Raw genomic sequence first — 57,671 nt, forward strand, 5'->3', positions numbered from 1 at the left:
CGGCGCAAAACGCCAGCGCGCCGGGGCGCGGCGTCATCATGGCCATGGCGTCGAAGCGCACCAGCGCCACGCTGACAGTAATCACGAAAATATCCAGCATCGACCAGCGGCCGATAAACTCCACCATCCGGTACAGCACCGTACGCTGCATGGGACGCCAGTGCGAACGGCGCTGCGCCGTCCACGTCAGCAGCGATAAAGCAGCCAGCTTCAGCATCGGCACCACGATGCTGGCCACGAAAATAATCACGGCCAGTTCCGGCGCGCCCGTATCCCAGAAATACACGACGCCACTGATGATCGTGTCGTCCTTGTTGCCATACAGGGAGTCCGTGTTCAGCACGGGCAGCAGGTTGGCGGGAATATACAGGATGGCGGCGGCAATCAGGTAGGCCCACGTGCGCATGATGCTGTCCGGCTTGCGCCGGTGCAGCTTGCAGCCGCAGCGCGCACAACGCTGGCCATGCCGGTTCGCATACGCTGCCAGCACCAGGCCGCAATCGTGGCACGCGACCATCGGCGCCCTGGTTTCCAGCGCCGCGCGTTCGGCCGGCGCCAGCATCGCGCCCGCGCCCAGGCGGTCCGCCGCATTCCACAGCAAGCGGGGATCGAGCGACGCTTCCACCGCCATCATCAATGTCAGCGCGCCAAACGCCAGCAATCCGGGCTGGATAATCACCTTGGACATGCTGGTCATCTTGATCAAGCCAATCAAAATGCCGATCATCAGCACTTCCGTCATGCCCCATTCGCGGGCTTTGCGCACGCCGCGCAGCAGCCAATGCATGCCGGGCGGCTGGCGTCCGCTGCGCAGGCCCAGCACCACATACAGCACGGATACCAGTTCGATGGCGGGAAAGACGATGGTAAACAGCGCCACGCAGACGGAAACGGCGCGCATGCCCTGCCCCCACATGATGGCGACGGCGTGGGGCAAGGTCGAGGTGGACGTGTTGCCATTCATTTCCAGCCGCACGATGGGCGACAGCTGCGCGATGAGAAACACAATCAGCGCCCCCATGGTAATGGCGGCAATGCGGTTCAAATCGGGGTCAACGCCCCGGTACAGCACGGAACGGCAGCGCACGCAGCGCGCCTTGTCGCGCGGCGCAAGGAGGCGGCGGCGATGCAGCACGCCGCAATCATGGCAGCTGATCAGGTCATATCGGTACACGGTGTCACGCTGGCTTTGGTCAGGCTGCATGATACGTGAAAGTGGCTCAACATAGTGGGGCGTGGCTGATCCAGGCCGCCAGTTGCGGCAACGGCATGGGTTTTCCATACAAATAGCCCTGGTAGCGGTGGCATCCCGCCGCCTCGACAAAGCCGCGCTGGTGTTCCGTTTCCACGCCTTCGGCCACCACGTCGAGATTAAGCGCCTTGCCCAGCCCCGCAATCGTGTGCACGATGGCGCCGCCGATGCGCGCATTGTCCGCATCCCAGATAAAGGAACGGTCGATCTTTAATTCCACCAGCGGCAGGCGGTGCAGGTAAGACAGCGATGAATAACCTGTGCCGAAATCATCCAGCGCGCAACCGACGCCGGCATCGCTGAGGCGCGCCATTTTGGCCACGGTGCCATCCACATCCTTCAACAGCAGGCTTTCCGTCAATTCCAGCACCAGCCGTTGCGGCGGCGCACCGGCCGCTGCCAGCACGGCCAGCACTTGTTCCACGAAGTCGGGCCGCTGGAATTGCTGCGCGCTGACATTGACGGCAATGCGCAAGCATGCCGTTTCCGGCGCGGCTGACCATTGCGCCAGCACCGTACACGCGGATTTCAGCACCCACCGGCCCAGTGCCACGATCAAGCCGGTTTCCTCCGCCACGGGGATGAATTCCACCGGCGGCACCAGCCCCCGCTGCGGATGGTTCCACCGCAGCAGCGCTTCCACCCCGGTCATGCGCCCTTGCATGTCGCACTGCGGCTGGTAATACAGTTCGAACTGCTCCTGTTCCAGCGCGTGGCGCAAGTCCGCTTCCAGCACGGCCCGCGCCGCCACCCGCTGCTCCATATCCGGCTCGAACCAGCTGGCCATGTTGCGTCCCGCCACTTTGGCGTGATACATCGCGAGGTCGGAGCGCTTGATCAACTGGTCGACCGACGCGCCGCCCGCATCAAGCATCGTCAAGCCCACGCTTGGCGTGCTGTACAGCAAGATGCCGTCCAGGACAAAGGGTTCAGTAAATGCTTCCAGCACTTGCACCGCCATGGCTTGCGCACGCTGCGCGGCGGCTCCCACATCGGCGCCCAGATCTTCCAGCAACATGACAAATTCATCGCCGCCGAAGCGCGCCACCGTGTCGGCATTGCTGGCCAATTGCTGCAAACGCGCGCCGACCTGGCACAGCAGCTGGTCGCCCTTCGCATGCCCGTGCGCATCGTTGACGCTTTTGAAATGATCGAGGTCGATGAACAGCAAGGCGCCCGTTTCTCCCGTATGCCGGTGCCGGTGCAGCGCATGGTCCATCCGGTCCGCCAGCAGCTGGCGGTTGGGCAAGCCCGTCAACCGGTCATGAAAGGCCAGGTGGTGCAGCTCCGCTTCCTGCGCCTTGCGCTGGCCGATATCGAGGAAATAAATCGCGAGCCCTTCCGCGCTGGGATACGCCCGCACTTCCGTCCACAAGTCCAGCGGCTCGTAATATTCTTCAAACCACGCTGCTTCACCTGTTTCCACGGCCTTTTGATAGGCGCGGTAATACGGCCCGCCCACGGCTTCCGGAAACAATTCCCACAGGTTGGCGCCCAGCACGTCTTCCCGCTTGCGGCGCAGCGTTTTTTCCGCTACCCGGTTCATGAAGGTCACGCGCCATTCGCGGTCCAGCATCAGGAACGCATCCGAGATGCTTTCCAGGGTGGCGGCCAGGCGTTCGCCCAGCCGCTGCGCATCCTGTTCCAGTTGCTGTACGCGGGTGTCGTCGCTCATTGATCTTGCCCATGGGTATCTGGAATCGACTGGCAGTTAATCTCGCCTGCAACCGATTATACCCATGCGCTGTCATGCCTGCGCTACGCGACGCCAGCCCTCTCCAGCATCGCGTGCAGCAACACATTGCACCCTGCCTCCAGGTGCTCCGCCTTCGCATCTTCGATTTCATTGTGGCTGATGCCATCCTTGCACGGCACGAAGATCATGCCGGCCGGCGCCACACGGGCCGCATAAATGGCATCGTGGCCCGCGCCCGACACCACATCCATCGTCGAGTAGCCGAGCTTTGCCGTCGCATTGCGCACGGCGCCCACGCAATCCGGGTGGAACGGGCATGGCGGGTAATACGACACGCGCTCGATCTTGATGCCCAGCCCCGTTTCCTGGCGCGTTTTTTCCACGAAGGCCAGCATTTCTTCGTGCATGGTATTGAGCAACTCATCGTTAACGTTGCGCAAGTCAATACTGAATTTCACTTCGCCTGGAATCACATTGCGGCTATTAGGAAACACTTGCATCATGCCCACTGTGCCCCGGCCATATGGCGGATAGCGGTTGGCAATAGCCACGACTTCCTGAATGATGCGGGTCGATACCTGCATCGCATCCTTGCGCAAGTGCATGGGCGTTGGTCCCGCATGCGCTTCCATGCCTGTCACCGTGCAGTCATACCACGACAAACCCATCACGGCAGGCACCACGCCGATGACTTTGTTCGCATCTTCCAGTACGGGCCCCTGCTCGATGTGCGCTTCAAAGTAGGCGCCGATCGGGTGCTGTCCCGGCACTTGGTCGCCCTTGTAGCCGATGCGTTCCAGTTCATCTTTGACGGTCTTGCCTTCGATGTCTTTCGCCGCATACGCATGTTCCAGCGTGAACGCGCCGCAAAAGACACCGGAACCCATCATCACCGGCACGAAGCGGGAACCTTCTTCATTGGTCCAGAAAGCCACTTCAATCGGCGCCTTCGTTTTGATGCCTTTGTCATTCAGCGTGCGCACCACTTCCAGCCCTGCCAGCACGCCGTAATTGCCATCGAACTTGCCGCCGGTTGGCTGCGTATCGATATGGCTGCCCGTCATCACGGGCGGCAGCGTATTGTCTTCGCCGTCGCGGCGCATGAAAACATTGCCGATCTGGTCGACGGTGATGCTGAGACCTGCATCGCGCGCCCATCCCGTGACCAGGTCGCGGCCCTGCTTATCGAGGTCCGTCAAAGTCAGGCGTTTGACGCCGCCCTTTTCCGTGGCGCCGATTTTCGCCAATTCCATCAGCGATGCCCACAGGCGGACACCGTTGACTTGCATGTTATCGAGTTCATCTCTCATGATGGTTGCTCCTTATTTCGCTGAGACTGGCGCGAATGCCGGGCGGTCGATGTGCCGGCCCGCGCCTTCCACTGCCATCAACTGGCCGCCATGCCACACCACCTTGCCTGCAGCGACTGTCGTTGTGGGGATGCCTTTGACGGTACGGCCTTCAAATACATTGAAGCCCCCTTTGTTGTGCTGGGTCTTGGCGGAAATCGTGCGCTGGCCTTCCGGGTCCCACACGACGATATCCGCGTCAGCCCCCACCGCCACCACGCCCTTGCGCGGATAGATATTGAAGATTTGCGCGGCATTGGCGGACGTGACCTTGACGAATTCCGAAGGGGTCAAGCGTCCGGTATTGACGCCGGCATCCCAGATCACCGCCATGCGGTCTTCCACCCCGGCGCAGCCATTCGGGATTTTCGTGAAGTCGTTTTTACCTGCTGCCTTTTGCTCGGCGCAGAACGTGCAATGGTCGGTCGCCGTCGTATGCAGGTTTCCGCCTTGCAGCCCATGCCACAGCGCGTCCTGGTGGTGTTTGCTGCGGAACGGCGGGCTCATGACGTGGCCTGCCGCGAAATCAAAGTCGGGGCTCGCATACACGCTGTCATCGACAATCAAATGGCCAGCCAGCGCTTCGCCATACACGCGCTGGCCATTGGCGCGGGCGCGTGTAATGGCTTCCAGCGATTCCGCGCACGACACGTGCACGATATACACGGGCGTGCCCAGTACGCCCGCAATGGCGATGGCGCGGTTGGCTGCTTCCGCTTCCACCATTGGTGGCCGAGACAGCGGATGCGAAGATGGCCCCGTCAAACCGCGTTTCAGCAAATCCTGCTGCAACTGGTAGACCAGTTCCCCGTTTTCCGCGTGCACGGTGGGAATCGCCCCCAGTTCCAGCGCGCGGCGGAAGCTTTTCACCAGCGTTTCATCATCGGCCATGATGGCGTTTTTATAGGCCATGAAATGCTTGAAACTGTTGACGCCATGGTCACGCACGAGGATGCCCATGTCGCGGTGCACCGTGTCGTCCCACCACGTGATGGCCACGTGGAACGTATAGTCGCCTGCGGCCTTTTGTGCCCAGCCGCGCCATTGCTGGTACGCCTCGATCAGGTTTTGCTGCGGATTCGGGATGACGAAATCAATGATGGTGGTATTGCCGCCTGCCAGCCCCGCCGCCGTCCCCGTAAAGAAGTCATCCTGCGTCACGGTGCCCATGAACGGCAAATTCATGTGCGTGTGCGGGTCGATCCCGCCCGGCATGACGTACTGGCCACCCGCATCGATGACGCGCGCACCGGCCGGCGCTTCCAGGTTCGGGCCCACTGCCACGACCTTGTCGCCATCGGTCAATACATCGGCGCGGAATGCACGGTCTGCATTCACCACCGTCCCGCCACGAATCAATATGCTCATACTCCTGGTCTCCTGATTATCGTTGTGCCGCGGGACGCAGCGCCGGCGCTGCCCTCCCCTTCATCATCACGCCATACACCAGCGCGGAAATCGCTATGCCGACAAACCACGCATACGTATAAATGGTCTTGAAGCCTTCACCCACGCCGGGGAACGACGACGGGAATGCCGCATTCAAAAAGCCTGGAATATTCGGAACCACGCCGACGACAAAGGCAACGATGGCCGCCATGTTCCAGCCGCTGCCATACGAATACATGCCATCGTCGCGGTACAGTTGTTCGACATTGAGTTCCGTCTTGCGCACCATGTAGTAATCGATGATCAGAATGCCGGCGATGGGCCCCAGCAAAGCGGAATAGCCGATCAGCCACGTGAAGATGTAGCCCTGCGTGGATTCCAGCAGCTTCCATGGCAGCATCAGGATGGCAATCGATGCCGTGATGTAGCCGCCCATGCGGTAGCTGATGTGCCTGGGCGCCAGCGCGGAAAAGTCGTATGCAGGTCCCACCAGGTTTGCCGCCAGGTTCACGCTGACGGTATCGATCAGCAAAATCACCAGCGCCACCAGCACGGCCACGCCCGTCATGCGGCTGGCCAGGTCAACCGGGTCCCACAGCGCCTTGCCATACAAGACCACGGTGGCCGACGTGACGATCACGGCCAGCGCAGCCAACAAACCCATCGGCACGGGCAAGCCCACTGACTGGCCCAGCACCTGGTCGCGCTGCGACTTGGCAAAGCGGGTGAAGTCAGGGATGTTCAGCGCGAGCGTGGCCCAGAAGCCCACCATGGCCGTCAGCGAAGGCCAGAACGTATTCCAGAACTGGCCTGCTTTCTTGCCGCCTTCGACGAATTGCGATGGCTGGTCCAGCAGCGGGCCAAAGCCGCCTGCCTTCTGGTACACCCAGCCCAGCAGCACGAAGCAGATGATGATTTTCAAAGGCGCCGTGTAGGTTTCCAGCTTACGGATCGCATCCATGCCGTGCACGATGTACCAGAACTGGATGCCCCAGAACGCGAGGAAGCACAGGAATTGCATGCCGTTGATGCCCAAGCCGGCAATTTTGGCGCCACCAATTTCACCGCCCAGCATTACGCCGATCAGCGTATAAATCATCTGGCCGCCAAACCACGTCTGGATGCCATACCAGCCGCACGCCACAATGGCGCGCATCAGCGCAGGCAGGCGCGCGCCGGACGTGCCGAATGAAGCACGCGCCAGCACGGCATAGGGAATGCCATATTTCGTGCCCGCGTGGCCGATGGCCAGCATCGGCAACAGCACGATGGCATTGGCCAGGAATACGGTAAATACAGCTTGCCAGGCCGACATGCCGCCTTCAATCAAACTGGCGGACAAGGTATAGGCAGGAATGCACATCACCATGCCGACCCACAGGGCGGCAAAGTGAAACCAGCGCCACGTGCGCTGCGCGGCGCTGGTGGGCGCCAGGTCTTCGTTCCAGAGCTGGGTGTTGCCGGACAGGTCGTTATTCACTGCATCTCTCCAATATCGGGTGGAACGGGAATGAACTTGCCAACTGCCGCAAACGCGATCGTCATCCTCGTGAAAACGGGGATCCATGTTGCGCCAAAACTGCCTGCGGCCTATGGATCCCCGCCTCCGCGGGGATGACGAATGGGTTTGCGTATGCCACCTTGCTGCTTATGCCGCCTTGACCTCCCTGCGCGGATTACGCGGATCCTGCGTCCAGTTCATATACGGCTTGCCAGTATCCTGCGGCACCATCGTGATGCAGCCCTGGACCGGGCAGGTGATTTCACACAAGTTGCAGCCTACGCATTCATCCTTGTTGACGGTATAGGTGGGCGAACCCGCCGCATCGACGGTACGGAAAATCGACTGGTGCGACGTGTCTTCGCACGCCACGTAGCAGCGGCCGCACTTGATGCAGTCGTCCTGGCTGATCTGGGCAATGACTTTGTAATTCATGTCCAGGTACTTCCAGTCCGTCACGTTCGGCACGGCCTTGCCCATGAAGTCATCCAGCGACTTGTAGCCTTTTTCATCCATCCAGCGCGACAAGCCATCCTTCATTTCTTCAACGATGCGGAAGCCGTGCAGCATGGCCGCCGTGCACACTTGCACGCAACCGGCGCCCAGCGCAATGAATTCCGCCGCGTCGCGCCAGCTGCCGATGCCGCCGATGCCGGAAATCGGCAAGCCTTTGGTTTGCGGGTCGCGGGCGATTTCCGCCACCATGTTCAGCGCGATGGGCTTCACGGCCGAACCGCAATAGCCGCCGTGCGTGCTGGCGTTACCCACCGCAGGGAAGGCCACCATGCGGTCCAGGTCCAGGTGCGTGATGGAATTGATGGTGTTGATCAGCGAGACCGCGTCCGCACCACCTTTGTGCGCGGCGCGCGCCGGGGCGCGGATATCCGTGATGTTGGGCGTCAGCTTGACGATCACGGGCAGTTTGGTGTGCTGCTTGCACCAGCGCGTCACCATTTCCACGTAATCCGGCACCTGGCCGACAGCGGAACCCATGCCCCGCTCCGGCATGCCGTGCGGGCAGCCGAAATTCAATTCAATGCCGTCGGCGCCCGTCGCCTCCACCTTCGGCAAAATGTCTGCCCACGCTTTTTCTTCGCACGGCAGCATCAGCGAGACCACGATGGCGCGGTCCGGCCATGCCTTTTTGACTTCCGTGATTTCCTGCAGGTTCAGTTCCAGGTCACGGTCGGTAATCAGCTCGATATTGTTGAAGCCGAGGACTTCGCGGTTCTTGCCGTGGTGTGCGGAATAGCGCGACGACACGTTGACGGCGGGAGGGTCTTCGCCCAGCGTTTTCCATACCACGCCGCCCCACCCTGCTTCGAATGCGCGCACCACGTTATACGCCTTGTCGGTCGGCGGCGCGGAGGCCAGCCAGAACGGGTTAGGCGCTTTGATGCCGCAGAAATTAATGCTCAGATCGGCCATTATGCAGCCTCCACTTTGGAAAGGATGTCTTGATGAATGGCCAGTGCGGCAAGTTTGCCGTGCTGTACCGCCTGCACCGTCAAGTCCTGGCCCGGCGCCACGCAATCGCCGCCCGCATAAATACCGGGCACCGAGGTACGGAAATGCGTATCGACGTGAATTTTCCCGCCGTCGCGCTGTACCGTGGACGCCATCGCATCCGACAGGCTTTGCTCGTCCATACCCTGGCCAATTGCCTTGAACACAGCGTCAGCCGGGATATCAAACGTGACACCGGTACCCAGCAGCTTCGCGCCATCGAGCTTGGTGTTTTCAAAGCGCATGCCGCACACACGGCCAGAGTCGTCCAGCAGCACTTGCTTGGGCGCGGCCCACGTGCGCATGCGCACCTGGTTGGCTTTCGCGATGTCTTGTTCATGGTGCGTGGCGCTCATGTCGGGGAAGCCGCGGCGGTACACCAAGGTGACTTCTTCCGCGCCGAGACGCTGGATTTGCACAGCCATATCGATAGCGGTGTTGCCGGCGCCAATCACGACAGCGCGGCGCGGCACAGGCAACTTGGTCAAGTCGGCAGCCTGGCGCAGTTCCGCGATATAGCCGATGGCTGCCATCAAGCCAGGCGCGTCTTCCCCCGTCAATCCCAGCTGGCGCGATGCGCCCAGGCCCAGGCCGAGGAACACGGCGTCATATTGCGCATGCAAGTCTTTGAGCTGCACGTTGCCGCCCAGGCGCTGGCCATGGCGCACTTCGATGCCGCCTATGCCCAGCAAGAATTCCACTTCTTTTTGCGCGAAGTCGTCCGTCAGCTTGTACTTGGCAATGCCGTATTCATTGAGGCCGCCAGACTTTTCCTGCGCTTCATAAATCACGACGTCATTGCCCAGCATGGCCAGGCGGTGTGCGCACGACAGGCCCGCCGGTCCTGCGCCGACGACAGCAATCTTCTTGCCGGTCGACGCAGCGCGCTGGAACGGGTGTTCCTTGAACGTCATGTGATCGAGCGCATAGCGCTGCAGCAGGCCGATCTTCACCGGCTGGCCTTCCGCATCGTGGTTGCGCACACAGGCGTCTTCGCACAGGATTTCAGTGGGGCAGACGCGCGAGCAGCTGCCGCCCAAAATATTCTGTTTCAAGATGCCGGCGGCAGCGCCGTTGATGTTTTGTTCGTGGATGTTGCGAATAAAGCTGGCCACGTCGATTTCCGACGGGCAGATGCGCGTACAAGGCGCATCGTAGCAATACAGGCAGCGCGCACTTTCGATGGCGGCCTGGCGCGCATTCAATGGCGGCGCCAGGTCGGTGAACTGTTCGCCCAGCTCGGCGTTGGACGCCTTGGGCTGCGGCAGGTGCTGGAGTGAGGCTATCATGGTCTTATCCCTGGCTTGGTTTGATCTCAATTCCTTACTTGGTTGCCTCGCTACTGCCGCCGTGCGCACAACGGCAGTAGCTCAGTGTCACTTCATTTGGGGGAATGCAAATTCCGCACCAGCACTAGCCGTATTGGGCCAGCGCTGCATCACTGCTTTATGGCGGGTATAGAAGCGCACGCCCTCGGGACCATAGGCATGATGGTCGCCGAACAGGCTGCGCTTCCAGCCGCCGAAACTATTGAATGCCATCGGCACGGGCAGCGGCACATTGACGCCCACCATGCCGACCTGGATCTGGCGCACGAATTCGCGCGCCACGCCGCCGTCGCGGGTGAACACGGCGACGCCGTTGCCGAATTCATTGGCATTGATCAGCTCCACCGCGTGGCCGATGTCCGGCAAGCGCACCACGCACAGCACGGGGCCGAAGATTTCTTCCTTGTAGATCGTCATGTCCGGCGTCACATGGTCAAACAGCGTGCCGCCGATGAAGAAGCCGTTTTCACGCCCTGGCACTTTGTAATTGCGGCCATCGACCACCAGCGTGGCGCCCTGCTCCACACCGGTGCCGATCAAGCCTTCGATACGCTGCTTGGCGGCCGCTGTCACGACCGGCCCCATTTCCGCGCCATGCTCCATGCCGTCGCATACTTTCAGTGCAGCGGTGCGCGTTTTCAGTGCGGCCACCAGCTTGTCGCCCGCATCGCCCACCGCCACGGCAACGGAAATCGCCATGCAGCGTTCACCGGCGGAGCCATAAGCGGCGCCCATCAGGGCATCGACCGCCATGTCCATGTCGGCATCCGGCATCACCACCATATGGTTTTTCGCACCGCCCAGCGCCTGCACGCGCTTGCCATGCGCGCTGCCCCGCGCATAAATGTATTCGGCAATCGGCGTGGAGCCGACGAAGCTGACCGCTTGCACGACCGGATGATCCAGCAGCGCATCGACAGCCGTCTTATCGCCCTGCACGACGTTGAACACACCATCCGGCAAACCCGCTTCCTTCAGCAGCTTCGCGTGCAGCAACGATGGCGACGGGTCGCGCTCCGATGGCTTCAGCACAAACGTATTGCCGCAGGCGATCGCCACAGGGAACATCCACATCGGCACCATCACGGGGAAGTTAAAGGGCGTAATCCCCGCCACCACGCCCAGCGGCTGGCGCATCGACCACGCATCGATGCCGCGCGCAATCTGGTCCGTGAATTCGCCTTTCAGCATTTGCGGAATGCCGACAGCAAATTCCACCATCTCAATGCCGCGCCCCACTTCGCCTTGTGCATCGGAGAACGTTTTGCCATGTTCGCGCGTCAGCATTGCGGCAAATTCATCGGTGTGCTGCTGGCACAGCTGCAAATACTTGAACAGCACGCGGGCCCTGCTCAAAGGCGGCGTGGCGGACCAGGCAGGGAACGCGGCAGCGGCAGCCTGCACGGCTGCATCCACTTCGTCCACGGTGCCCAGTGCCACGCGCGCTACCGGCTCGCCCAAGGCCGGGTTGTACACATCGCCATAACGGCCGCCGCGCGTGTCGACTTTTTCGCCGTTGATGAAGTGGGTGATGGTGTCGAGATTGCTCATTTCAGGATCGTCCTTGTTCCGGTGAAGCCAACAGCGAGTCGGCCGAGAAATACGGGTAGCCCAAATCGCGGGCTACCGCTTCATACGTGACATTGCCCTGGCAAACATTGAGCCCTGCCTTCAAGTGCGGATTGGCCATGGCAGCTTTCCAGCCACGGTCGGCCAGCGCCACCGCGTGCTGGATGGTGGCGTTATTCAGTGCAAAGGTCGACGTGCGCGCCACGGCGCCCGGCATGTTCGCCACGCAATAGTGCACGACGCCGTCAACCACATACGTCGGCTTTTCATGCGTGGTCGCGTGCGACGTTTCAAAGCAGCCGCCCTGGTCGATCGCCACGTCCACCACCACGGCGCCCTGCTTCATCTTCGAAATCATGTCTTTCGTGACCAGCTTCGGCGCCGCCGCGCCAGGAACCAGCACGCCGCCAATGACGAGGTCCGCATCGAGCACGGTTTCTTCAATGCTGGCGGCGTTCGAATACAGGGTCGTCACGCGGTTGCCAAACGCCAGGTCCAGCTGGCGCAAGCGGTCCACGTTCTTATCGATGATGGTGACGCGGGCGCCAATGCCGATCGCCATTTGCAGTGCATTGGTGCCGACCACACCGGCGCCGATAATGGCGATATGGCCCGGCGCCACGCCAGGCACGCCGCCCAGCAGCAAGCCCATGCCGCCTTTGGATTTTTCCAGGTGTGCCGCACCTGCCTGGATCGACATGCGGCCCGCCACTTCACTCATTGGGGCCAGCAGCGGCAAGCCGCCGTTCGGGCCCGTGATGGTTTCATACGCAATACAGACGGCGCCGGATTTCACCAAGGCCGCCGTTTGTTCCGGGTCCGGCGCCAGGTGCAAATACGTGTACAGGATCTGGTTTTCGCGCAGCATTGCGCACTCTTGCGGCTGCGGTTCCTTGACTTTGACGATCATCTCGGCTTTTGCAAAGATTTCCTCGGCCGTGTCGATCATCATGGCGCCGGCTGCCGCATACATGGCGTCCGCCAGGCCGATGGCCGCGCCCGCGTTTTTCTGCACCATGACCTTGTGGCCACGCAAAGTCAGTTCTTTCACGCTGGCCGGGGTCAAGCCAACACGCGATTCCTGGTTTTTGATCTCTTTCGGTACGCCTACTAACATGGTGGGTCTCCTTGTTATTGGTGCAAGTTAGCCTTGTGGGCTGGTCCGGCATGGCCTGGGCGGGCGCGCGGGTTTGTACAACCCGCTCTACTCAAGCGTCTTCAATACGGTGGTCAACTTCCCAAACAATTCATCGATGTGTTTTTTCTCGAACGTCAGCGGCGGCGACAGCGCGATGATGTCGCCCGTCACGCGGATCAGCACTCCGTCCGCGAACATTTTCTTGAACGCCGCATAAGCGCGCGCGCCCGGCTTGCCGGCAATCGGCGCCAGCTCAATGCCCGCCACCAGGCCGATGGTGCGGATGTCGATCACATGCGGCAGCCCTTTCAGCGCATGGACGGCATCTTCCCAGTAGGGCTGGATGGCTTTTGCGTTATCGAGGATGGCTTGTTCCTTGAACACTTCCAGCGTGGCCAGCGATGCGGCACATGCGACCGGGTGACCGGAATACGTATAGCCGTGGAACAGTTCAATGCCAGGCGGCGCATCCATGAAGGCATCGTGGATGAATTTCTTACTGAACACGGCGCCCATCGGGATCACGCCATTGGTCAAGCCTTTGGCTGTCGTCATCATGTCCGGCTCCACGTCGAAGTAATCGGACGCGAATGGCGTCGTCAGCCGGCCAAAGCCGGTAATGACTTCATCGAAGATCAGCAGGATGCCGTGCTTGGTGCACAGTTCGCGCAAGCGCTTCAAGTAACCCTTCGGCGGGACCAGTACGCCGGTGGAACCCGCGACCGGCTCCACGATGACGGCCGCAATGGTGGATGCATCGTGCAGTGCGACGATGCGTTCCAGCTCATCGGCCAGGTTCGCGCCATGTTCCGGTTCGCCCCGCGAGTAAGCATTTTTTTCCAGGTTATGCGTGTGCGGCAAGTGATCGACGCCGGGCAGCATGACGCCGTAAGGCTTGCGGTTGCCCGCGATGCCGCCAACGGAAATGCCGCCAAAGCCCACGCCATGGTAGCCGCGCTCGCGGCCGATCAAGCGCGTGCGGCTCGCTTCGCCGCGGGCCTTGTGGTACGCCAGCGCGATCTTCAGCGCCGTGTCCACGGCTTCGGAACCGGAGTTCGTATAGAACACGTGGCCAAAGCGGTGGTTACTGTATTCCATCAGCTTTTCCGCCAGGTCGAACGCAGCGGGATGGCCCATCTGGAATGTCGGCGCAAAATCCAGCTGGCCGATCATTTCACGCACTGCTGCAACAATCTTTGGCTGCGCATGGCCGCAGGGGACGCACCACAGCCCGGCGGTACCGTCGAGGATGGAATTGCCATCCACGTCCTTGTAGTACACGCCTTCCGCGGACACCAGCAACCGAGGGTTGGCTTTGAAGTCGCGGTTATTTGTAAACGGCATCCAGAAGGAATTCATGGATGCTGGCCTGGACTCGTTCATGCAATCTCTCCTTTTTTTACAACCCGTAAAATTCTTTACCAGTTGGCAAAATGATGATGCAATAATAGACAGCAGTTCCACTATGGCACAGATACACAAATAGCAAAACTCACCAACCGTACAGGTAACAAAAACGATACAGTTGGAGGGGTAGCATTCAACGGGAAATGGGTGTATGCAACAGGCGGCGGCAATCATCGAACAGGAGTGTAGCCAGGACGGCTGGCCCGTGCTGTCCATAGAACGGATGGCGGGCAAAGGCCGCCTGGTCGACCAGATCGTGGCGGCCATTACCGATCTGGTGGCGCGCAGGGAGTTGCGCGTGGGTACGAAAATGCCGTCCGTGCGCCAGTTTGCCAAGTGTAATGGCGTGTCCACCTTTACAGTTGTGGAAGCGTATGACCGCCTCGTCACCTTGGGCTTGCTGTCGTCGCGCCGTGGTTCCGGCTATTTTGTCGCGCGCCAGGACGTGCCGGCGGCGTTGCTGCCAGCCCACAGTCAGGCCGCAGCCCCTGCCGCCATCGATGCGCTGACGCCGGATTTGTATTCCGGCGTGTCGGAAGCGCTGCCGGTCGGCGCCGGCTGGCTGCCGCCCGAATGGTATGGCGAAGACACAGTGCTGGACGCTGTGCGGCAGGCGATGCGCATCCCCGCTAACCGCTTAAGGGGCTATGGCCACCCGATGGGCTTCCCAACGCTGCGCCAGCATATGGCGTCCATGCTGACGGGCGATTTATATCCGGTGGAGCCGGACCAGATTTTATTGACGCACGGCGCCACGCACGCGTTTGACCTGGTGCTGCGCACGCTGACGAAACCGGGTGACGCCGTATTGGTGGAAGATCCAGGCTACAGCAATTTACTGTCGCTGATCCGCCACCATGGCTGCATCCCGGTCGGCATCCCCCGTGGCGAAAACGGGCTGGATATGGAAGCGCTGGCGGAACAGGCGAAAGCCATGCAGCCCAAGCTGATGTTCGTGAACACGGTGCTGCAAAATCCGCTCGGCACGTCGCTGACGCACGCACAGGCGCACCGCTTGCTGGCGCTGGCGGAACAGTTCGACTTCTGGCTGGTGGAAGACGATATTTACCGCGAACTGGCGCCGCACGGGGCCAGCTTCCCGTCGCTGGCCGCCATGGATGGCTTGCGGCGCGTGATCCGCGTAGGCAGCTTTTCCAAAACTTTATCGCCCGTGCTGCGCGTGGGTTCGATCTCGGCGTCCAACTCGCTGCTGCCGGAACTGCTGCGCGTGAAAATGCTGGCGGGGCTGACGACGTCGGAAATCAATGAACGGGCGGTCTTCCACGCGATTACAGCGCGGCCGTATAAACGCATGGTCGAGCGCCTTGCATCGCAACTGGAGGCAGGCCGCGCCCGTACCCTGGAAAATGTGGCGGCAGCGGGCATGAAACCGCTGGCCATGCCCCGGGGCGGCATGTTTGTGTCCGCCGGCTGGGACGTGGCGCCCACGCCTGAATGCAATGGCAAAACCATCGCCGAACAGGCGTTAAAGGCCGGCATCCTGCTGTCGCCGAATGAATTCTTTATGCTGCGGCCCAGCGACACCATCTGGTTCCGCTTCAACTGCGCGTACAGCGATACCCCGCAGCTGCGCGCTTTCCTGCAATCCATCCGACCATGCTGAAGGAATCCACCATGCCACCGAAAATCGGACTGGCCGCGGCGCCCACCCGCATTAAAAGGCGGGTACTGAACCGCGACAAACTGGAAGCCGAGATCGCGGAAGTGGCCGTGCGCATTTTTGCCGAATGCGGTTATGAAGGCACGTCGATCGCCGCCATTGCCGAAGCGGCCGGGCTGTCCAAGCAAAACCTGATGTATTACTACCCCACCAAGCAGGCGCTGTACCAGCGCGTGCTGGACGATGTGCTGGATGACTGGCTGGCCCGCATGGAAAGCCTGGCCCACGAAGAACAGGATCCGCACGACATGCTGCGCGCGTACATCCAGGCCAAGATGCGCTTTTCACGTGAACAGCCGTGGGCGTCGCGCGTGTATGCGATGGAAGTAATTTCCGGCGCGCCGCTGTATGGCCAGCAAATCCACGACCGCGTGGTGCCACTGCTGCGCAAGGATATCGACGTCTTTGAAAAATGGATCGCGGCGGGACGTATCGGCCCCGTCAACGCCACGCATTTGATCTTCATGGTGTGGGCCATGACGCAATCGTATGCGGACTTTTCCGCGCAAATGGCGCTGGTACTGGGCCGCAAGCAATTGACGCGCAAGGATTACGACGATGGCGAAGAAACCATCGTGCGCATGGTGATGGCGGCCATTGCCTGCACGCCACCCGGGAATTTGCCATAATTGTTGCTTTCACATCAATCCCGAGTGCCGTATGCCTGCCTTTCAGCCTGTCGTCCTGACCACCCAGCGCCTGCAACTGCGTTTCATCAATGACGGCGACGTGGACTCTGTCCACCGCCTGTTCACCGATCCGGAAGCGCTGCGCTATTGGAGTTTCGCGCCATGGACCGACCGCTCGCAGGCAGAGGAAACCGTGCGCGATACACAAGCGGCCTACGAGGATGGCAGCATCCTGACCTTTGCCATCACGCTGGCAGGCAGCGGCGACATGATCGGCAAATGCCGGCTGTCGAAATTTTCCGAACAAAACCGGCGCAGTGAAATCGGCTATATCCTGGACCGCGCCCACTGGGGCAAAGGCTATGCCAAAGAAGCGCTGGCCGCGCTGATTGGCCATGCGTTCGGCCCGCTTGACTTGCTGCGCATCGAAGCCGATGTCGACCCGCGCAACGATGCGTCGTGCAAATTGCTGGAACGCTTGCATTTCATGCATGAAGGCCACTTGCGCCAGCGGTGGATCGTCGCGGGTGAAGTGTGCGATACGGCTTTCTATGGACTGCTGCGGCAAGACTGGGAAGCTGCAAAAGTTGCATAACGAAAAACATTGCGGAGCGTCATGCCCAATGACACCGTACGATTGACGCCCCGCAAATGCAGCTTGCCCCCTATAAACAGCAATTCGTCGGATAGCCCTCCCCCGCAGGGAACGCCGCTGGTACATTGGTTCCATCGACACGCACGGAGGACTCTGATGAAAACCGTCAACCACACAATCGGCGACGTATTGCGCGAAGTAGGCAATGCCGCCGCCCATATCGGCCGCTATTTCATGCGCACGCTGTCGCGCATGTCGTGGCCTGCGCTGCTGGCCAGCTGCATCATGCTGGCGATCCTGCTGACCATCTTGCCGCTGGCGCTGACCTTGTTTGCCATCTTTTTGCTGGCCAAGATCGCTATTGCCATCGTAGCGGGTTACAACTACAACAAGCGCCGCGGCGACTATACCCCGCACAAGGACGTCTGACCATGGCTTTTGCCCGCACAAAACAGGGGACCCGCAGCACGCTGGCCTTCATCCGCGAAATTGGCGAGACGGCGCGCACCTTATGGTGGGAATTCTTCGACTGGCTGGCCGTCGTCGAATGGCGCAAGCTGGTGGTCATCCATATCCTCGTGGTGATCGTGCTGGGCATGCTGCACGCGGGCCAGGTGGGCGGGTGGTTCGTGTTCCTGTCGGTTTGCCTGAAAATCCTCGCGGGCGGCAAACGCCGTGCGGAAGTGGAAGCCAAGGAAGCAACGGAACACGCGGGCACGGAAAGCCTGGAGCGCCGCCTGGCGGAAGCGCAGCTGGCGGCGCTGCAAGCGCAAGTGGAACCGCACTTTTTATTCAACACGCTGGCGCTGATCGGCCAGTTGATTGAAACAGACCAGAAGCAGGCGGCCAAGGTGCACTCGCACCTGATCGATTACCTGCGCGCCACCATGCCGCAAATGCGCTCGCGCAGCAATCACACGCTGGGCCGGCAAATCGACATGTCGCGCGCCTATCTGGCCATCATGCAGGCGCGCATGAAGGAACGGCTGGCCGTGTCGATCGACGTGGCGCCAGAATTGCTGAGCGCTTCATTCCCGCCCATGATGCTGCAAACCTTGATCGAGAATTCCATCAAGCACGGGCTGGAGCCGAAAATCGAAGGAGGCCGCATCGATATCCGCGCCACGACGACGACCGGACCTTCGGGCAGCATGCTGGACGTGGAAGTGCATGACGACGGTATCGGCTTCGACGTGCATGCGGGTGAAGGCGTGGGACTGGCCAATATCCGCGAGCGTTTGCGCCTGCTGCATGGGAACCGCGCGCAATTGATTATCGAGACGCCGCATGACGGCGGGGCGCGGGTCATCATCCGCCTGCCATTTGCGCCGGACATTTTTGCAGGAACCAAACCATGAGTGCCGCATCACCTTCCCGCTGCCCTACCGCCCTGATTGCGGACGATGAAGAACCGATGCGCCAGTTGCTGAAAAGCCGTTTGCAGGAAGCGTGGCCACAGCTGGAGATCGTGGCGGAAGCAGCCAACGGCATCGAAGCCATTGCGCTGACGGGGTTGCACCAGCCGGACATCGTCTTTCTCGACATCCGCATGCCGGGACTGTCCGGCATTGAAGCGGCGCGCATGCTGTTCAACCGCTGCCACATCGTGTTTGTCACGGCCTACGACCAGTACGCGATTGAAGCATTTGAGCAGGGTGCGCTGGATTATCTGTTGAAGCCAGCCGGTGGCGAGCGCTTGAAAATGACGTGCGCGCGGCTGCAGGAACGGCTGGGCAAATCCCCCGCGAATATCGAACACCAGCTGGCGCAATTGCTGCAAGGCGTCAGCGGCGCCAGCCGCGGTGCGGCTGCTGCGAAACCGCGCGAATACCTGCGCTGGATCCAGGCCATGGTGGGCAACAGCTTGCGCATGATTTCAACCAAGGAAGTCTTGTTCTTCCGCGCCGATGAAAAATATACGCGCGTGCAAACCTTGCAGGGCGAAGTGCTGATCCGCAAGACGCTGAAGGAATTGGAAGACGAACTGGATCCCGATGAATTCTGGCGTATCCACCGTTCGACGCTGGTGCGGGTCGATGCCATTGCCGAAGTGCGGCGTGATTTGCGGGGCCGGCAAATGGTGCGCGTACGCAACTTCGACGAAGAACTTGAAGTCAGCCGTGGCAATACGCATCTGTTCCAGCAAATGTAAAAAGCTCAGCTTGCCCCTGCAAATGTGCTGAACTATATTGTCAGCACATTAATTGATGGGGGTTACGATGCCGAGCATACCGAAGGATACCCGCACGACTGTCATCCCCTGCCTGCGTTACCGCGACGCGCCTGCCGCCATCGATTGGCTGTGCAATACACTGGGCTTTTCAACCATGCTGGTGGTGCCGAACGACGATGGCACCATTGCCCATGCCCAGCTGAGTTACGGGAATGGCATGATCATGCTGAGTTCCGTGTTTGATACCGAATTCGGGCGCCTGATGGCGCATCCATCGGAAACCGGCATGCGTGTCACGCAGAGCAGCTACCTGGTCGTCAACGATGCGGATGCAGTCCATGCGCGCGCAATCGGCGCCGGCGCTGTGATAGAAATGCCATTACAGGATGAAGACTACGGCGGGCGCGGTTTTACATGCCGCGATCCGGAAGGCAATCTCTGGAGTATTGGAACCTATGACCCATGGTAATGACGAACAAGCGATCCGCGCGGTGATCGCACAGTGGATGGACGCCACGCGGCTGGGCAATGTTGACGCGGTATTGCCGCTGATGACGGAAGACGTTGTGTTTATGGTGCCGGGCCAGCCGCCCATGACGGGCCGCGACAGCTTTGCGGCAGGCATGCGCGGTATGGCAACGACGCATCGCGTGATGCCGGACAGTGTGGTGGAAGAAGTCGCCGTGTCCGGCGACATGGCTTACTGCCGCACGCGGCTTGAAGTCCGGATCGAGCCGCTGGGAGGCGGCGCGGCCGTGCGGCGCGCCGGCTATACGCTGTCGGTATTCCGCCGCAGCGCCGATGGCCAGTGGCAGCTGGCGCGCGATGCGAATTTGCTGGCGCCGGTAACGGATGGGATGTCGGACGGGTGATCCCGTCGCGCGGGTTCAAGGGGAGCGCCTGGCCAATCCGCCCTACGGATTCAACGCGGCGATCAATTCTTGATCTCCCACCTGCACAGGGCGGATGCGGATCGTATGCCGGTACAGCGGCGGCATGGCTTCGCACATTGCTTCCAGCGCCACTTGCGGCTGCGACGGCAACACGTACTGGAACTGCCGGGGATTCGATGCCGGCAGCGGTCCTTCCATCGTCGAGCCATAGGCGCCCAGTTCCATGAAACTCAGTGCGCCATTGGCCGGCCCCCGTGCAAAGACAAAGGTGCCGTCTTTCGGGTGGCCCAGGTATAGCCGGATTTCATCGCGCTGTTGCGGCGTCGCATTTTCCATCAGCTTGTAGCGCAATTGTGCATACGCGCGCGTGCACTCCATGAACGCCGTACGGATGCCGGATTTATTGCGCCGGCCCGGCATGCACAGCAACAGGTTGCCGAACGAATCCAGCAACGCCACCGCATCGCCGTCCCCGCCCATCACTTTGTCGCGCGCCATGGCTTGCAACAGCGCGGGCGCCAGGCTGGCGTCTGGACGCTGCGGGTCGCAGCGCACCGTCAAGGCTTCCGGAAATGCCTTGCGCAGCGCCACGCCGATGGCATGGCGCGACGACAGGGTCGCCGGGTCTTTCAATTGCTCGCGCGGCGGGTCCGTATCGAACAGCGCCATCGCGCCTTTCGACGTGGCTTCAAACACCAGCGAGCACAGGGCTTCCGTGGGCTCGGAAATATTTTTGCCGATGAAGAATGGCTTGACGGGGGCGCCCTTCGCTTCCCGCGCATAGGCCGACTGGCCCAGCACGGCCGGATAGGAAAACGTCGCACGCGCCTGTTCGCGCAAGCCTTCCGGCAATGCATCGAAGGTGGCGCTGCCATCGTAATTGATGCCCGCATTCGGGTCCGTTGCCGCCACCACCACATTGAATCCCGAGGCCAAAATGGCGCCCGTGCACATGCAGCACGGATCCAGCGACGTCACAATGGTGATGTCGTGCGGCTCCGGCAATTCAGTGCCTTGCGCGCGCTCTTCGAAATACCAGTCGATCAGCTGGCGTTCGCCGTGCGCGGTGGGATCGAACACGAGGCCATCGCGGATGACATTGTTTGGCAGCGCTTTTAATATCGTGCCGGATGCATCGATCATGACGCCGCCGACGCCAAACGTCCCCTGCGTCTTGGCCGCAATGGCTTCATTGGCGGCGACCGCCACCGCCGCCTGGACATCGATGACCTTCTTCACTTCTTTTTCAAATCCGAGCCGCCGAACGCGTTCGGCAATTGCGCAGCCGCCGTGGTTTCAAACACGTCGCCTTTCAAGTTGGCCAACACCACGGCCAGCTCGTTGCCGCCCAGCTCCAAGGTCACCTGGCGGCACGCGCCGCACGGTGCGATCGGGCCATCGGTCTCGCCTATGACGGCCAGCTTGTCGAAGTCGCCCGGCTTGTAGCCGTGGGCCAGTGCGCTGAAGAAGGCCGTACGCTCTGCGCAGTTGCACAGGCCGTACGATGCGTTTTCCACGTTACAGCCGTGGAACACACGGCCATCATTGCACAGCAGCGCTGCGCCTACCTTGAAGTTCGAATACGGGGTATAGGCTTTCAGCCGCGCCGCCGCAGCTTCTGCAATCAGTTGTTCATTATTCATTCAATGCTCCGGTTACGGACGGATCGTGCGGTAGATAACCGGGTTGGCTGCCGGCTTGTCTTCCGCGATCGTGTACGCTGCCTGGATTTCCGCAATGGCTTGCGCCGCTGCAGCTTCCGTACGCGCGTGCACCATGGCCAGCGGCTGGCCCGCTTCGATGCGGTCGCCCAGGCCAATCAAGTCCGTCAAGCCAACCGCGAAGTCAATCGTATCGGTCGGACGGCGGCGGCCGCCGCCCAGGCTGACGACGGACAAGCCAATGCCACGGCAATCCGTCGCGGCAGCATAACCGGATTTCAGCGCAGGCGCAGGCACGAGGATCGGTGCTTTCGCCAAATGCTTGTCCGGGTTTTCCACCAGGTCGGCCGGGCCGCCCAATGCCACCACCATGCGCGCAAAGCGCTCCGTCGCCGCGCCCGTATCCAGCGCGGCTTGCAGCTTCTGGCGCGCTTCCACTTCATCGGCAGCCAGCTTGCCCAGCACCAGCATTTCCGCGCACAGCGCCATCGTCACTTCATGCAGGCGCGCCGGACGCGATTTGCCCGTCAGGTAATCAATCGCGCCGCGCACTTCCAATGCATTGCCCGCGTATGGCGCCAGCGATTCATTCATGTCCGTCAAAATGGCCGACGTCATCATGCCAGCGCCGTTGCCTACCTTGACGATGGATTCCGCCAGTTCCACGGATTTATCGTAGGTCGGCATGAAGGCGCCGGTGCCCGCTTTGACGTCCATCACCAGCGCCTGCAAGCCGGCCGACAGTTTCTTCGACAGGATGGAGCCGGTAATCATGGCCACGGATTCCACCGTCGCCGTCACGTCGCGGATGCTGTAGAAACGCTTGTCCGATGGCGCCAGGTTCGACGTCTGGCCAATGATGGCCACACCCACTTCCTTGACGACTTTGCGGAACAATTCATTGTCCGGCACCGTGTTGTAGCCAGGGATGGAGTCGAATTTGTCCAGCGTGCCGCCCGTGTGGCCCAGGCCACGGCCGGAAATCATCGGCACGTAGCCGCCGCATGCGGCCACCATGGGGCCCAACAGCAGCGACACGACGTCGCCCACGCCGCCCGTCGAATGCTTGTCGACCACCGGGCCAGGCAAGTTCAGGTTAGACCAGTCCAGCACCGCGCCGGAATCGCGCATGGCCAGCGTAAACGCCACGCGCTCGTCCATGTTCATGTCGTTGAAGTACACGGCCATGGCCAGCGCGGCAATCTGCCCTTCGCTGACGCTGCCGTCCGTAATGCCGCGCACGAAGAACTGGATTTCTTCCGCGCTCAGGCAGCCCTTATCGCGCTTTTTGCGAATGATTTCTTGGGTCAGGAACATAGTCTGTCTCTTGATGTATGGTCTTTGTAAGGTATTCGGGCCGCAGGCCAGTGTCCCCGGTCTGCGGCCCTTCGGATCATCCTGTTACGGAGTTATACGCCGTAGGGGATCCAGATGTTTTTCACTTGCGATGCGTGCGCCAGTACCGTGCGGCCGCCTGCTTGCGCCGTGCTGAACCAGTCACGGCCCTTCGCGCCGCCCGTCCACGTACGCTTCAGCGAACCTGCCGACAGGCGCTCGACTTCGGCACAGCCGGCAGCGGAACCGTCGTGGCGCCAGATCGCGTCCACGTCCGAGTGCGTCGCCAAGGTGCGCGCCAGCTCGTCCGCCGAACCCGTGACGATGTTCACGACGCCGCCCGGCAAGTCCGACGTGTCGAACACCTGGTACAAGTCCGTCGCGCTCAATGGATGCGCTTCCGACGGTACGACCACCACGCGGTTGCCCACGGCAATCGCCGGCGCCACCAGCGAAATAAAGCCCAGCAGCGGGTTTTCATTCGGCGCCACGATACCGATCACGCCAATGGCTTCATTGAGCGCCACGGTGATGCCGTGCATCGGCGGCTGGTGCGCCAGGCCGTCGTATTTGTCGGCCCATGCGGCCCAGTAGAACAGGCGTTCCACGGCTGCCTGCACTTCTTTCTCAGCATTCTTGGCGCCGGTCTGCGCAGCGATACGCTCGGCAAATTCCGCGCCGCGCGCCGCCAGGTTTTCTGCGATATAGAACAGCACTTGCGCGCGGTTGTGCGCTGTCGCCTTGGTCCAGCCAGTGGCCTTGTGCGCGGCTTCCACGGCGTTGCGGATATCCTTGCGGTTACCCTCGCCCACTTCGCCAAGGAACTTGCCGTCCGCGCCGTGGATGGCGCGGCTGTAGGCGCCGTCAGGGCGCGCTTGCTTGCCGCCGATGTACAGCTTGGCCGTGCGGTCGATCGCGAACGGGTCGGCCGATGCTGCAGCTTTGGCCTTGCCTTTATCGGCAACCACCGGTGCGGCAGGACGCTGGTCTTCCGACAGCGGCACCAGGTATTCATACATGCCTTCGCGGCCGCCTTCACGGCCATAGCCGGATTCGCGGTAGCCGCCGAAGCCGCACGCGGCATCGAACTGGTTCGCCGTATTGATCCACACCACGCCGGCCTTGATGGCAGGCGCCACGTCCAGTGCCAGCGAAATGTTTTCAGTCCACACGCACGACGCCAGGCCATACACGGTGTTGTTTGCCAGCTGCACGGCTTCTGCCGGCGTGCGGAAGCTCATCGCCACCAGCACCGGGCCGAAGATTTCAGCCTGCGCCACGGCAGCGGACGTCGATGCGCCCGTAATCAGGGTCGGCGGGAACCACGAGCCATCGGTCGGGATCACGCAGCCGGCCGGCTGATACACGTCGCAGCCTTCGCAGCGCGCGGTTTCCACCAGGCCCGCAATACGCTGTTGCTGGATCGGATCGACCAGTGCGCCGATGTCCATCGACTTGTCCAGCGGCGAACCCAGTCGCAGGTTATCCATGCGGGCACGCAGTTTCGCCAGGAAGCGCTCTTCCACGGATTCCTGCACCAGCAGGCGCGAACCGGCGCAGCACACCTGCCCCTGGTTGAACCAGATGGAATCGACCAAACCTTCGACAGCGGCGTCCAGGTCTGCATCTTCAAACACGATGAATGGCGATTTGCCGCCCAGTTCCAGCGACAGCTTCTTGCCCGAACCGGCAGTCGCTTCGCGGATGATGCGGCCCACTTCGGTCGAACCCGTGAACGCCAGCTTGTCGATGCCTTCGTGTTTGACGATGGCTTCACCCACGCGGCCGTCGCCGGTCACAATATTGACGACACCGGCCGGCACGCCGGCCTGCACGCAAATGTGCGCAAACAGCATGGCCGTCAGCGACGTGAATTCCGCAGGCTTGAACACGATGGTGTTGCCTGCAGCCAGTGCCGGCGCGACTTTCCATGCCAGCATCAGCAGCGGGAAGTTCCATGGCACGATCTGGCCCACGACACCAACCGGGCGGTGGCCGGCGAATTCTTCATCTTGCAGTTGCGCCCAGCCGGCGTGGTAGTAAAAGTGGCGTGCCACCAGCGGCAAGTCGGCATCGCGCGTTTCGCGGATGGTCTTGCCGTTATCCAGCGTTTCAAGCACGGCGAACAGGCGCGCATGCTTTTGCATCAGGCGCGCAATGGCGTACAAGATCTTCGCGCGGCCATGGCCGCCCAGTCCTTGCCATGCCGGCTGTGCGCGGCGCGCAGCTTCCACGGCGCGGTTCACGTCTTCGCTGGTTGCCTGCGTCAGTTCGGCCAGCAGCTTGCCGTCAGCCGGGTTGTTCGACGCGAACAAATCGGTTGGTTCGGTCCATGCATTGTCGATGAACAGGCCGAATTTGCGGCCTTGCTGGTCCAGCCATGCTTGCGCTTCTTTCTGGCTTTCTGGTGCGGGGCCGTAGTCCATGGTCTTCAAAATGTCGTTAATCGTTGGCATGAGTGGAATCCTTAAGGTTGCGCGTGGCGGTGTGCGGCCGAGTAATTGCCGGTGACATGGTGTTCGAGCTGGCGCTCGATGTCAGTCAGCAGGCTCGATGCGCCAATACGGAACAAGTGCGGTTCCAGCCATTCATTGCCCAATTCTTCTTTCATCACGGTCATGTATTGCAGCGCAGCCTTGGCCGTGCTGACGCCGCCGGCCGGCTTGTACCCAACCTGGAAGCCCGTGCGTTCATAGTATTCGCGGATCGCGCGCACCATCACCAGCGATACCGGGATGGTGGCGTTGACGCCTTCCTTGCCGGTCGACGTCTTGATGAAGTCAGCGCCAGCCATCATGCAGACCCACGATGCCTTCGCCACGTTTTCCAGCGTGACCAGGTCGCCCGTTGCGAGAATGGCTTTCACGTGCGCTTCGCCGCACGCTTTACGGTAGGCCAGCATTTCATCGTACAGCGCCTGCCAATTGCCCGTCAGGACGTGCTGGCGCGTAATGACGATATCGATTTCTTTCGCGCCTGCCGCCACCGACAATTCAATTTCGCGCACTTTGGTTTCCATGCTGGTCAAGCCGGAAGGGAAGCCAGTCGACACGGCGGCGATCGGCAAACGGCCTTGCAACACCTTGTCCGCGTGCTGGATCATTTCGTGGTACACGCACACGGCGCCCGTCTTCAAGCCGCGGTCTTGCAGGCCCAAAGCGTCAACCAGGTCGGAACGCAGCGGACGCATGGCTTTCATGCACAGGCGTTCCACGCGGCCCGGCGTATCGTCGCCTGCCAGCGTAGTCAGGTCGATCAATTCGATCGCCTTGACCAGCCAGGCAGCCTGGTATTCCTTCTTGACGGTGCGGCGGTTGGCCAGCGATTGAGCGCGGCGGTCGGCCGCAGCTTTGTTCACGTGGATATGGTTCAGCCAGCCCAGGTCGAGCGGCATCGCCTCATTGCGCTTGAAATTGTTATCGTGGGTCATAACAGGTTGGTTCCGTTGGAAAGTGGTTTCACGCCGAGGTGGCTGGCAATGGTCTGGCCGATATCCGAGAACGTGTCGGAAATACCGAGCGCGCGGCCCTGAACGCCGGGACCGAAGAAAATCATCGGGATGTGTTCACGCGTGTGGTCGGAACCGGGCGACGTCGGATCGCAGCCGTGATCGGCCGTGATGACGCACAGGTCGCCGTCTTTCATCTTCGCGAAGAATTCCGGCAGGCGCGCATCCATTTCGTGCAGCGCGTTCGAGTAGCCAGCCACGTCGCGGCGGTGGCCGAACGCCTGGTCGAAGTCGACGAAGTTCACGAACGTCAGCGACTTGTCGCCTGCTTCATCCTGTACTTTCAGCAGCGCGTCGAACAGCGCCATATTGTCCGGGCCTTTGACGACGCGGGACACGCCCTGCCCCGCATAGATATCGCTGATCTTGCCCAGTGCGATCACCTCGCCGCCTTCGTTTTTCACGTGATCCAGCAAGGTTGGCGCGTGCGGCGGCACCGCATAATCGTGGCGGTTCGACGTGCGCTTGTAATTGCCGTTTTCGCCGACAAATGGGCGGGCAATAATGCGGCCGATGTTGTATGGCTTGACCAGCTCATACGCCTTCTCGCACATGTCGTACAAACGCTCCAGGCCGAAGTGCTGTTCATGGCATGCGATCTGCAGCACGGAGTCGGCCGACGTGTACAAAATCGGCTTGCCGGTGGCCACGTGTTCGTCGCCCAGTTCATTGATGATGGTGGTGCCGGAAGCATGGCAATTGCCGAGGAACCCCGGCACGCCCGTCAATTCCTGCAATTTGTCCGTCAACTCTTTCGGGAACGATGGCACTTCCTTTGGGAAGTAGCCCCAGTCGAACAGCACCGGCACGCCGGCGATTTCCCAGTGGCCTGATTGCGTATCCTTACCCGTCGACTGTTCGCGCGCGGCGCCATAGGCGGCCGTGAAACCGTCGCGCTGGTTGAAGCCGGCGGCCCACTCGCCACAAGCGGTATGGGCGGCGGCGGCCAGTCCCAGTTTTTCCAGGTTCGGCAAGTCCATCGGCTTGCCTTCTTTCGCGGCCCACGCCGCGATATGGCCAAAGGTGTTGGTGGCGGCGTCGCCGTATTTGCCGGCGTCTGGCGTGGCGCCGAGGCCGAAGGAATCCAGCAAGAGGATAAAGGCGCGTGACATGATGGTGCTCGTCTCGGTTGAGTTAAGAAAATTCAGTTTAGGCCATACAATGCAAAAGAGCGGCCGAACCGCTCTTTTTCCGCTGACTGGCGCTTTACGCGCGCGGCGTTTTCGCCACGTTGGCCAGGAAGGCCAGGATCAGTTTCACCAGGCTTTCCGCGCCGATGGCCGCGTATTTCAGCGTTTGTTCGTGCGACAACTGGAATGGCGACATGCCTTCGGCCAGGTTGGTCACGACGGACACGCCCATCACCTTCAGGCCGCAGTGGCGCGCTGGGATCACTTCCGGTACCACGGACATGCCCACCACGTCGGCGCCCAGCACTTTAAAGGCGCGGATTTCCGCTGCCGTTTCAAAGTTCGGGCCGGAGTACGAAATGTACACGCCTTCATGCAGCGTCACGTTGGCTTCCACGGCGGTCGACTTCAGCAAGTTGCGCAAGTCGGCGTCATAGGCATTGGCCATCGAGAAGAAGCGCGGGCCGAAACGCTCGTCGTTCGGGCCGATCATTGGCGAACCTGGCAACAGGTTGATATGGTCAGTCAGCGCCACCAGCGAACCGGCGTCGACTTCCGGACGCAGCGAACCAGCCGCATTGGTCACGAACAGGAAATCCACGCCCAGCAGTTTCAGCGTGCGCACGGCGGACGTCATGACGTTCAGGCCATAGCCTTCATAGAAGTGGCCGCGGCCTTTCAGGCACACGACTTGTACGCCGGACAAGGTGCCCAGCACCATGGCGCCTGCATGGCCATGCACGGTGCTGATCGGGAAACCTGGCAATTCATCGAATGGAATCGTCACTGCATCTTGCATTTGCTCGGCCAGCACGCCGAGACCGGAACCCAGCACCAGCGCGAGACGTGGCTGGAAGTTCGCCGGCATGCGGGAACGGACAAGGGCGGCGGCCTGGAATGGAGCGTTGTTCATGAAGTTCCTCGTTATGGATTTATACGTATAAGCGCTGTAGCGTGAAACCGCTTGCGCAAGATGGCTTTCGAGTGAAGCGATACTATGCAGTATTGGCGATATGTATGGCAAATACCATTTTTCTTTACTATTTATATGAATGAAGTATAAATAGCTAGTGTAAACATTCGATGTGCACAGATTGACAGCAGCCAAACAAATGTCCACAATGCTCAACAAATGTTTACCCAACATGAAGACTGCCGTGAACGACTTATCCAAAAAGGAACAGTTATACGAGCTGATACGGGCGAATCCCTTTGTATCGCAGCAAGACCTGGCGGTCGAACTGCGCCTGTCACGGTCCGCCGTGGCAGGCCACATTGCCAGCCTCATCCGTGAACGCCGATTGTTAGGCCGTGCCTACGTATTACCGGACAAGCGTCCTGTCATGTGTATCGGCGCCGCCTGCCTGGACCGTAAACTCCGCTCAATTGCCCGCCTGCAGATGGGCACTTCCAACCCTGCCACCGCTGAAGAAGTATTTGGCGGCGTGGCGCGCAATATCGCTGAAAACCTCGCCCGCCTTGGTCTGCCTTCGGCCTTGCTGACAGCCATCGGCGACGATAGCTCCGGCCAGTCTCTGCTGCAGCATGCGGAAGATGCGGACATCGATACGCGCGGGACCTTGAAACTTGCCAATACCTACAGCGGCACGTATACCGCCGTGCTGGATGAACGGGGCGAACTGCTGCTCGGCCTGGCTGATATGGCCTTGTTCGACCAGCTGACGCCGGATTTCCTCGTCAGCCGCGCGCCGCAGCGCACTGCCGCCGCCATGGTCGTGGCTGACTTGAATCTGCCGCACGACAGCGTCGCCTCGCTGCTGGAAGATGCCCGCGTCGGCGCTGCGCCGCTGATTATCGTGGCCGTATCGCAGCCGAAAATGGCGCGCCTGCCGCAAGATTTACGCGGCTGCCGTTTACTGATCCTGAACCGCGCCGAGCTGGAAACCCGCGTCAACCGCAAGCTGCCGGATGAAAGCGCCGTCGCCCAAGCCTGCCGCGACGTACAGGAGCAAGGCGCGCAAGACGTCATCGTCACGTGCGGCAGCGAAGGCGTGTATTACACGTATCCGGACGGAGTGGAATGGCTGCCTGCGCCGCAAGTGGACGTCATCGACGTCACCGGTGCCGGCGATGCTTTCTCCGCCGGCGTATGCTGGTCGCTGTACCAGGGCAGCGGCGACTTGTCGCTGGCGTGCCGCCGTGGTTTAAAAGTGGCCGCCATGACGCTGGAAAGCCCGGATACGGTTTCGCCATTGCTGGCGGCCGATATCCTCGATGAAATCAATGAATTCAACCTGGAAGCTGCTTCCACGTTGCAGGACTGACACCTATGCACCAATTCCTTTTGTTCTCGCCTGAAGTGGCCAGCGCCCGCGCTGCCGGCAAACCCGTCGTCGCGCTGGAATCGACCATTATTTCGCACGGCATGCCCTATCCGCAAAACGTGCAGACGGCGCGCGAAGTCGAACAAATCATCCGCGACGCGGGCGCCGTGCCGGCCACCATCGCCATCATTGGCGGCAAGATTTGCATTGGCTTGTCGGACGAACAATTGGAAACGCTGGGCAATTCACCGGAAGCCATGAAAGTGTCGCGCCGCGATTTGCCCTACGTACTGTCGACCGGCAAGCTGGGCGCCACGACTGTTGCTGCCACGATGATTTGCGCGCAACTGGCGGGCATTTCCGTGTTTGTCACGGGCGGCATCGGCGGCGTGCACCGCGGCGCGGAAACGTCATTCGACATTTCCGCCGACTTGCAGGAACTGGCGCAAACATCGGTCGCCGTGGTCTGCGCCGGCGTGAAATCCATCCTCGACATCGGCTTGACGCTGGAATACCTGGAAACCCACGGCGTGCCCGTAGTGACGGTGGGCCAGCCCGGCTTCCCTGCTTTCTTCACGCGCGAAAGCGGCTTCAATGGCGACTTCCAATTGGACACGCCGGCCGAGCAGGCAGCATTTATTCATACCAAATGGCAGCTGGGCTTGAAGGGTGGCGTGGTTGTCAGTGCTCCGGTACCGGCGCATGAAGCCATGCCGAAAGAAGAAATCGACGCCATCATTATGCAGGCATTGAATGAAGCGCGCGAACAGGGTGTGACAGGCAAGAAAGTCACGCCATTCCTGCTGGCCCGCATCAAGCAATTGACGTCGGGCCGCAGCCTGGCTACCAATATCGCACTGGTGAAAAATAATGCGCGTGTCGGCGCCGAACTGGCGCGCGCGCTGTCGGAGCACCCCGTTTCATAGGTTCCCCCATGTCCATCGACCTGAAACAGTTACGCTACTTCCTGGCTGTCGCCGAAGAAAAAAGTTTCAGCCGCGCCGCGGAACGGCTGCACATTTCGCAGCCGCCGCTGTCGCAACAGATCATGAAGCTGGAAAGCGAACTGGGTGTCAAACTGTTCGCCCGCACGACCCGCACGTTTGAACTCACCGTGGCGGGCAAGGCGCTGATGAATGAAGCGTCGGATCTGCTGTCGAAAATGCGCATGACCATCGATACGATCCGCCAGATCGACCGCGGCGAAGTGGGCCGCCTGCGCGTGGGTATCGTGGGCTCCGCCATGTGGGGCCCGATTCCCACCATGCTGGAAGAATTCCAAAGCAAGTATCCGCGCGTCACGTGGACCATCCACGAATACGGCCCAACCGTACAATACGACGCGCTGCGCGCCAAGCAAATCGACGTGGGCTTCTGGCGTGAGCCCAAGCTCGACGAAGACGACCTGAAAAACGATAACCTGCGCCAGGAACTGTGCTTCCGCGAAAACATCTGCGTGGCCATCAATGAACATCACCCGCTGGCGAAGCTGGACGCCATTGAATTGATGGACATTGCAGAGGAACCCATGCTGACCCTGGCGCTGGATAAATCCGCCTTCCCCCGCTATTTGATCCAGTGCTGCGTCAAGGCGGGCTTCCAGCCGCAAATCTTCCAGGAAGCGAACGAGCCGCAAACGTTACTGGCCATGGTGGGCGCGGGGCTGGGCGTGGCGCTGCTGCCGGAAACCACGAGCCGCATCGGCTGGCCGGGCGTTGTGTTCGTGCCGATCCGCACCAATCCGCCGTCGGCCAACCTGTACATCACGTATACGACGCTGGACGATGCACCCGTGGTGCGGGCGTTCCTCAACATCCTGAAACCGCCGGCGGCTTAACACTTCGCCCGCCACTCGCGCAGCGCATCTTCGCGGTAAACGCGGCTTAACGTCAGCCGCGTGCCGTCGGCCATCATCAGCAGGCTGTCGCCGCCAAACCACGGCAACAGCTTCACCACATGATCGAAGTTGGCGATGTGCGAGCGGTGGACGCGGCGGAAGCGTGCAGGATCGAGGCGTTCCAGGATCCCCACCATCCGCTCCCGCATCAGCAGGGATTTGCCATGCATGTGCAGGCGGATGTAATTGCCTTCCGCGCTGACGTACAAAATGTCCGCCATCCGCACCAGTTGCCGGGATTCGCCGGTCCGTACCAGCAGCCGGTCATCGCGTGGCGCCACCGTATCGAGCAAAGCGCCAAGGCGGGCCTGCCGTTCCGGCGCATGGCTTTGTCCCAGCCACGTGCGGGCCTTGGCCATGGCGCGGGAAAACCGTTCCTGGTCAAAAGGCTTGAGCAGGTAATCCATGGCGTTGGCGTCAAACGCGGCCAGCGCGTAATGGTCATAGGCTGTCGCAAAAATGGTGGGCGGCATGTGTTCCAGGCCGACTTCGCGGATCACGCCAAAGCCATCGAGCTCCGGCATCTCCACGTCCAGAAATACAAGGCTGGGCGCCATGCTGCGGATAGCGTCCACCGCCTGCCGTCCATTGGCCGCTTCCTGTATTTCCGCCACGTCCGGTTCGGCGGCCAGCAATTGCAGCAGGCGCTTGCGGGCGGACGTCTCGTCGTCCGCCACGAGAACACGGACAGGCTGGCGGTGGCCGCTCATACAATGTTCCCTGCCGCGCTGCCGGGCAATGTGACGCGCGCCAGCGCACCGTTTTCCGTGTTGACCAGGTCCAGCGCGGCAGCCCGTTCCTGTCCTGCACCATACAGCGCTTCCAAACGTCCGCGGATATTGGCCAGCCCTACGCCCATGCCGGGCCGCCGGCTGGCGCCGGCGCCGCCTGCCGCCGCCCTCCCCTTGTTTTCCACTTCCAGCACCAGGCCGTCATCGGCACGGTAGGCACGGATCGTAATGTCGCCGCCGTCCGCATAAGGGGCCACGCCATGCTTGATCGCGTTTTCCACCAGCGGCTGCAGCACAAAGGGTGGAATGCGGCATGCCTGCAGCGCATCCGGCACCAGCCACTCCACGGCCAGCCGGTTTTCAAAGCGGATGCGCTCGATCTCGACATACGCGGACACCAGTTCCAGTTCTTCGGCCAGCGTGACTTCCTGCCTGCCGCTGTCGCGCAGCGCAAGCCGCAGCACGTCGCCCAGCCGCTTCAAGACGCGGTCTGCCGTGGCCAGGTCGTAATGCATCAGCGATCCGATGGCGTGCAAAGTATTGAACAGGAAATGCGGCTGCAACTGGGCTTTCAGGTTATCGAGCTGCGCGCGCACCAGCATGGTTTGCTGTTCGGCCAACTGCAACTCGCGCTGGCGCGCGTGGGCGCGCATGGCGCTGACCTGGACGATGGCAAACAAGCCTGCGTACGTCATCAAGCCCAGGTTGAAGCATTCGCGGAACGCCCGTAGGGCAATGTCCGCCCACGTTGCGGACCCCGCACGGCCCATCAGCCTATCGCCCAGCCACAGCCCCACTGTGACGTCGGCCTGCACGAACAGCGCCGCCGCCACGCCATGGAACAGCCACGAACGCCAGTGCAGGCGCAGTGGAAAACGCCGCATCAGTGGAATCGCGGCCAGGCCAAGCAGCGACCAGACGCCAAAATACGCCGCGTTGTAGACCAGCAGCGCATGCATGGGGGCGAAGAAAACATCGCGGCAAAGGTTGTACAGTGCCGCCAGTATCCATGCGCCCCAGTAGGCTGGCCGGGGCACATACAGCCACCCGTTTTCCGCCACATATCCCGTATCAAGCTTTGCCGTGTTCATGGTTGCCAGTGTGCCTGCAGCGCGGCGCCATGGCCAGTGCTTTCATCCCGCATTTGTCACGGCTGGTCCCAAATGACTCGCCACCGCCCGCGCTGCGCCGCACAGTAGCCAGTGCCGGCGATCGTGCCGCCATGACCATGAAAGGAAAATGAATGAAGCAACTGCCTGCCCTGCTCTTGACGTTCAGTATGTGCGCCTTGCCGCTGGCGCCCGCGCTGTCAGCCGAAGCTGCCGCCACGCCGGGCCACGCCGCCGTTCGCGATGGCGGCAGTGAAGCGGCCAACAAGCAGCAAATCACGCGGCTGTACCAGTTGATGGGCGCCGACCCGCAAGCCGCCGGCCGCCTGTTTGCCCATGACTTGATCCAGCACGACCCGCAGCTGGCCGATGGCCGCGATGCGATAACGCGGTGGATTGCCGGCCTTGGCCGCCAGGTGTGGACCGTCAAGCACATGCTGGCGGAGCGCGACCTGGTCTTTGTCCATGCGCACCTGGGTGAATCCGCAGCGGACGAATGGCATGGCAACAACCGCTATGACTTGTACCGCCTGGACCGGGGGCTGGTGGTCGAGCACTGGGCCGTCACAGCGCCGGCGCCGCAGCGCTCGGCCAATGGCAACAGCGCGTTCAGCGACGTCTACCACTATACGGGCGGCGCCCCCGCCACCGACCCGGCCCGCGTTGAATTGAACCGCCTATTGGCGCGCTCGCTGTCGGAAGATGTCTTCGGCAAGCGCCAGTTTGGCTTGCTGGACCGGTTCTGGGCTAGCGGCTACCTGCAGCACAATCCCTATGTCGCCAATGGCCGGGCGGCGCTGGCTTCCGTACTGCCCTACATTGCCCCGCCCGGCGCGTCTTACCGCGTGATGCACGCGATGGCGGACGGCGACCTGGCCCTCGTGTGCGCCCACGCGGCCGACCCGGGCGCCAATCCCGATGCCCCGTTCAGCGGCACGGCCGTGTGCGACTTGTACCGCATGGTGAATTATGAAATGGTCGAGCACTGGGACGTGGCGCAGGCGATACCGGGCAGCTCCGTCAATGGCCATGCCATGTTCGGCAGCCTGTATGGAAAGCACCGCCAGGGGCACGACTGACATCGAATGTACAGAATCCTGTACCACCCTGAATCAAGATACAGGATTCTGTACAATGAAAGAAATCCAGTCTTGGGACCAGTTACATCAAGACAATTTATCAATTATCCAAGATTATCAACTATGAACATCCTAACCTTTAGCGAAGCGCGTGCAAGCTTAAAGACAGTGATGGACAACGTTTGTACCGACCACACCCCTACCGTGATTACCCGTGTCAGCGGCGAACACGTTGTGATGTTGTCATTGGCGGACTACAACAGCATCGAGGAAACCATGTATCTCCTGGGTTCTGCCAAGAATGCCAACCGATTAATGGAGTCCATCGCTCAGCTTAAAGCCGGCAAGGCACGCCCTCAGGAGCTGATTCGCGATGACAAGCAAAAAAGCAAAAAACAAACAGGCGGCTAAAGAATCCCGTCTGTCATGGACGCCGCACGCATGGGAAGACTACCTGTATTGGCAGCATGAAGATTTTGCACTGGTTGAAAAGATCAATGATCTGATCGACGAGTGCCTGCAAACACCTTTCACCGGAACCGGCAAACCAGAGCCTCTGAAAGGGGAATTGACTGGCTTCTGGTCCAGGCGCATCAACAGGGAACACCGCCTGGTGTATTTGCCGGAAGACGGCGGCATTTATATCGTGCAATGCCGCTATCACTGCGATAAGTAGCCACATGGGAGACGCTCAATGCGTCGCCCCGCCCAACTCCCGCACATCAACATCCACCGCCAGTGCAGTTTTAACGGCAATCTTCAAGCCTTCAACGACATCATTCAACGCCATGCTGGGCGCCCCCGGATGGCGCGCCGCCTGCTGCGGCAAGTAAGGAATGTGAATGAACCCGGCCCGCAGCGGCGCAAAACCGCCCGTCTTCTGGCGCGCGGCGGCAATGTGCATCAAGCCATAAAACACATGGTTGCAGACAAACGTGCCGGCAGTCTGCGACACCGATGCCGGCAAGCCCGCCGCGCGCAATTCATGCACGATGGCCTTGATCGGCAAGGTCGAGAAATACGCGGCCGGGCCATCCGGTATCACTGGCTGGTCAACCAGCTGCCGGTGCAGGTTGTCGGGAATCGGCGCGTCGTCGACATTGATCGCGACCCGCTCGATGGACATATCGCAGCGCCCGCCCGCCTGCCCCACCGCGATGACAATCGACGGGTTGTATTCATTGACGGCCGCCGCCAGTTCCGCAATCGACTGGCCAAACACGCAAGCCAGCTGGCGCGCTTCCACCGTAAAGCCTTCCTCGCCCCATCCGGCCAGCGCCCTCACGGCTTCCCACGCAGGATTGATGGGCTCCTTATTAAACGGCTCGAAGCCGGTCAGCAGCACGGTTTTCTTCGTCATGGCACTCTCACATCAGGAAATACAGCAACAGTATATTCGCCGCCAGCAGCGGCAAGGCCGTCGGCACTTGCGCCTTGATGACGGCATGCCGGTCCGGCAAGTCCAATAGCGCCGTGGGCACCACATTGAAATTCGCCGCCATCGGCGTCATCAAGGTACCGCAATAACCGGAAAACATGCCGATCGCTGCCATCAGCGCGGGGTTCCCATGGTACACGCCCACCAGCACGGGAATGCCGACGCCGCCCGCCATCACGGGGAACGCAGCAAAACCGTTACCCATGATGATCGTGAACAGCGCCATGCCGCCGCAATAGACGGACACCGCCACCAGCTTCCAGTCCATGTTGATGTACGACGTGCTGACGTGGGCCACCGCCTTGCCGACACCCGCTTCGGAAAACAGCAGCCCCAGTACCGCCAGCATGTGCGGCAAGACAATGGCCCAGCCCATCGCATCGACCAGGCGGCGGAATTCCCGCGCACCCTGCAGCGGTGTCGTACGCAGGGTGCGGCACGCGATGCCCAGTGCAATGACCGACGCCACGCCCAGCGCCGCCAGGGTCATATGCTTCTGGTCGAATAAAAACAGGCCACTGATTTTTACGTCTTTCAGCAGCGTCGAACACGCCATCGTAACAGCAGGGATGACCAGCGCCGGCACAAACAGTTTATGCCCCAAACGCTGGGCGCTGGCGCGCCGTTCGGATTCCGGCAGTACGGCAGGCTTGCCCATGCTGACGCCGCCAAACCCTGCCAGCAGCGCCATCGCCACCATCAAGGCGCCGGCCCATACGGGCGGTAGCGCTTCGCCGCCCAGATAAGCGGTCGCGTACAGTGCCCAGAACAAGGCGGTCGTCCAGCGGCGCGGATTGGTTTTATCCCGCAACGTCAGCACGGACAACAGCGCCAGCATGCCGCCCAGCAGCACATAAAAGTAATCGAGTTTGAAAATCACAGTGCGCTCCCATGCTGCCTGCCTGCCACCGCCAATTCCGCAGCCGCCACCAATTCGCGCTGCAATTCCTTATCCAGCCGCCGCAGATTCCACGCGTGGATCACCCACGCACATACGGCTGTCGGGATGCCCCACACGGCGATGTGCAGCGGATTGACTTCAATGCCCTCGCCCCGCAAGATGGTTTGCATCAGCACGATGGCGCCAAACGCGACGAAGATGTCTTCGCCAAAGAACAGGCCCACGTTATCGGTGGCGGCAGCCATCGCGCGCACCTTGTGGCGCATCCGTTCGCTGATGCCGGGATGGCGGTTTTCCGCCGCACCTTCCGCCATGGGCGCCACCAGCGGGCGCACCATGTTGGGATGGCCGCCCAAACTCGTCAGTCCCAGCGCGGCAGCCGCTTCGCGCACCGTCAGGTACACAATCAGGATGCGCCCCGCCGTCGCGCCCCGCACTTTTGCAATGACGGCCTGCGCGTGTTCGCGCAAGCCATAGCGCTCCAGGAGACCAATGGCAGCTAGCGGCAACAGGTAAATCAGCGGCAGGTTGCGCGTCTTGATAAAGGCCGTGCCCAGCGACGCCAGCAAGGTTTCAATGGGCATCGATGCCGCGAATCCCGTGGTAAAGCAGGCTGCCACCACGACCAGCACGGGATGCGCACGCAGCACGAATCCCAGCACGATCACTGCGACGCCCAGCAAGGGCCATAAATTCACTGCTGAGTGCATGATGCCTCCAAGATGCGAATGCCCGGCCTGAAGGCCCTGCACCCATCGTTTGAAATGTAAAGATCGCCTATAGTACAATTGACATCCTCCCCTCCGTGAGCGGAGGAGATTCCTTCGGCGCTACGCGGTCATTTGCGTAGTCGCTACGGTGGGTTCCTGCTTCATCGAGCAGCCCGACTGCGCCAACTCTCCACAGGCTAAAACGCGATGTCCTCGCGCTAAAACGTTGATCGCGCCGACCACATCAGCATGATTTTTATAGCCGCAATCGACGCACAGGAATTGTGCCTGCGTCCGCCGATTGTCTTGCGAGACGTGGCCGCATGCCGGACACGTCTGGCTGGTGTGGTGCGGCGGCACGGCCAGCAACATGCCACCGTTCCATGCCAGCTTGTAGCCAAGCTGGCGGCGGAACTCGCCCCACCCCTGATCCAGGATGGCTCGATTCAGGCCGCTTTTCTGCCGTACCTTGCTGCCCGGATGTTCGATCGTTCCTTTGGCTGACCTGGACATGTTTTTTACCTGCACATCTTCAATGCAGACGAGCGCGTGGCTTTTGCTGATCGCCGCTGTAGTCTTGTGCAGGAAATCCTTGCGGGCGTTGGCGATGCGGGCGTGTATCTTCTGAACGCGAGCCTTCGCCTTTTTCCAGTTGCCGCTGAACTTGACTTTCCGGCTCATGCGGCGCTGGTAGCGGGCCAAGCGCTGCTGATGCTTTTTGAAGCTGTTGAGAGGCGCGATGAAAGCGCCATCGCTCATGGTGGCGAACCGGGTGACACCAACATCGATGCCGATGGCTGTCGTCGCCGTGGGCAACGGTTGTTCGACTTCGCGTCGCGTCTGGATCGCCATGTACCACCTGCCGCCAGACTGGCTAACGGTCACGTTGCGCAACTCGCCTTGTACGTGGCGGCTGTTACGGTAGCGCAACCAGCCGAGCTTGGGCAGGAAAATACGGTTGTTCGCTTCATCGAGCCTGATTTGCTTCGGATCCGGATAGCGGAAGCTGTCGCCGCAGCCTTTGCGCTTAAAGCATGGAAAGCCGGCCCGCTTCCCGAAGAAATTTTTGTAGGCATTTTCCAGGTCCTTCAAGGCATGCTGCAGAGCCTGGGATGGCGCTTCCTGGAGCCACGCCATGCCAGCTTCGCGCTTCCAGACCGGCAAATTTGCCGCCATCGCCACATAGCCAATGAACTTGTTGCCTTGGGCGTGGTTCTCCTTCTGCATCGCCAGCGCCTTGTTGTAGACGAACCGGCACGACCCGGCGAAACGGCGCATGTCGCGCGCCTGCCCGCCGGTTGGCATGAGTTCGTATTTGAAGGCTTGGAGGCGGATCATACTGTAATTATATACAGCACTGCGCTTTAGGCAAACATGACGCAAATGGCAGTGGACGGCTGCGCCGTCCGCGCTGACATCACCGGCCTGAAGGCCGATGTTTTACGCGCACCGGATAAAAATGCCCGTGCATCAGCCGATGCACGGGCATTTTTTCTAACCGGGGTGATTAGATTTTCTTGACAGCCTCAATCCAGTCAATGCGTCAGAACGACGCCTTGAACTGCACGCCATAGGTGCGCGGTTCGTTGACGATACCGGTCAGGTTGTCGAAGTCAATCGCGGCAACGGACTGGATACGGTTGGTGATGTTGCGGCCGTAAGCAGCGATTTCATACTTGTCCCATTTGTAGCCCACGCGCAGGCCGCCTTCGGTCAGCGCCTTGGCGTTGTATTCCTTCGCGGAGTACAGGAACATGTTGTAGGTGCTGCGGTAGGTCCAGTCGGTGTAGGCATACAGCTCGCCGTCGCCCAGGTCGGTCGAATACTTCAGCGTGAAGTTATGCTGCCACTTCGGTGCACGCGGCAGCGGGTTGCCGTTCACGAACGCCACGGTGGAACCATTGCGGGTTGCGGTCGGGTTGGTGACCGTGCACGGTGCGCCGCATGGCGATACGAACAGGTTCGGGTCCTTGATTTCCGTATCGTTGTAGCTGGAACCGAAGCTGCCCGTGAAGCCGTAGCCCAGGTTTGCCTGCATATCCACTTCCACGCCCTGGCCGATTACCTTGTCGGCGTTGACCAGCACGTTCTGGTTGATGGAGCCCGAACCGGCAGTCAACTGCTTGTCTTTCATGCGGTAGTGGAAGACGGTAGCCGACAGGCGCGCGCGGCGGTTGAACAAGTCTTCCTTCACACCGGCTTCAAACGACACTGCCTTCTCGACACCAGCCATGGTTGGCAGGCTGTCCAGGCCGAACAGGCGGCCCTGCATGGATGGCGCGCGGTAGCCAGTCGCAACGCGGGCGAACACGTTGGTGTCCTTGTCCACGGTGTACGTACCGCTCAAGTCCCAGCTCAGGTTGCTCGAATCGCTGTTCAGCGCATGCGATGCCGTGCGGTTTTCCACGCGCAGCGCCAGGAAGTCTTTCTTATCCTTGGTGTAGCGCAGGCCGCCGCGCAGTTTCAGCGCGTCCGACACCGTGTAGTTCAGCGTACCGAACAGCGCATACGATTCCGTGTTCTGGAACTGGCGGGCATATTCCGGATTCTGTGGATTGCCTGGCGCCAGCGAGTTGAAGCTGATCGAATCGATCTGGATGCCTTCGTTGAAGTAGTAAGCGCCGGCGATCCACTGCAGCGGACCCGCGATTTGCGACTCGGCGCGGAACTCTTGCGAGAACTGGCGGTGGTTCGGCATCAAGTCGGCGGTTTCAACCGGGAATGGAATGAAGCCTGGGCCCGATGGTTTCGCGAAGTCGGCGCCGTAGCCGCCATCCACGTCGGCGCGGCTGTAAAGCTTCAGGGTTTCAAAGCCGGTGATCGAGTGCAGGGTCACGCCTGGCAAATCCCAGCGCAGGCGGGCGTTGGCGCCACGGGTGCGCAGCCACTGCTCGTTGACGCCGTCGGTCGGGTAGCTGTTGTAGTCGAAGCCATCCACCAGATCATTGGTGCCCTTCTTCAGGATATTGGCGCGGAACAGCGTGGCGCTGCCGTTCATGGTGCGGGCGTGCACGTTGAACAGGGCGCTGAAGTCCTTGGTCGGCTTGACCAGCACTTGCAGGCGCGCGGCGCTGTCGTCGTAGCCTTCGAAGTCCTGGGTGCCGGTTGGGCGGCCGTTATGCACGCGGTCATCGCGGTGCTGGGTCTGGCCCGAGAAGCGCATCGCAACAGTATCCGACAGCGGCACGTTGAACGCGCCTTCGATGTTGCGCACGCTATCTTTACCGAAGCCCACATTGGCGTAGCCTTCGGTCTTGAACACGGGTTTGGCGGAATCAAGCTTGATCACGCCGGCCGGGGAGTTACGGCCAAACAGCGTACCTTGCGGGCCGCGCAGCACTTCCACCTGGTCCACGTCGAATACCGGGAAACCCTTGAGCATCGGGTTTTCCATCACGATGTCGTCCATCACGTAGCCAACCGGCTGCGATGCGTTCAAGTCGAAGTCGGTGTTGCCCAGGCCACGGATATAGAAGCGCGGGAAGGTACGGCCGAAGTCCGATTCCACGTTCAGCGATGGGGAACGGCCTGCCAGGAAGCGGATGTCCTGGCCGCCGGACGTCAGCACGTCCAGTTTTTCGCCCTTGACGGACGCAATCGCCATCGGCACGTCTTTAATGTTTTCTGCGCGGCGCTGTGCCGTCACAATCACGGTTTCCAGCGCGCCATCAGTTTTTTTTGCGGCTGGGGCGGCAGCGGCCGGCGCAGCGGATTCTTGCGCCTGGCCTTCATCCGCGTAGGCGAATTGCAGCGGGAATGCAGCGGCAACTGCCAATGCGATCAGCGTACGGCTTGCGTACGTAGTCTTCTTCGTCATAAACCAACTCCTTGTGGGGGGTGTGCTACACCTTGAGTGCTCCGATCAATACCTCGCAAAGCTTTGCAAAAAGCAAAGAAAAAACGACGTAAGGGCGCATGCTAGCACGAATTGTTTTGACGGAAAATTACGGAAAACCCCATTCTTATTTATATTTTCATCATATAAATAACCAACGAAAAACGTATTTGCCATACATATATACGCTCATGCATAGTAAGGGACTGCCCAAGCGCTATGCAGCGCGCCCAGAAAATGCTAGACGATGTTCTCTTCAGAGGGGAATCGCCTGAAATGATGGGAACAAGGCGGTGGACGGCGATAAAAGAATGGGTGCTTTTCGTGTCGATTTACTATCACGAAAACAGTCGATTTGTAAAAAAGCCACAATCAAGTGTTAGAGAAATATTTCAAAATTGTTGCGAGCCCACAACAGGGCATGAAACAAATTAACCAAAAGTTACAGATTAGTAACCGCGCTATCACTCAGCGTTTGGCACGAACGTACTAAAAAGAATCGTTTGGCATGGCAAAAGCTCTTAAAAGGGGTTTTTCCAGCCCCAAAAAATATACAATATCGAACTTCCAGGGAGCCAACTCATGAAAATCAAACAACTTTCTGTAGCGATCGCAGCTTTGTGCGTGACTGCCGGCGCCTCCGCCGCGGACCCGAAGCTGGGCATCGTCTACGATGCGGGCGGCAAGTTCGACAAATCATTCAACCAGTCTGCATTTGAAGGCGCGTCGCGCTTCCAGAAAGAGACCGGTATTAAATTCATCGAAGTGCAAGCCAGCAGCGATACGCAAGCCGAACAAGTGCTGCGTGGCCTGGCCCGCAAGAACCTGGACTTGATCGCGTCGATCGGCTTCGCGCAAACGCAAGCCGTGCAAAAAGTCGCGAAGGAATTCCCGAAAGTGCGCTTCGTGCTGATCGACGGCGTGGCGCAAGGCGCCAACGTCAACTCGATCACCTTCAAGGAAGAAGAAGGCTCGTACCTGGCCGGCGTGGCCGGCGCGATGGCGTCGAAAACCAAGAAGCTGGGCTTCATCGGCGGCATCGACATCCCGCTGATCCGCACGTTCGCCTGCGGCTATGCGCAAGGCGCAAAGTCCGTCGACAAGAAAGCGGAAGTCATTCAAAACATGGTGGGCACCACGGCGTCCGCATGGAATGACCCGGCCAAGGGCGGCGAACTGGCGCGCTCGCAATTTGAACGCGGCGTGGACGTCGTGTTTGCCGTGGCCGGCGGTTCCGGCAATGGCGTGCTGCAAACGGCAAAGGAAAAAGGCAAGCTGTCGATCGGCGTGGACTCGAACCAGAACGGCCTGTATCCAGGTTCCGTGCTGACGTCGATGGTCAAGAATGTCGGCAATGCCGTGTATGACTCGTTCATGCAGCAAAAGAACGGCACATGGCAAGCCGGCGTCACCGCCAAGGGCCTGAAAGAAGGCGGCGTGGATTGGGCGCTCGATGAAAACAACCGCAAGCTGATCACCCCTGACATCGAAAAGAAAGTCATGGCGGCACGCAAGGATATTATCGATGGCAAAGTCAAAGTCATCGACATCCGCACTGGCGTCAACTGCCCAGCCTGATCATGTAAATCCAAGAGAACGCGCCGGCGGGGTCGTCCCGTTCGGCGCGTTTTTTAATGACTACCCTTTCCAGTGATCCTATGCACCCAGCAGTAGAATTTCGCGGCATTTCCAAGCATTTTGGGGCGGTGAAAGCGAACACGGACGTCAGCTTTTCGATTGCCAAAGGGGCCATCCATGGTCTCGTGGGCGAGAATGGCGCCGGCAAATCGACCCTGATGAGCATCCTGTATGGATACTACCGCGCTGACAGCGGCGATATCCTGCTCGACGGACAAGTCCAGTCCATCCACAGTTCCCACGAAGCGATCCGTCTCGGCATCGGCATGGTGCACCAGCACTTTATGCTGGTTGAAAACATGACCGTGCTCGATAACGTGATGCTGGGCGCCGAAGGCGGCTTTAAACTGGCCAGCCAGCGCGCGGGTGTGGAAGCCAAGCTGCGCGAGATTTGCGCGCGCTACCGCCTCGACGTCGATCCCCTGGCCACGATTCAAGACTTGTCGGTCGGCGCACAGCAGCGCGTGGAAATCCTCAAGCAGATTTACCGCAGCGCGAACATCCTGATCCTGGATGAACCGACTGCCGTGCTGACTGCGCAGGAAACCGAATCGCTGTTCGAAATCCTGCGTCTGTTTAAAGAACAGGGCAAGACCATCATCCTCATCACGCACAAGCTGCAGGAAATCATGGACATCACGGATACCGTGACCGTGATGCGCGCGGGCCGCGTGGTGGGCGCAGTGCAGACTGCATCGACGTCGAAGGAAGAACTGGCCAACATGATGGTGGGCCGCCCGATTGAAAACAACCTGCCCCGTGCCGCGTACAACCCTGGCAAGCCGGTGCTGGAAGTGCGCGACCTGGAACTCAAGGATGACAATGGCGTCACCTTGCTGAACAAGTTGAATTTCACGCTGCGCGCGGGCGAGATCGTTGCCATTGCGGGCGTGTCCGGCAACGGCCAAAGCGAATTGATGGAAATCCTGTCGGGCATGCGCTTGCCCACGTCGGGCGAGCTGACGTTTGAGGGCAAGGCCCTGCCTTTCTCCGGGCGTTCCGATGCCGACGGCCTGCCGCGCACGTTCCGCGAACTGGGCATCGGCCACGTGCCGGAAGACCGCTTGCGCGATGGCGTCATCAAAGGCTTCTCCGTCATGCACAACACGTTCTTCGGCCACCAGGACGACAAGGCGCTCAAGAACAAATGGGGCCTGATCGACTTTAAAGGCATCGCCGAACGCTGCGCCGGGCTGCTGAAAACGTTCGACGTGCGTCCGGCCAATCCGGATTTGCGTATCGGCCTGCTGTCCGGCGGTAACCAGCAAAAAGTCGTGATTGCCCGCGAAGTGCTGGCCAATCCGAAGCTGATGCTGGTGGGCCAGCCGACCCGCGGCGTGGACATCGGCACCATTGAAGCCATCCACCGCCAACTGCTGGCGCTGCGCGATGCCGGCATGGCGATCTTGCTGGTGTCCGTGGAACTGGAAGAAGTGCGCGCGCTGGCCGACCGCATCCTCGTGATGTGCGGCGGCTCGATCACGGGTGAATTGAAAATCGACGAATTCGACACGACTCGCATCGGTCTGCTGATGGGAGGCATGCATAAATCATGACGACTAACGATATGCCACGCTGGGCCACGGGCTTTGTCCTGCCCGTTTTGAATTTGCTGTCCGCGCTGCTGGTGGCCGCGCTGGTGATCCATCTGCTGGGCGAAGACCCGGTGGACTCGATGCGCATCTTGATCAATAGCGCCATCATCAATCCGGAAGGCTTGAGCTATACGCTGTTCTACGCGTCGACGTTCGTGTTCACGGGCCTGGCCGTATCCCTTGCCATGCAGGCGGGCCTGTTCAACATTGGCGCGGAAGGCCAGATGTATTTTGGCGGCCTGGGCCTGACCATGGCCATGCTGGCGTTTGACGCTTCGCTGCCATGGTGGCTCTTGATCCCCGTCGGCATCCTCGGCGCAGCGTTGTTTGGCGCGCTGTGGGCATTCCTGCCTGGCTACCTGCAAGCAAAACGGGGCAGCCATATCGTCGTGACGACGATCATGTTCAACTTCATCGCGGCGTCGCTGATGAACTTCATCATCGTCAAATACCTGATTCCGCCGGGCGAGCAAAACACGGCATCGCGCGTGTTTAGCGCCGCAGCGGAAATGCCGCGCCTGAATACGTGGTTCCCTGCGCTGGGCGATACGCCGCTCAACGTCAGCTTTATCTTCGCGATTGCCGCGCTGGCGATTTATGGCGTCATGGTATGGCGTTCGCCTTGGGGCTACAAGCTGCGCGCCACGGGCTTGAACAAGCATGCGGCGCATTACGCCGGCGTGAAAATTTCCGGCATGATCATTACCGTCATGCTGATTTCCGGCGCGCTGGCAGGTTTGGGTTCCGTCAACTCCATCATGGGTTCCACGCACTACCTGTCGCTGAACTTCGTCGGCGGCGCGGGCTTTGTCGGCATCGCGATTGCGCTGATGGGCCGCCAGCATCCGGTCGGCATTTTCCTGTCGTCCGTACTGTTTGGCGCCTTGATCCAGGGCGGCTTTGACTTGTCGCTGGAAAAACCCAACATTCCGACCGAGACCTTCATCTTCATCCAGGGTTTGATCATCCTGTTCTGCGGCGCCATGGAAAACCTGTACGCGCCCGTCATCGTGAAACTGGCCAAGAAAGGTTAAGGACATGACTTTCGAAGACCTGCATATCGGCAGTATCCTGGTATCGACCGTGCGCAATGCGCCGGTGTTGATTTTCGCCGCCATGGCCGGCTTGTTTGCTGAACGTTCCGGCGTTATCGACATCGGCCTGGAAGGCAAGATCCTGGCGTCCGCCTTCGTGTCGGCGGCCGTGGCCTTTGCCACGAAAAACCCGTGGTTTGGCGTGGCGGCAGGCATGGCGGTGTCCGTCGTGCTGGCCACGCTGCAAGGCTATGTGGCCATCACGCAAAAAGGCAACCAGCTGGTGGGCGGCATCGCCATCAATATCGCCATGAGCGGCCTGACGTTCGTGGTGGCGCAATTCTTCTTCCAGCAAGGCGGCCGTACGCCTGACCTGGGCGATGCGCGCCTGTTCGACGTGGTGCTGCCAGGCAGCGCAGCCGTCGCCGATGTGCCCTTCATTGGCTGGCTGTACACGAAACTGATCGGCGGCCACTCCGTGCTGGTGTACCTGGCGTTTGCGCTGGTGCCGCTGGTGCACTGGGTGCTGTACCACACAAGCTTTGGCTTGCGCCTGCGCGCTTGCGGCGAAAATCCGCACGCAGCCGATGCTGCCGGTGTGTCCGTGGAATGGACCCGCTACCGCGCGATGATTATTGCTGGCGTCCTGTGTTCGTTCTCGGGCGCTTACCTGGCTATCGTACAAAGCGGCTTCTTCCTGCGCGACATGTCAGCCGGCGCCGGCTACCTGGCGCTGACGGCCATGGTGTTCGGCAACTGGCGTCCCATGTACACGTTCCTCGGCTGCCTGATGTTCGGCTTCTTTGGCGCTGTGCAAATTCAGCTGGAAGGCGTTGACTTGCCAGTGATTGGCCGCATCCCGGGTGCGTTGATCCAGATGGTGCCGTACGTCGTGACGGTGGTGGTGCTGGCGGGCTTGATGGCCAAGTCGGTGGCGCCGAAGGCGATCGGCGTGCCATTTGTAAAATCGCGCTAATAACCTGCATGGGGAAGGCGGCATTGCCTTCCCCAATCCCCTCCCCTCATAATGGCTCCGCGCCGCGCCCTGCGGCATGTCACTCACGGAGACTTCACAATGAAACAATTCGCTGCCGCCTTGCTGGCCACGCTGTTGCTGCCGCAAGCGTACGCGCTCGACCAGACCGCCGCCGTCAAAGCCACCACGGTACTGAAAGCCACGAACAGCTGGGATGGCAAGCCGCTGGTTTATCCGCAAGGCCAGGCGCAGGTAACGGGCCTGCTGATTGAAATCGCGCCCGGCGGCGAAACCGGCTGGCATTTGCACACGGTGCCATCGTTTGCCATGGTCATTGAAGGCAACCTGGAAGTGCAGCTGAAAGATGGCTCCGTCAACCGGCTGAAGGCTGGCGACATGCTGGCGGAAGTGGTCAATACTTTGCACAATGGCCGCAATGTAGGCACGGGTCCGGTCAAGCTGGCAGTGTTTTACACTGGCGCGACGGACAGTAAGTTGACCGTGATGGAAGCGGCAAAGTAGGCTGGATGCAGAGCCGGCAAGGCTGTAATCAACAGGCGGACCTTTGTGTCCGCTTTTTTTTAAATAGTTATCTGGTAACATCCAAAGTTTTGCTCTTTGGATAACAGCATGGCAGCCGATGATTTTGCAGCAAATACCAGTACAACCGGCAAACTGACGCTTGGCATTGCGGCCAGCGGCAACCTGGAAACGGCAGGCGACGAAGACTGGTTCAAGATCACGCTGCCTGCCAATACCAGCTATGAAGTCCGCGCCACTCCCGCCGATGGTACGGCGCTCACGGCGATTAACGTACGCGACGCAAACGGAGGCAACACCCTGCAGAGCTACGTGTTGCGCACCGACGCGCAAAATAACACTATTCGGACATTCAGGACGCAGGCCGCAGGCGACTACTACGTCAGTATCAATGGCTATATGCAGGATGCGAAGGGCGCCTATACAGTCACTGTTGCGGCAGTACCGGATGACTATGGTAATGGCGCCGCCACAAAGGGCGTCTTGCGGCCAGGAGGAAGTGTCACCGGCATCATTGAAGCCTACAGCTATGATAGCGATTCGTTTGCGGCGGCATTGACCGCCGGCGTCACTTATACATTTACTGTTGACGGAGCACGCCAGTTCTATTCCGACTTTTTCCTTGAGGACAGCAGTGGCAAACGGGTGCCGTATGGCCCTTCGGACAACGAATACAAAATCACCTTCACGCCAGCGGTGTCAGGGACGTATTACCTTACCTATGGAATACACACAAGCGACAGCTATGCGGTGTCCTATCAGCTCACTGCGGGATTTGCACCGGATGACTACGCCGGCAATACGTCCACAACCGCAACCATGCAAGTCGGCACGCCGGCAAGCGGCAATCTCGACACCTCTGGCGACGTTGACTGGTTCAAGATCACACTGGAAGGCGGCTACAACTACCAGTTCGACCTGAAGGAAGTCGCCTATCGGGAACTGTACCCCGGGGCCATGTATAACGCCAGCCGGGCCACGCTTTTACTGATGGATGCATCCGGTAAGCTTCTGCAAAGCAACAGCTATCACACACCCCTCGGCTATTCGCCTGCCGTTGCGGCGACGTATTATGTGGGCGTAAAGGGAAGCGATGGCATTGCAGGCAAATATGAACTGAATGCAACCAAACACATCGATGACTATTCCGCGGCAGCCAATACCACTGGCGTGCTTGCTGTAGGCGGCACGGTGCAAGGCAGCCTGGAGTCGCCGGTTGAAGATGCCGACTGGTTCAAAGTCACGCTCAAGGCCAATACCAAATACACGTTTGATTTGAGCCGCAGTGGCACAACGTCCACTTTCCCTTCCTATGTAGAGCTACAGGTTATGGATGCCTATGGCAATGCAGTGGACTATGGCGCAAGTTCCAATGCCTCGCCAAAACTTGTATTCGGGCCGCCTGCCTCCGGCACCTATTACCTGCAAGTCAAAGGATTCGCTTCCAACACTGGCGAAACGTATACGGTACGCTTGTCTGAATCAGGCAGCGATGACTATGGCAACGGCGCCAGCGGCGCCGCCTCCCTTCCACTGGGGACGGAAGTTTCCGGAAAAATTGAAGTCGCCGACGACAGGGACTGGTTCAAGGTGAACCTGGAAAAAGGCGTGAACTATCAGTTCGGCGCCACCGAGTCGTTCTCGAATCTCATGGTCGACCTTTACGATGCGAACGGCAAATGGATAGACCTGGATTATTACCAGCCCGGCTTGAAGCCATTTGTTCCCCAGGTATCCGGTGCCTATTACATCGGCGTGTGGGCCCTGTACTATGCCACTGGCAACTATACTGTCGGCGCCGCCAGCGACGACTATACGGCCACGATGCAAACCAGCGGAAAACTGGCCAGCGGCTCCTCCGCCACGGGGACAATCGAAATGCCCTACGACCAGGACTGGTTCAAGATCAACCTGCAAGCAGGCGTGCCCTATGCCTTCAAGACCACAGATACGGTCAACACCGGCAGCAATAGCAAGGTAGTCAGCTCGCTGGCGTTCTATAATGATTCGGGCAAGTGGCTCGATAACGCTGCCCATCTTGGCTCCGGGGCGGAGTTCCAGACCTGGTACACGCCTGCGAAAAGCGGAACCTATTACGTCGCCGTCTCTAGCGGATACGGCAGCAAAGGCAGCTACCAGATTTCCGCCAGCGCGGCAGCCAGCGACGATTACGCCGCTGACAGCAGCACGGTTGCAAGGCTCACTGCCAGCGCCCCATTGCATGGCAACTTCGAGGCGCCGGCAGACACGGACTGGATCGGCATCCCTGTCGTGGCGGGCGGTAACTACACGGTTGAAGTCAAATCCATCGCCAGCGATGGCGCCGCGCTGACGCTGTACCCCAAACTCAAGGCGGGTCCGGGCAGCGAATGGCAAGCCAGCAGGTACGAGCTCAATTCAGCGGCCGGGACGGAGAAAATCACCTTCCACGCTGCCAGCGCCGGCACAGCCTATCTCGAAGTCGGTGGTCCTTTCCTGCAAAGCGGGGCGTACACAGTCACGCTGGCTGATCATGGCAAGGATGACTTTGGTCTTGATGACAGCCCGGGACAACTGCGATTTGCCGGTAGCGTAAACGGAAACCTTGATTTTGCAGGCGACCGTGACTGGATGAAAATCACGCTGCAGAAAGATACGCCGTACCGCTTCATCCTTGACGGCAAGGACTTGCCTGCTGCCAGCGTGCTGCAACTGCTGCCGGGAGATTTCGGTGCTGTCGCCACCGTCTTGTCCAACAACGCGGGGGAAACGCCATACTTCGACTATACGGCGTCCGCCGAAGGCACATATTACGTGAGTGTTTCCAACGTAAATGGAGGCACAGGACATTACAGTGTCCAGGCCGGCCGCTTGCAGGCATTTCCCCAGACACTGAACGGCGCCAGCGGCAACGATATTTTTAACGGCTCTAACAAGGGGGACAGGATCGTCGGCAATGAGGGGCTGGATACCGTCCGCTATAGCGACTCGCGCAGCGCCCACACACTGCACAAGAATGGCCAGGATGTGCTGCTTGCTTCGCCCAGCAGTGGTTTGGCTGCAGACATCTTGAACGGCATCGAACGCCTGGTATTCAACGACGGCGCGATCGCCCTGGACATCAACGGCGTTGGCGGTCAAGCCTTCCGCCTGTACCGCGCGGCGTTTGACCGGACTCCCGAGGAAAGTGGCGTCGGCTACTGGATGGCCATGATGGAGCGTGAGGGCCAGTCACTGCGCGACGTCGCCCATTACTTCATGGCCAGTCCGGAGTTTGCAGCGAAATACGGCGCCAATACCAGCAACACCCAGTTTGTCGATATCCTATACAGGAACGTGCTGCACCGTGCACCCGATGGAGATGGCCGCAGCTACTGGATCAAGGTCTTGGATGGCGGCGAATCTCGTGAAAATGTGCTTGTAAACTTCAGCGAAAGCGTGGAAAACCAGGCCGGTGCTGCAAGCGTGATCGGAATCGGCTTTGCGTATCAGCCCTACTAGTCTTTTGATATGAGCGAGGTGCATCCATGGCTCTCCCTGCGCTGCTGGCCTGCCTGCTGTTCGCAGGCGTCAGTTTCCAACTGTGGCGCCGCAACGTGCGGCTCAGGCGGGAAAGCTTTATCCGCACTTTCGATTTGCCGAAAGGCTTGTTCGACAAACTCACGAAACGCCATCCGCACTTGACGCTGCGCGATTGTCAGCTAGTGTCGCACGGCTTGCGGCAATTCTTCCTCGCGCATTTGAAATCGGGACGCATGTACGTGTCGATGCCGTCGCAAGTGGCGGACGACTTGTGGCACGAGTTCATCCTGTACACGAAAAATTACGAACAGTTCTGCAACAAGGCGTTTGGCCGCTTCCTGCATCACACGCCTGCCGAAGTGCTGGATAAAGCGCGGCGCAATAACGATGGCATCCGCCGCTGCTGGCGCTACGCGTGCCTGGAAGAGAATATCAATCCGAAGTCGCCGACCCGCCTGCCCCTGCTGTTCGCGCTGGATGCCAAGCTCAATATTGCCGCCGGCTTTATGTATGCGCTCGATTGCGCCACATTGCACGGCGCCGACGGCACGGTGTACTGCGGCGCGGACTTGTCCAGCTGCGGTGGCGGCAGCGGCTGCGGCGGCGACTCGTTCAGCGATAGCGGTTCCGATGGCGGTTCGTCCGATGGCGGCGGCTCCGATGGCGGCGGATGCGGCGGTGGCGGATGTGGAGGCGGCGACTAATGCGCTTATATCCGATAAACTGGGCGCATGAAAACCATCTTCCACCCCGTCATCGCCCTTGCCGTCTGGACCCTGCTGATCCAGATTTCCATCGCCTTCACCCGCGTGCGCGCCGGCGTGCGGCGCCAGATCCAGGCCAATGATTTCAAGTACGGCGAATCGCCCGCCGTGCCGCCGGAAGTGTGCATCCCCAACCGCAATTACATGAACTTGCTGGAAGCGCCGGTACTGTTTTATGTCGCCTGCATCGTGCTGTTTGCGACAGCGGGCGCTACGCATGCCACGGTTGCACTGGCGTGGCTGTATGTGGCACTGCGCATCGTGCACAGCCTCATACATCTGACCTACAACGACGTCATGCACCGGTTGAGCGCTTTCGCTTCCAGCAACGTGGTACTGGCCATCATGTGGCTGCTGACGGCTTTGCACATCGCTGCTTAAAACGTAGGCATGGCCGTCCTGCAACACTAGCTTGCTGCAACGGGATACCGGTGGCACACTGGCTGCATCATGGCCCCAGCCCCGCCAACTCCACCGCATTCCATGACCCGCCGGCATAGCCTGGCCGCCATGCTGTCGCTGGCTGCCTGTGCGGCGGTGCGCGCCGCCCCCAAATCCGCCACGAAAGTCGTTTATCCGCTGCACCTGGGCTCGTATGACGCCCGCTACGATTACGACTGGCTGGTACTGCGTACGGCGCTGGAAAAGACCGTCCCCGCATTTGGCCCGTTTACGATGCAGCAGTTCGGGGAAGCCATGTCGCCGCAGCGCGTGGCGCAGGAACTGGTGCTTCCGCATGGCCGCATCAATATCATGGCACGCGCCGTGTCGCCGGAATTCGAGCGCGATGACCTGCCCATCCGCATTCCCATCGATAAAGGCTTGCTGGGCTACCGCGTACTGCTGGTGCGTAAAGACGACCTGCCCCGCTTCGCCCGGGTGCGCAGCCTGCAGGATTTGCGCAAGCTGCGCGCCGGCATGGGCAAAGGGTGGGCTGACGTGGCGGTGCTGGCCCATGCGGGCCTGCCCGTGGTCGAAGGCAGCGCCCACGAAAACCTGTATGCCATGCTGATGGCGAACCGTTTCGACTATTTTGCGCGCGGCGTCGATGAAGCGCAGTGGGAAATCAAGGAATACGGGGCGCGCTTTCCACAGATGGCGATTGAACCAACGCTGCTGCTGCGCTATCCGCTACCGCGCTACCTGTTCGTGCGGCGCGATACGGAAGGCGAAGGGCTGGCCAAGCGCCTGAAGGCTGGGCTGGAAATCATGGTGCAGGACGGCACGCTCGATGCGCTGTTCCGCCAGCACAAAGGTCCCATTATCGAGCCGCTGCAGCTCGATAAGCGGCGCTTGCTGACGCTGGCCAATCCGGGCTTGCAAGACATACCGCAGCAGCGCCCGGAGTTGTGGTATTCGCCGGGAGGCAAATAGCCGTTACGGCCAGATGGCTTGCAAGATCGCCGCCAGCCGGATGCCGCCTTTAGCCAGCTGCTCCTTGACGATCGCCGACGCGGTCACCGCGTAATCATCCGGCGCCGCCACTTGCCACGATACCTTGGTTTCCTTCGTCGGCACCGCCTGCACCGGACCAATCTTCAAGCCCGCATGGGCGCGTTTCGACATGGCCAGCGCTTCATCCGCCATCAATGGCGCCCACTCGGCGGGATCGCCGTCGAATTCCGCCATGGCTGGCTTGGCCGCCAGCGCCACGCGCGCAAACTGTTCCGGCGTTTGCGCTTCCACGCGGCGCATCGCATAGTCAACCAGCGCAAAGTCCCAGTAATTGTGCAGCGAACGGTTCCCGTCCAGCAGCAGCGCGTTGCCGCCCGCCGTACTAAATACCGCCACGTCATCGACCTGCTCCTGCTTCACCGGAACAACGTACGCACCATTCTTGTCCAGGTAAGCATTCCCCACGTGCAGCGGCTGGTGCATATCGCCGGCCAAGTGGGCCAGCAACAGCAAGGCTTGGCGCCTGGTGAAGCGGTGCGGATTCACTGCAGCGCCATCCTTGCCCTGCAAGACCCAGATCGCCTGGCGCATCGATTGCACGATGTCGCTGCCATTCGCTCCCACGGCGCGCGGCTGGTAAGCCAGCGCCTGGAAAGGCAAATTCGCGTAGTGGTACTCCGCGTGCTGGGGATTGGCTTTGACGTAGTCCGCCATTTCCTGCGTAGGAGCGCCGCACACGGCGCCCTTCGCGCAATCCATCCACACGGCGATCTTTTCCAGGCTTTCACCGGGCAGCAGCAAAGCCCGCACCTGCTTTTCCGCATTGGTGCCGCGGATCAGCTGGTCCGCCATGGCGCCCACGGCGCGGTGGCCGTCATTGCCCCACGCGTGCGCACCCGGCGCGGCGCACAGCGCGGCGCCTGCGATAACAACAGCGGCCAGCCGCATTACTCTTCCTTGCCTTTGGCCGGTTTCGGGTATTGCTTGTTGACGTCCAGCGGCGCCGCATACGGCGACGTCCACAATTGCTCATGCAGCGCGGCCACGCGCTGCGCCATCGCAGGATTGCGCAACACCATTTCCAGGTTGCGCGACAAGTCAAAATAGCCGCCGGCCCAGTTGCTGGTTCCGACCCACGCCAGCTTGCCATCGATGCTCATGGTCTTGCTGTGAATGACGCGGGCAAACGGGATAAAGCCTTCCGACGATTGCGGCAACGTCACCACGCGGATTTCCACGTTGGGCAGCATGGCCAGGCTTTTCAGGTAATCGATGGCGGGTTTTTCAGTATTCCAGTTCGACACCATCAGCTTGATTTTCACGCCGCGCTGCGCGGCAGCCCGCACCGCGTTGTCAATCACGGGATAGTAAGGGCGCGTGCCTTTCGGGCCGTACGACAGCGGCGCGTAATCCAGCAATTGCACACGCACTTCGCTTTGCGCTTCCGCCAGCATGGCCGGCAAACCGCGCTCGGAATCAGCCACGCCGGCCGGATTGTAGGGATACGGACTGGCCATCAAGAACGCGTCCGGCGCATAGTTGGCGCTGGTGGCGGCGTGGGCGATGGGCGGCACGGATTTGCCTTGCGCCAGCTGCGCCTGCGCCTGCCAGTCCTGGTCAAAGATGGCCTGGATCTGCGCCACGACTTTCGGGTCCGAAATGCGCAAGCCGGTTTCGTGGATGTGCGTGAACGACCGCCAGTCGAAATTCTGGCTGCCCACGTAGGCCACCTGGCCATCGACCGCCAGGTACTTGGCGTGGATGATGCCGTTGCCCGTCAGCTGGCTGTAATCGAGGATGCGCAATTCCAGGTTGGGAATGGCTTTCAGGCGTTCAATCGTCGGCGCTTCCGACAAATTGACGCCCTTCTTGTCCAGCAGGAAGCGGATTTTGACGCCCCGCTTCCCTGCAGCTTCCAGGCGCTCGAAAACGCGCTCGAATGGCGAGCCGGGTTTTACAACAGCGTAAAACTGGCCGATGACGATTTCTTTTTTTGCGTTGTCGAACAATTCGCTCCACACGGTGGCGGGATTGCGCAAGTCTGGATTCGGCAGCGCGGTTTCCACCGGGTTGGTCAACACCAGTTCATAGCCGGGAATGGAAAAATCCGCGCGCGCCGACGTCGAAACGACAGCCGATGCGGCGAGCAGGGAAACGAGTAACAGTTTGCGCATACTAGGTAATACTCCAGGTTATTTGGCACGACGGATGCGGCCCGCGTCCGATGCAGCGCCGGCGGGTTTGCCGGCGCGGTCGCGGCTGATCAGGTATTCAGCCAGCGCATCAACGTCGCGCATATTGGTGGGCGCAACGTTGGTTACCTGCTTGAAGGTGGGGAAAGAATCGCCGCCTTCGAGCAGGAAGTGATTGATGGCGACGCGGTACGTGTTGCCTTTTTCGATTTGCACGCCGTGCAGCAGAACGCTTTTATCGACCACGCGCATGCCTTCCGGGCGCGACGGGTTCCACTGGTACGTGAACCCGTCCGACACTTGCAACAGGCCGCGCGTGACGCCGCGCCCTGCCAGGAATTGTTCTTCCAGCACGGCGTAAATTTGCGCGCCCGTCATGTTCACCACTTCGATCGTATTCCCGAATGGCAGCACGGCTTGCAACTGGCCCAAGGTTGCCACATTGCCGGCGCCCGTCTTCAGCGTGGTGCGGATACCGCCGCGGTTCATGAAAGCGATTTGCGCACCATAGGCGCGGGCGCCATACAGCATCGAATCGGCGATCAAGTCGCCCAGCGCGGATTCATCGATGGTGTCGTCGTCCGGCCGCACCAGCGTATCGACTGCAAGGCGGGCCACGGGACGCGCCAGCGCCTGTTCACTGCGGGCGCGCACGGTTTGCAGGAAGCCATCCATCGCGGCATCGGGCGGGAACGAGCCCTGCGCCAGCACGACATTGGCGGCGCGCTCTCCCACCACCCGCCCGGTGGCGCGGTCCACATCAATGGTTACGCGCGACAGCATATGCCCGCCCATTTCCGCCTGCGTCACGAGACGGCCATCGACACGGCACAAATACCCTTTGTGCGAATGGCCGCTGATGACGACGCGGATGGCGGGATCGAGTTTCTTCACGACGTCCACCAGCGGCCCATATAAATCCGTGCAATCCTGTTTTTGCTGCGGCGACGGCGTGCGGCCGCCTTCATGGATCAACACGACAAACGCATTGACGCCTTGCGCGCGCAATTCCGGCAGCACGCGGTTGATTGATTGCGCTTCATCGGCAAATTGCAGTCCGGCCACGCCGGACGCCAGCACGGACGATGCGGCATCTTTCAGGACCGCGCCGATAAAGGCTACCTTCACGCCGCGCACGGTTTCGACGTGGTACGCCGGCAGGAACGGCTTATTGGTGACCATGTCGAACACGTTGGCCGCCAGGTACTGGAATGCCGCGCCTTGCCACGCGCCGTCAAAGCGGCACGCTTTTTCCGGACGGGGCGACGTGCAGCCGCCCTTTTGCTGGCGCAGCAATTCAGCCCTGCCGCCATCGAATTCATGGTTGCCGACGGAACTCACACGCAAGCCCAGCCGGTTCATGGCGGCCAGGGTCGGTTCATCGGCCCACATCAGCGACAGCGCCGGGCTGGCGCCGATCAAATCGCCAGCGCCCACCAGCAGCAATTCCGGATCGTCCTTGCGCCACGCGTTGAGCGCACCGGCAATGGTGGCAATGCCGCCCGCCGTGACTGTGCGCTCAACGCCGCCCACATCGGTGTACGTGACACTGCTGGCTTCCAGGTTGCCGTGGAAATCGTTGAGGGCCGCCAGCTGGATCGTGGCGATGGCGGGATCGGCTGCGGGATGGCGATGCGCGCAGCCAGCCAGCGCGGAAGCCAGCAGCAGCGCCGGCAAAGCAGTACGGAAAATTGGCTTCATTGCGGATAGACGGTGGCAAGTAGCGTTATTGTAGCGCCGGAAAAATCCCCGCAGGCGCACAGGCGGCACGGGGAAACGCAGCGTTACAAAAAAAAACGGCCGGTGTCGCCACCAGCCGCTTTTGACCATGATCAGTGGGAGCCCGGCCTAAAGGCCCGGCACCCATGGTACCCAATTACAGTCGCTTAGAACTCGTACTTCAGCGTAGCCTGCAGTGCCCACTGGGACTCGCCTTTTACCTGGCGCACGTCCAGGTCTTTCACCTTGTCGCGCAGCTGGTAAATGTACTTGCCGGTCACAGGATCCAGGCCCGCGAAGTCCACGAAGGTACGCACTTGCGCGCCGCCCGACTGGAAGGCCATTTCGTTGATACGGCCCCACTTGCGGTTCAACAGGTTACCCACGTTGAAGATGTCGAACGTGAAGGTGGCTTTGTGGCCGTTGAAGAAGCTTGGGATCTCCTGCGCAACACGGACGTCGAAGCTGTTGGTCCATGGCGAGAAGTCGCTGTTGCGGTCTACAACCTTGCCGGCAGCGCGTTTCAGCACGCCGTACTGGTTGACGACGGACCAGAACTTGTCTTCGTTCGCATGGTTGGCAGCGGTATCGC

51 protein-coding genes (2 of these 51 cut by a window edge) are annotated in these 57,671 nt (G+C 60.6%); 23 read left to right on the forward strand and 28 right to left on the reverse strand.

The genetic code is table 11. The features are described 5' to 3' along the window. The 10 genes from GM668_RS06765 to aptA form a co-directional block, all read right to left on the reverse strand. On the reverse strand, positions 1 to 1,204 hold the 5' portion of the coding sequence (locus tag GM668_RS06765; RefSeq protein WP_155438197.1) for a paraquat-inducible protein A. It extends 92 nt beyond the left edge of the window; the window shows 1,204 of its 1,296 coding nt (coding positions 1–1,204); its start codon is at positions 1,202 to 1,204; the stop codon falls past the left edge of the window. Positions 1,205 to 1,220: 16 nt separating this feature from the next. Beyond that, on the reverse strand, positions 1,221 to 2,927 hold the full coding sequence (locus GM668_RS06770; RefSeq protein ID WP_155438198.1) for a putative bifunctional diguanylate cyclase/phosphodiesterase: 1,707 nt from the start codon (positions 2,925 to 2,927) through the stop codon (positions 1,221 to 1,223). A gap of 83 nt (positions 2,928 to 3,010) precedes the next feature. Then, positions 3,011 to 4,258, reverse strand: a complete 1,248-nt coding sequence (locus GM668_RS06775; protein WP_155438199.1) for a Zn-dependent hydrolase — start codon at positions 4,256 to 4,258, stop codon at positions 3,011 to 3,013. A 12-nt stretch (positions 4,259 to 4,270) separates the two neighbouring features. Further along, positions 4,271 to 5,665: a dihydropyrimidinase gene (gene hydA / locus GM668_RS06780; protein WP_155438200.1), complete on the reverse strand. Its 1,395-nt coding sequence runs from the start codon at positions 5,663 to 5,665 to the stop codon at positions 4,271 to 4,273. A gap of 16 nt (positions 5,666 to 5,681) precedes the next feature. Beyond that, positions 5,682 to 7,166: an NCS1 family nucleobase:cation symporter-1 gene (locus GM668_RS06785; protein ID WP_170305528.1), complete on the reverse strand. Its 1,485-nt coding sequence runs from the start codon at positions 7,164 to 7,166 to the stop codon at positions 5,682 to 5,684. Positions 7,167 to 7,334: 168 nt separating this feature from the next. Continuing rightward, a complete protein-coding gene (gene preA / locus GM668_RS06790; RefSeq protein ID WP_155438202.1) occupies positions 7,335 to 8,615 on the reverse strand; it encodes an NAD-dependent dihydropyrimidine dehydrogenase subunit PreA in 1,281 nt (426 codons plus the stop codon). Next, complete coding sequence (locus GM668_RS06795; protein WP_155438203.1) at positions 8,615 to 9,982, reverse strand: NAD(P)-dependent oxidoreductase; 1,368 nt, start codon at positions 9,980 to 9,982, stop codon at positions 8,615 to 8,617. The genes preA and GM668_RS06795 overlap by 1 nt, the downstream gene beginning before the upstream one ends. Positions 9,983 to 10,069: 87 nt before the next feature. After that, positions 10,070 to 11,572 carry a CoA-acylating methylmalonate-semialdehyde dehydrogenase gene (locus tag GM668_RS06800; RefSeq protein WP_155438204.1) on the reverse strand — a complete coding sequence of 501 codons (1,503 nt, stop codon included), beginning with the start codon at positions 11,570 to 11,572 and terminating at the stop codon, positions 10,070 to 10,072. Between the two features lies 1 nt (position 11,573). Further along, positions 11,574 to 12,707, reverse strand: coding sequence for an alanine dehydrogenase (ald, locus tag GM668_RS06805; RefSeq protein ID WP_155438205.1), 1,134 nt, complete (start codon positions 12,705 to 12,707; stop codon positions 11,574 to 11,576). An 87-nt stretch (positions 12,708 to 12,794) separates the two neighbouring features. Beyond that, positions 12,795 to 14,111 carry an omega-aminotransferase AptA gene (aptA, locus tag GM668_RS06810; RefSeq protein ID WP_155438206.1) on the reverse strand — a complete coding sequence of 439 codons (1,317 nt, stop codon included), beginning with the start codon at positions 14,109 to 14,111 and terminating at the stop codon, positions 12,795 to 12,797. A 175-nt stretch (positions 14,112 to 14,286) separates the two neighbouring features. On the opposite strand from aptA, the gene GM668_RS06815 reads away from it, so the two are divergent. The 8 genes from GM668_RS06815 to GM668_RS06850 all read left to right on the forward strand — a co-directional run bounded on the left by GM668_RS06815 (position 14,287) and on the right by GM668_RS06850 (position 20,085). Then, positions 14,287 to 15,759, forward strand: a complete 1,473-nt coding sequence (locus GM668_RS06815) for an aminotransferase-like domain-containing protein (RefSeq protein ID WP_155438207.1) — start codon at positions 14,287 to 14,289, stop codon at positions 15,757 to 15,759. A gap of 11 nt (positions 15,760 to 15,770) precedes the next feature. Then, positions 15,771 to 16,445 (forward strand): TetR/AcrR family transcriptional regulator, encoded by a 675-nt coding sequence (locus tag GM668_RS06820; protein WP_155438208.1) that lies wholly within the window; start codon positions 15,771 to 15,773, stop codon positions 16,443 to 16,445. Positions 16,446 to 16,476: 31 nt separating this feature from the next. After that, positions 16,477 to 17,040: a GNAT family N-acetyltransferase gene (locus tag GM668_RS06825; RefSeq protein ID WP_155438209.1), complete on the forward strand. Its 564-nt coding sequence runs from the start codon at positions 16,477 to 16,479 to the stop codon at positions 17,038 to 17,040. A gap of 156 nt (positions 17,041 to 17,196) precedes the next feature. Continuing rightward, positions 17,197 to 17,469, forward strand: a complete 273-nt coding sequence (locus tag GM668_RS06830) for a hypothetical protein (RefSeq protein ID WP_155438210.1) — start codon at positions 17,197 to 17,199, stop codon at positions 17,467 to 17,469. Between the two features lie 2 nt (positions 17,470 to 17,471). Further along, positions 17,472 to 18,398: a sensor histidine kinase gene (locus GM668_RS06835; protein ID WP_155438211.1), complete on the forward strand. Its 927-nt coding sequence runs from the start codon at positions 17,472 to 17,474 to the stop codon at positions 18,396 to 18,398. Next, positions 18,395 to 19,192: a LytR/AlgR family response regulator transcription factor gene (locus tag GM668_RS06840; RefSeq protein WP_155438212.1), complete on the forward strand. Its 798-nt coding sequence runs from the start codon at positions 18,395 to 18,397 to the stop codon at positions 19,190 to 19,192. The genes GM668_RS06835 and GM668_RS06840 overlap by 4 nt, the downstream gene beginning before the upstream one ends. Before the next feature lie 67 nt (positions 19,193 to 19,259). Continuing rightward, positions 19,260 to 19,682 (forward strand): VOC family protein, encoded by a 423-nt coding sequence (locus GM668_RS06845; RefSeq protein WP_155438213.1) that lies wholly within the window; start codon positions 19,260 to 19,262, stop codon positions 19,680 to 19,682. Then, a complete protein-coding gene (locus GM668_RS06850) occupies positions 19,669 to 20,085 on the forward strand; it encodes a YybH family protein (RefSeq protein WP_155438214.1) in 417 nt (138 codons plus the stop codon). The genes GM668_RS06845 and GM668_RS06850 overlap by 14 nt, the downstream gene beginning before the upstream one ends. Before the next feature lie 42 nt (positions 20,086 to 20,127). Here GM668_RS06850 and GM668_RS06855 read toward each other — a convergent pair whose 3' ends face one another. The 7 genes from GM668_RS06855 to xapA form a co-directional block, all read right to left on the reverse strand. Beyond that, positions 20,128 to 21,345, reverse strand: a complete 1,218-nt coding sequence (locus tag GM668_RS06855) for a nucleoside deaminase (RefSeq protein WP_170305529.1) — start codon at positions 21,343 to 21,345, stop codon at positions 20,128 to 20,130. Further along, the gene (locus GM668_RS06860) at positions 21,342 to 21,749 is read right to left on the reverse strand and encodes a cytidine deaminase (protein WP_155438215.1); all 408 of its coding nucleotides are present in this window, start codon (positions 21,747 to 21,749) and stop codon (positions 21,342 to 21,344) included. Before GM668_RS06860 ends, GM668_RS06855 begins: the two co-directional genes overlap by 4 nt. A 12-nt stretch (positions 21,750 to 21,761) precedes the next feature. Then, a complete protein-coding gene (gene deoA / locus GM668_RS06865; protein WP_155438216.1) occupies positions 21,762 to 23,084 on the reverse strand; it encodes a thymidine phosphorylase in 1,323 nt (440 codons plus the stop codon). 92 nt (positions 23,085 to 23,176) lie between these two features. After that, on the reverse strand, positions 23,177 to 25,558 hold the full coding sequence (locus GM668_RS06870; RefSeq protein ID WP_371868651.1) for an aldehyde dehydrogenase family protein: 2,382 nt from the start codon (positions 25,556 to 25,558) through the stop codon (positions 23,177 to 23,179). A gap of 11 nt (positions 25,559 to 25,569) precedes the next feature. Continuing rightward, positions 25,570 to 26,532 (reverse strand): deoxyribose-phosphate aldolase, encoded by a 963-nt coding sequence (deoC, locus tag GM668_RS06875; protein WP_155438217.1) that lies wholly within the window; start codon positions 26,530 to 26,532, stop codon positions 25,570 to 25,572. Beyond that, positions 26,529 to 27,722, reverse strand: coding sequence for a phosphopentomutase (locus GM668_RS06880; protein WP_155438218.1), 1,194 nt, complete (start codon positions 27,720 to 27,722; stop codon positions 26,529 to 26,531). Before GM668_RS06880 ends, deoC begins: the two co-directional genes overlap by 4 nt. Positions 27,723 to 27,816: 94 nt before the next feature. Further along, positions 27,817 to 28,653, reverse strand: coding sequence for a xanthosine phosphorylase (gene xapA, locus GM668_RS06885; RefSeq protein ID WP_155438219.1), 837 nt, complete (start codon positions 28,651 to 28,653; stop codon positions 27,817 to 27,819). 244 nt (positions 28,654 to 28,897) lie between these two features. On the opposite strand from xapA, the gene GM668_RS06890 reads away from it, so the two are divergent. Genes GM668_RS06890 through GM668_RS06900 form a run of 3 tightly spaced genes read left to right on the forward strand, consistent with a single transcriptional unit; the run spans position 28,898 to position 31,862 of the window. Then, the gene (locus tag GM668_RS06890; protein WP_170305530.1) at positions 28,898 to 30,025 is read left to right on the forward strand and encodes a carbohydrate kinase; all 1,128 of its coding nucleotides are present in this window, start codon (positions 28,898 to 28,900) and stop codon (positions 30,023 to 30,025) included. Between the two features lie 5 nt (positions 30,026 to 30,030). Then, positions 30,031 to 30,951, forward strand: coding sequence for a pseudouridine-5'-phosphate glycosidase (locus tag GM668_RS06895; RefSeq protein WP_155438221.1), 921 nt, complete (start codon positions 30,031 to 30,033; stop codon positions 30,949 to 30,951). 8 nt (positions 30,952 to 30,959) lie between these two features. Further along, positions 30,960 to 31,862, forward strand: coding sequence for a LysR family transcriptional regulator (locus tag GM668_RS06900; protein ID WP_155438222.1), 903 nt, complete (start codon positions 30,960 to 30,962; stop codon positions 31,860 to 31,862). On the opposite strand, the gene GM668_RS06905 is transcribed toward GM668_RS06900, so the two are convergent. Beyond that, on the reverse strand, positions 31,859 to 32,632 hold the full coding sequence (locus GM668_RS06905) for a LytR/AlgR family response regulator transcription factor (RefSeq protein ID WP_155438223.1): 774 nt from the start codon (positions 32,630 to 32,632) through the stop codon (positions 31,859 to 31,861). The two genes, GM668_RS06900 and GM668_RS06905, sit on opposite strands and share 4 nt — an antisense overlap. Next, complete coding sequence (locus tag GM668_RS06910; RefSeq protein WP_155438224.1) at positions 32,629 to 33,744, reverse strand: sensor histidine kinase; 1,116 nt, start codon at positions 33,742 to 33,744, stop codon at positions 32,629 to 32,631. Before GM668_RS06910 ends, GM668_RS06905 begins: the two co-directional genes overlap by 4 nt. 152 nt (positions 33,745 to 33,896) lie before the next feature. Here GM668_RS06910 and GM668_RS06915 point away from each other — a divergent pair, with 152 nt between their 5' ends. The 3 genes from GM668_RS06915 to GM668_RS06925 all read left to right on the forward strand — a co-directional run bounded on the left by GM668_RS06915 (position 33,897) and on the right by GM668_RS06925 (position 35,517). Further along, positions 33,897 to 34,841, forward strand: coding sequence for a nuclear transport factor 2 family protein (locus GM668_RS06915; protein WP_155438225.1), 945 nt, complete (start codon positions 33,897 to 33,899; stop codon positions 34,839 to 34,841). Positions 34,842 to 34,964: 123 nt separating this feature from the next. Further along, positions 34,965 to 35,252 (forward strand): type II toxin-antitoxin system Phd/YefM family antitoxin, encoded by a 288-nt coding sequence (locus tag GM668_RS06920; protein WP_155438226.1) that lies wholly within the window; start codon positions 34,965 to 34,967, stop codon positions 35,250 to 35,252. After that, the gene (locus tag GM668_RS06925; RefSeq protein ID WP_155438227.1) at positions 35,215 to 35,517 is read left to right on the forward strand and encodes a Txe/YoeB family addiction module toxin; all 303 of its coding nucleotides are present in this window, start codon (positions 35,215 to 35,217) and stop codon (positions 35,515 to 35,517) included. The genes GM668_RS06920 and GM668_RS06925 overlap by 38 nt, the downstream gene beginning before the upstream one ends. A 15-nt stretch (positions 35,518 to 35,532) precedes the next feature. On the opposite strand, the gene pcp is transcribed toward GM668_RS06925, so the two are convergent. From pcp to GM668_RS06950, 5 genes are all read right to left on the reverse strand, one after another. Further along, entirely contained in the window at positions 35,533 to 36,201 is a 669-nt protein-coding gene (gene pcp / locus GM668_RS06930; protein ID WP_155438228.1) for a pyroglutamyl-peptidase I, read from the reverse strand. 7 nt (positions 36,202 to 36,208) lie between these two features. Next, positions 36,209 to 37,159, reverse strand: a complete 951-nt coding sequence (locus tag GM668_RS06935; protein ID WP_170305531.1) for a DUF979 domain-containing protein — start codon at positions 37,157 to 37,159, stop codon at positions 36,209 to 36,211. After that, positions 37,156 to 37,890: a DUF969 domain-containing protein gene (locus tag GM668_RS06940; protein ID WP_155438229.1), complete on the reverse strand. Its 735-nt coding sequence runs from the start codon at positions 37,888 to 37,890 to the stop codon at positions 37,156 to 37,158. The genes GM668_RS06935 and GM668_RS06940 overlap by 4 nt, the downstream gene beginning before the upstream one ends. 120 nt (positions 37,891 to 38,010) lie before the next feature. Next, complete coding sequence (locus GM668_RS06945; RefSeq protein WP_155438230.1) at positions 38,011 to 39,228, reverse strand: RNA-guided endonuclease InsQ/TnpB family protein; 1,218 nt, start codon at positions 39,226 to 39,228, stop codon at positions 38,011 to 38,013. Positions 39,229 to 39,433: 205 nt separating this feature from the next. Then, positions 39,434 to 41,707, reverse strand: a complete 2,274-nt coding sequence (locus tag GM668_RS06950) for a TonB-dependent receptor (RefSeq protein ID WP_155438231.1) — start codon at positions 41,705 to 41,707, stop codon at positions 39,434 to 39,436. A gap of 600 nt (positions 41,708 to 42,307) precedes the next feature. Here GM668_RS06950 and GM668_RS06955 point away from each other — a divergent pair. The 9 genes from GM668_RS06955 to GM668_RS06995 all read left to right on the forward strand — a co-directional run bounded on the left by GM668_RS06955 (position 42,308) and on the right by GM668_RS06995 (position 53,147). Further along, a complete protein-coding gene (locus GM668_RS06955; protein ID WP_155438232.1) occupies positions 42,308 to 43,303 on the forward strand; it encodes a BMP family lipoprotein in 996 nt (331 codons plus the stop codon). An 80-nt stretch (positions 43,304 to 43,383) separates the two neighbouring features. Next, positions 43,384 to 44,919 (forward strand): ABC transporter ATP-binding protein, encoded by a 1,536-nt coding sequence (locus GM668_RS06960; RefSeq protein WP_155438233.1) that lies wholly within the window; start codon positions 43,384 to 43,386, stop codon positions 44,917 to 44,919. Further along, positions 44,916 to 45,992, forward strand: coding sequence for an ABC transporter permease (locus GM668_RS06965; RefSeq protein ID WP_155438234.1), 1,077 nt, complete (start codon positions 44,916 to 44,918; stop codon positions 45,990 to 45,992). Before GM668_RS06960 ends, GM668_RS06965 begins: the two co-directional genes overlap by 4 nt. A 4-nt stretch (positions 45,993 to 45,996) precedes the next feature. Then, on the forward strand, positions 45,997 to 46,968 hold the full coding sequence (locus tag GM668_RS06970) for an ABC transporter permease (RefSeq protein WP_155438235.1): 972 nt from the start codon (positions 45,997 to 45,999) through the stop codon (positions 46,966 to 46,968). Positions 46,969 to 47,067: 99 nt separating this feature from the next. Continuing rightward, positions 47,068 to 47,490 carry a cupin domain-containing protein gene (locus GM668_RS06975; protein ID WP_155438236.1) on the forward strand — a complete coding sequence of 141 codons (423 nt, stop codon included), beginning with the start codon at positions 47,068 to 47,070 and terminating at the stop codon, positions 47,488 to 47,490. A 108-nt stretch (positions 47,491 to 47,598) separates the two neighbouring features. Beyond that, positions 47,599 to 50,988, forward strand: coding sequence for a DUF4214 domain-containing protein (locus GM668_RS06980; RefSeq protein WP_155438237.1), 3,390 nt, complete (start codon positions 47,599 to 47,601; stop codon positions 50,986 to 50,988). Between the two features lie 26 nt (positions 50,989 to 51,014). Further along, positions 51,015 to 51,713: a glycine-rich domain-containing protein gene (locus tag GM668_RS06985; RefSeq protein WP_155438238.1), complete on the forward strand. Its 699-nt coding sequence runs from the start codon at positions 51,015 to 51,017 to the stop codon at positions 51,711 to 51,713. 27 nt (positions 51,714 to 51,740) lie between these two features. Then, positions 51,741 to 52,154 (forward strand): MAPEG family protein, encoded by a 414-nt coding sequence (locus GM668_RS06990; RefSeq protein WP_155438239.1) that lies wholly within the window; start codon positions 51,741 to 51,743, stop codon positions 52,152 to 52,154. A gap of 102 nt (positions 52,155 to 52,256) precedes the next feature. Continuing rightward, entirely contained in the window at positions 52,257 to 53,147 is an 891-nt protein-coding gene (locus tag GM668_RS06995) for a transporter substrate-binding domain-containing protein (RefSeq protein ID WP_229499019.1), read from the forward strand. A gap of 3 nt (positions 53,148 to 53,150) precedes the next feature. Here the strand turns inward: GM668_RS06995 and GM668_RS07000 are convergent, their stop codons facing one another. From GM668_RS07000 to GM668_RS07015, 4 genes are all read right to left on the reverse strand, one after another. Beyond that, a complete protein-coding gene (locus tag GM668_RS07000) occupies positions 53,151 to 54,116 on the reverse strand; it encodes a S1/P1 nuclease (RefSeq protein WP_155438240.1) in 966 nt (321 codons plus the stop codon). Next, positions 54,116 to 55,342, reverse strand: a complete 1,227-nt coding sequence (locus GM668_RS07005) for a phospholipase D-like domain-containing protein (protein WP_155438241.1) — start codon at positions 55,340 to 55,342, stop codon at positions 54,116 to 54,118. The genes GM668_RS07000 and GM668_RS07005 overlap by 1 nt, the downstream gene beginning before the upstream one ends. 18 nt (positions 55,343 to 55,360) lie before the next feature. Continuing rightward, positions 55,361 to 57,061 carry a bifunctional metallophosphatase/5'-nucleotidase gene (locus tag GM668_RS07010; RefSeq protein WP_155438242.1) on the reverse strand — a complete coding sequence of 567 codons (1,701 nt, stop codon included), beginning with the start codon at positions 57,059 to 57,061 and terminating at the stop codon, positions 55,361 to 55,363. A 185-nt stretch (positions 57,062 to 57,246) separates the two neighbouring features. Further along, positions 57,247 to 57,671, reverse strand: the final stretch of a protein-coding gene (locus GM668_RS07015) for a TonB-dependent receptor (protein WP_155438243.1). Its footprint extends 3,016 nt past the window's final position; 425 of the gene's 3,441 nt are visible here — the last part of the coding sequence; its start codon lies beyond the right edge, outside the window; its stop codon occupies positions 57,247 to 57,249.

It is taken from the genome of Pseudoduganella ginsengisoli, from assembly GCF_009720865.1.
Lineage (GTDB): Bacteria > Pseudomonadota > Gammaproteobacteria > Burkholderiales > Burkholderiaceae_D > Rugamonas > Rugamonas ginsengisoli.

Coding starts and splice junctions, on each gene's coding strand:
- GM668_RS06820 (WP_155438208.1), top strand. CDS start 15,771: ATGCCACCGAAAATCGGACTGGCCGCGGCGCCCACCCGCATTAAAAGG.
- preA (WP_155438202.1), bottom strand. CDS start 8,615: ATGGCCGATCTGAGCATTAATTTCTGCGGCATCAAAGCGCCTAACCCG.
- GM668_RS06795 (WP_155438203.1), bottom strand. CDS start 9,982: ATGATAGCCTCACTCCAGCACCTGCCGCAGCCCAAGGCGTCCAACGCC.
- GM668_RS06770 (WP_155438198.1), bottom strand. CDS start 2,927: ATGAGCGACGACACCCGCGTACAGCAACTGGAACAGGATGCGCAGCGG.
- GM668_RS06900 (WP_155438222.1), top strand. CDS start 30,960: ATGTCCATCGACCTGAAACAGTTACGCTACTTCCTGGCTGTCGCCGAA.
- GM668_RS06955 (WP_155438232.1), top strand. CDS start 42,308: ATGAAAATCAAACAACTTTCTGTAGCGATCGCAGCTTTGTGCGTGACT.
- GM668_RS06960 (WP_155438233.1), top strand. CDS start 43,384: ATGCACCCAGCAGTAGAATTTCGCGGCATTTCCAAGCATTTTGGGGCG.
- pcp (WP_155438228.1), bottom strand. CDS start 36,201: ATGACGAAGAAAACCGTGCTGCTGACCGGCTTCGAGCCGTTTAATAAG.
- GM668_RS06815 (WP_155438207.1), top strand. CDS start 14,287: ATGCAACAGGCGGCGGCAATCATCGAACAGGAGTGTAGCCAGGACGGC.
- hydA (WP_155438200.1), bottom strand. CDS start 5,665: ATGAGCATATTGATTCGTGGCGGGACGGTGGTGAATGCAGACCGTGCA.
- GM668_RS06835 (WP_155438211.1), top strand. CDS start 17,472: ATGGCTTTTGCCCGCACAAAACAGGGGACCCGCAGCACGCTGGCCTTC.
- GM668_RS06800 (WP_155438204.1), bottom strand. CDS start 11,572: ATGAGCAATCTCGACACCATCACCCACTTCATCAACGGCGAAAAAGTC.
- aptA (WP_155438206.1), bottom strand. CDS start 14,111: ATGAACGAGTCCAGGCCAGCATCCATGAATTCCTTCTGGATGCCGTTT.
- deoC (WP_155438217.1), bottom strand. CDS start 26,532: ATGACCCACGATAACAATTTCAAGCGCAATGAGGCGATGCCGCTCGAC.
- GM668_RS06840 (WP_155438212.1), top strand. CDS start 18,395: ATGAGTGCCGCATCACCTTCCCGCTGCCCTACCGCCCTGATTGCGGAC.
- GM668_RS06880 (WP_155438218.1), bottom strand. CDS start 27,722: ATGTCACGCGCCTTTATCCTCTTGCTGGATTCCTTCGGCCTCGGCGCC.
- GM668_RS06985 (WP_155438238.1), top strand. CDS start 51,015: ATGGCTCTCCCTGCGCTGCTGGCCTGCCTGCTGTTCGCAGGCGTCAGT.
- GM668_RS06830 (WP_155438210.1), top strand. CDS start 17,197: ATGAAAACCGTCAACCACACAATCGGCGACGTATTGCGCGAAGTAGGC.
- GM668_RS06860 (WP_155438215.1), bottom strand. CDS start 21,749: ATGAATAATGAACAACTGATTGCAGAAGCTGCGGCGGCGCGGCTGAAA.
- GM668_RS06850 (WP_155438214.1), top strand. CDS start 19,669: ATGACCCATGGTAATGACGAACAAGCGATCCGCGCGGTGATCGCACAG.
- GM668_RS07010 (WP_155438242.1), bottom strand. CDS start 57,061: ATGAAGCCAATTTTCCGTACTGCTTTGCCGGCGCTGCTGCTGGCTTCC.
- GM668_RS06915 (WP_155438225.1), top strand. CDS start 33,897: ATGAAGCAACTGCCTGCCCTGCTCTTGACGTTCAGTATGTGCGCCTTG.
- GM668_RS06905 (WP_155438223.1), bottom strand. CDS start 32,632: ATGAGCGGCCACCGCCAGCCTGTCCGTGTTCTCGTGGCGGACGACGAG.
- GM668_RS06775 (WP_155438199.1), bottom strand. CDS start 4,258: ATGAGAGATGAACTCGATAACATGCAAGTCAACGGTGTCCGCCTGTGG.
- GM668_RS06940 (WP_155438229.1), bottom strand. CDS start 37,890: ATGCACTCAGCAGTGAATTTATGGCCCTTGCTGGGCGTCGCAGTGATC.
- GM668_RS06980 (WP_155438237.1), top strand. CDS start 47,599: ATGGCAGCCGATGATTTTGCAGCAAATACCAGTACAACCGGCAAACTG.
- GM668_RS06895 (WP_155438221.1), top strand. CDS start 30,031: ATGCACCAATTCCTTTTGTTCTCGCCTGAAGTGGCCAGCGCCCGCGCT.
- GM668_RS06845 (WP_155438213.1), top strand. CDS start 19,260: ATGCCGAGCATACCGAAGGATACCCGCACGACTGTCATCCCCTGCCTG.
- GM668_RS06950 (WP_155438231.1), bottom strand. CDS start 41,707: ATGACGAAGAAGACTACGTACGCAAGCCGTACGCTGATCGCATTGGCA.
- GM668_RS06975 (WP_155438236.1), top strand. CDS start 47,068: ATGAAACAATTCGCTGCCGCCTTGCTGGCCACGCTGTTGCTGCCGCAA.
- GM668_RS06910 (WP_155438224.1), bottom strand. CDS start 33,744: ATGAACACGGCAAAGCTTGATACGGGATATGTGGCGGAAAACGGGTGG.
- GM668_RS07005 (WP_155438241.1), bottom strand. CDS start 55,342: ATGCGCAAACTGTTACTCGTTTCCCTGCTCGCCGCATCGGCTGTCGTT.
- GM668_RS07000 (WP_155438240.1), bottom strand. CDS start 54,116: ATGCGGCTGGCCGCTGTTGTTATCGCAGGCGCCGCGCTGTGCGCCGCG.
- GM668_RS06965 (WP_155438234.1), top strand. CDS start 44,916: ATGACGACTAACGATATGCCACGCTGGGCCACGGGCTTTGTCCTGCCC.
- GM668_RS06925 (WP_155438227.1), top strand. CDS start 35,215: ATGACAAGCAAAAAAGCAAAAAACAAACAGGCGGCTAAAGAATCCCGT.
- GM668_RS06920 (WP_155438226.1), top strand. CDS start 34,965: ATGAACATCCTAACCTTTAGCGAAGCGCGTGCAAGCTTAAAGACAGTG.
- GM668_RS06870 (WP_371868651.1), bottom strand. CDS start 25,558: ATGCCAACGATTAACGACATTTTGAAGACCATGGACTACGGCCCCGCA.
- GM668_RS06945 (WP_155438230.1), bottom strand. CDS start 39,228: ATGATCCGCCTCCAAGCCTTCAAATACGAACTCATGCCAACCGGCGGG.
- xapA (WP_155438219.1), bottom strand. CDS start 28,653: ATGAACAACGCTCCATTCCAGGCCGCCGCCCTTGTCCGTTCCCGCATG.
- GM668_RS06970 (WP_155438235.1), top strand. CDS start 45,997: ATGACTTTCGAAGACCTGCATATCGGCAGTATCCTGGTATCGACCGTG.
- GM668_RS06995 (WP_229499019.1), top strand. CDS start 52,257: ATGACCCGCCGGCATAGCCTGGCCGCCATGCTGTCGCTGGCTGCCTGT.
- GM668_RS06825 (WP_155438209.1), top strand. CDS start 16,477: ATGCCTGCCTTTCAGCCTGTCGTCCTGACCACCCAGCGCCTGCAACTG.
- deoA (WP_155438216.1), bottom strand. CDS start 23,084: ATGTTCCTGACCCAAGAAATCATTCGCAAAAAGCGCGATAAGGGCTGC.
- GM668_RS06990 (WP_155438239.1), top strand. CDS start 51,741: ATGAAAACCATCTTCCACCCCGTCATCGCCCTTGCCGTCTGGACCCTG.
- ald (WP_155438205.1), bottom strand. CDS start 12,707: ATGTTAGTAGGCGTACCGAAAGAGATCAAAAACCAGGAATCGCGTGTT.